Source organism: Shimia abyssi, from assembly GCF_003014475.1.
Classification (GTDB): Bacteria; Pseudomonadota; Alphaproteobacteria; order Rhodobacterales; family Rhodobacteraceae; genus Shimia; species Shimia abyssi.
In genome coordinates, this window is record NZ_PYGJ01000012.1 from 57,312 (window position 1) to 113,042 (window position 55,731).

General features: G+C 55.4%; 58 protein-coding genes and 1 pseudogene (1 of these 59 cut by a window edge). 34 read left to right on the forward strand and 25 right to left on the reverse strand.

What is annotated here, in order from left to right; genetic code table 11:
- Positions 1-177 precede the first annotated feature (177 nt).
- Positions 178-2,460, forward strand: coding sequence for a glycosyl hydrolase family 28-related protein (locus CLV88_RS16245; protein WP_106609463.1), 2,283 nt, complete (start codon positions 178-180; stop codon positions 2,458-2,460).
- 41 nt (positions 2,461-2,501) lie between these two features.
- Here CLV88_RS16245 and CLV88_RS16250 read toward each other — a convergent pair whose 3' ends face one another.
- Entirely contained in the window at positions 2,502-3,404 is a 903-nt protein-coding gene (locus tag CLV88_RS16250) for a DMT family transporter (protein ID WP_106609464.1), read from the reverse strand.
- Between the two features lie 257 nt (positions 3,405-3,661).
- Here CLV88_RS16250 and CLV88_RS16260 point away from each other — a divergent pair, with 257 nt between their 5' ends.
- From CLV88_RS16260 to CLV88_RS16270, 3 genes are all read left to right on the forward strand, one after another.
- Complete coding sequence (locus CLV88_RS16260) at positions 3,662-4,846, forward strand: aspartate aminotransferase family protein (RefSeq protein WP_106609538.1); 1,185 nt, start codon at positions 3,662-3,664, stop codon at positions 4,844-4,846.
- Positions 4,847-4,850: 4 nt separating this feature from the next.
- A complete protein-coding gene (argF, locus tag CLV88_RS16265) occupies positions 4,851-5,777 on the forward strand; it encodes an ornithine carbamoyltransferase (protein WP_106609466.1) in 927 nt (308 codons plus the stop codon).
- Between the two features lie 144 nt (positions 5,778-5,921).
- Positions 5,922-6,953: a 2-dehydropantoate 2-reductase gene (locus CLV88_RS16270; protein WP_207797080.1), complete on the forward strand. Its 1,032-nt coding sequence runs from the start codon at positions 5,922-5,924 to the stop codon at positions 6,951-6,953.
- A 35-nt stretch (positions 6,954-6,988) separates the two neighbouring features.
- Here the strand turns inward: CLV88_RS16270 and CLV88_RS16275 are convergent, their stop codons facing one another.
- The 3 genes from CLV88_RS16275 to CLV88_RS16285 form a co-directional block, all read right to left on the reverse strand.
- On the reverse strand, positions 6,989-7,450 hold the full coding sequence (locus CLV88_RS16275; protein WP_106609467.1) for an NUDIX hydrolase: 462 nt from the start codon (positions 7,448-7,450) through the stop codon (positions 6,989-6,991).
- A 113-nt stretch (positions 7,451-7,563) separates the two neighbouring features.
- Positions 7,564-10,008, reverse strand: a complete 2,445-nt coding sequence (gene hrpB, locus CLV88_RS16280; RefSeq protein WP_106609468.1) for an ATP-dependent helicase HrpB — start codon at positions 10,006-10,008, stop codon at positions 7,564-7,566.
- 27 nt (positions 10,009-10,035) lie between these two features.
- Positions 10,036-10,788 (reverse strand): DUF3108 domain-containing protein, encoded by a 753-nt coding sequence (locus tag CLV88_RS16285; protein ID WP_106609469.1) that lies wholly within the window; start codon positions 10,786-10,788, stop codon positions 10,036-10,038.
- 35 nt (positions 10,789-10,823) lie between these two features.
- Between CLV88_RS16285 and meaB the strand changes: the two genes are divergently transcribed.
- The 4 genes from meaB to CLV88_RS16305 all read left to right on the forward strand — a co-directional run bounded on the left by meaB (position 10,824) and on the right by CLV88_RS16305 (position 13,197).
- The gene (meaB, locus tag CLV88_RS16290; RefSeq protein WP_106609470.1) at positions 10,824-11,807 is read left to right on the forward strand and encodes a methylmalonyl Co-A mutase-associated GTPase MeaB; all 984 of its coding nucleotides are present in this window, start codon (positions 10,824-10,826) and stop codon (positions 11,805-11,807) included.
- Between the two features lie 124 nt (positions 11,808-11,931).
- Positions 11,932-12,222, forward strand: coding sequence for a 50S ribosomal protein L28 (gene rpmB, locus CLV88_RS16295; RefSeq protein ID WP_106609540.1), 291 nt, complete (start codon positions 11,932-11,934; stop codon positions 12,220-12,222).
- Positions 12,223-12,327: 105 nt separating this feature from the next.
- Positions 12,328-12,675, forward strand: coding sequence for a hypothetical protein (locus CLV88_RS16300; protein ID WP_106609471.1), 348 nt, complete (start codon positions 12,328-12,330; stop codon positions 12,673-12,675).
- A gap of 48 nt (positions 12,676-12,723) precedes the next feature.
- A complete protein-coding gene (locus CLV88_RS16305; protein ID WP_106609472.1) occupies positions 12,724-13,197 on the forward strand; it encodes a copper chaperone PCu(A)C in 474 nt (157 codons plus the stop codon).
- Between the two features lie 86 nt (positions 13,198-13,283).
- Here the strand turns inward: CLV88_RS16305 and CLV88_RS16310 are convergent, their stop codons facing one another.
- Positions 13,284-13,985, reverse strand: a complete 702-nt coding sequence (locus tag CLV88_RS16310) for an NAD-dependent deacylase (protein ID WP_106609473.1) — start codon at positions 13,983-13,985, stop codon at positions 13,284-13,286.
- Between the two features lie 97 nt (positions 13,986-14,082).
- Between CLV88_RS16310 and CLV88_RS16315 the strand changes: the two genes are divergently transcribed.
- The gene (locus tag CLV88_RS16315) at positions 14,083-14,541 is read left to right on the forward strand and encodes a low molecular weight protein-tyrosine-phosphatase (RefSeq protein ID WP_106609474.1); all 459 of its coding nucleotides are present in this window, start codon (positions 14,083-14,085) and stop codon (positions 14,539-14,541) included.
- A gap of 13 nt (positions 14,542-14,554) precedes the next feature.
- Here the strand turns inward: CLV88_RS16315 and CLV88_RS16320 are convergent, their stop codons facing one another.
- The 3 genes from CLV88_RS16320 to CLV88_RS16330 all read right to left on the reverse strand — a co-directional run bounded on the left by CLV88_RS16320 (position 14,555) and on the right by CLV88_RS16330 (position 16,701).
- A complete protein-coding gene (locus tag CLV88_RS16320) occupies positions 14,555-15,520 on the reverse strand; it encodes a LysR family transcriptional regulator (protein WP_106609475.1) in 966 nt (321 codons plus the stop codon).
- Positions 15,521-15,602: 82 nt separating this feature from the next.
- Positions 15,603-15,923 carry a hypothetical protein gene (locus CLV88_RS16325; RefSeq protein WP_243403695.1) on the reverse strand — a complete coding sequence of 107 codons (321 nt, stop codon included), beginning with the start codon at positions 15,921-15,923 and terminating at the stop codon, positions 15,603-15,605.
- 106 nt (positions 15,924-16,029) lie between these two features.
- Complete coding sequence (locus CLV88_RS16330) at positions 16,030-16,701, reverse strand: hypothetical protein (RefSeq protein ID WP_106609476.1); 672 nt, start codon at positions 16,699-16,701, stop codon at positions 16,030-16,032.
- 119 nt (positions 16,702-16,820) lie between these two features.
- Between CLV88_RS16330 and CLV88_RS16335 the strand changes: the two genes are divergently transcribed.
- The 6 genes from CLV88_RS16335 (at position 16,821) to CLV88_RS16360 (ending at position 19,925) form a co-directional block, all read left to right on the forward strand.
- Entirely contained in the window at positions 16,821-17,141 is a 321-nt protein-coding gene (locus tag CLV88_RS16335) for an antibiotic biosynthesis monooxygenase family protein (protein ID WP_106609477.1), read from the forward strand.
- Positions 17,142-17,235: 94 nt separating this feature from the next.
- Positions 17,236-17,643, forward strand: coding sequence for a universal stress protein (locus CLV88_RS16340; protein WP_106609478.1), 408 nt, complete (start codon positions 17,236-17,238; stop codon positions 17,641-17,643).
- Positions 17,644-17,675: 32 nt separating this feature from the next.
- Complete coding sequence (locus tag CLV88_RS16345; RefSeq protein ID WP_106609479.1) at positions 17,676-18,083, forward strand: universal stress protein; 408 nt, start codon at positions 17,676-17,678, stop codon at positions 18,081-18,083.
- Between the two features lie 16 nt (positions 18,084-18,099).
- Positions 18,100-18,597: a hypothetical protein gene (locus CLV88_RS16350; protein WP_133169982.1), complete on the forward strand. Its 498-nt coding sequence runs from the start codon at positions 18,100-18,102 to the stop codon at positions 18,595-18,597.
- A gap of 92 nt (positions 18,598-18,689) precedes the next feature.
- On the forward strand, positions 18,690-19,505 hold the full coding sequence (locus CLV88_RS16355) for a sugar phosphate isomerase/epimerase family protein (protein ID WP_106609481.1): 816 nt from the start codon (positions 18,690-18,692) through the stop codon (positions 19,503-19,505).
- A 168-nt stretch (positions 19,506-19,673) separates the two neighbouring features.
- Complete coding sequence (locus tag CLV88_RS16360; RefSeq protein ID WP_106609482.1) at positions 19,674-19,925, forward strand: TFIIB-type zinc ribbon-containing protein; 252 nt, start codon at positions 19,674-19,676, stop codon at positions 19,923-19,925.
- Positions 19,926-20,022: 97 nt separating this feature from the next.
- Here CLV88_RS16360 and CLV88_RS16365 read toward each other — a convergent pair whose 3' ends face one another.
- The 4 genes from CLV88_RS16365 to uvrB all read right to left on the reverse strand — a co-directional run bounded on the left by CLV88_RS16365 (position 20,023) and on the right by uvrB (position 23,845).
- On the reverse strand, positions 20,023-20,445 hold the full coding sequence (locus tag CLV88_RS16365) for a hypothetical protein (protein WP_106609483.1): 423 nt from the start codon (positions 20,443-20,445) through the stop codon (positions 20,023-20,025).
- Complete coding sequence (locus CLV88_RS16370; RefSeq protein WP_106609484.1) at positions 20,445-20,708, reverse strand: hypothetical protein; 264 nt, start codon at positions 20,706-20,708, stop codon at positions 20,445-20,447. Before CLV88_RS16370 ends, CLV88_RS16365 begins: the two co-directional genes overlap by 1 nt.
- A gap of 231 nt (positions 20,709-20,939) precedes the next feature.
- The gene (locus tag CLV88_RS16375) at positions 20,940-21,656 is read right to left on the reverse strand and encodes a hypothetical protein (protein ID WP_106609485.1); all 717 of its coding nucleotides are present in this window, start codon (positions 21,654-21,656) and stop codon (positions 20,940-20,942) included.
- Between the two features lie 2 nt (positions 21,657-21,658).
- Positions 21,659-23,845, reverse strand: coding sequence for an excinuclease ABC subunit UvrB (gene uvrB, locus CLV88_RS16380; RefSeq protein ID WP_106609542.1), 2,187 nt, complete (start codon positions 23,843-23,845; stop codon positions 21,659-21,661).
- Positions 23,846-24,895: 1,050 nt separating this feature from the next.
- On the opposite strand from uvrB, the gene CLV88_RS16385 reads away from it, so the two are divergent.
- The 3 genes from CLV88_RS16385 (at position 24,896) to CLV88_RS16395 (ending at position 30,336) form a co-directional block, all read left to right on the forward strand.
- Complete coding sequence (locus CLV88_RS16385; protein ID WP_106609486.1) at positions 24,896-28,504, forward strand: adenylate/guanylate cyclase domain-containing protein; 3,609 nt, start codon at positions 24,896-24,898, stop codon at positions 28,502-28,504.
- 30 nt (positions 28,505-28,534) lie between these two features.
- Positions 28,535-28,792, forward strand: coding sequence for a DUF4242 domain-containing protein (locus CLV88_RS16390; protein WP_073251810.1), 258 nt, complete (start codon positions 28,535-28,537; stop codon positions 28,790-28,792).
- Between the two features lie 128 nt (positions 28,793-28,920).
- Positions 28,921-30,336 (forward strand): FAD-binding oxidoreductase, encoded by a 1,416-nt coding sequence (locus tag CLV88_RS16395; protein ID WP_106609487.1) that lies wholly within the window; start codon positions 28,921-28,923, stop codon positions 30,334-30,336.
- Between the two features lie 26 nt (positions 30,337-30,362).
- Here CLV88_RS16395 and CLV88_RS16400 read toward each other — a convergent pair whose 3' ends face one another.
- On the reverse strand, positions 30,363-31,586 hold the full coding sequence (locus tag CLV88_RS16400) for a tetratricopeptide repeat protein (RefSeq protein ID WP_165798916.1): 1,224 nt from the start codon (positions 31,584-31,586) through the stop codon (positions 30,363-30,365).
- Between the two features lie 12 nt (positions 31,587-31,598).
- Positions 31,599-31,823, reverse strand: a pseudogene (locus tag CLV88_RS16405) (winged helix-turn-helix domain-containing protein); the annotation flags it as partial.
- Positions 31,824-32,091: 268 nt separating this feature from the next.
- Here CLV88_RS16405 and CLV88_RS23160 point away from each other — a divergent pair.
- From CLV88_RS23160 to CLV88_RS16435, 8 genes are all read left to right on the forward strand, one after another.
- A complete protein-coding gene (locus tag CLV88_RS23160; RefSeq protein ID WP_207797081.1) occupies positions 32,092-32,574 on the forward strand; it encodes a class I SAM-dependent methyltransferase in 483 nt (160 codons plus the stop codon).
- Positions 32,575-32,635: 61 nt separating this feature from the next.
- A complete protein-coding gene (locus CLV88_RS23165; protein WP_207797082.1) occupies positions 32,636-32,941 on the forward strand; it encodes a hypothetical protein in 306 nt (101 codons plus the stop codon).
- A 64-nt stretch (positions 32,942-33,005) separates the two neighbouring features.
- A complete protein-coding gene (locus CLV88_RS23600; RefSeq protein ID WP_207797083.1) occupies positions 33,006-33,404 on the forward strand; it encodes a nitrilase-related carbon-nitrogen hydrolase in 399 nt (132 codons plus the stop codon).
- A gap of 46 nt (positions 33,405-33,450) precedes the next feature.
- On the forward strand, positions 33,451-33,879 hold the full coding sequence (locus tag CLV88_RS23605; RefSeq protein ID WP_207797084.1) for a nitrilase-related carbon-nitrogen hydrolase: 429 nt from the start codon (positions 33,451-33,453) through the stop codon (positions 33,877-33,879).
- Between the two features lie 448 nt (positions 33,880-34,327).
- Complete coding sequence (locus CLV88_RS16420; protein WP_106609490.1) at positions 34,328-35,863, forward strand: winged helix-turn-helix domain-containing tetratricopeptide repeat protein; 1,536 nt, start codon at positions 34,328-34,330, stop codon at positions 35,861-35,863.
- A gap of 336 nt (positions 35,864-36,199) precedes the next feature.
- The gene (locus CLV88_RS16425) at positions 36,200-36,511 is read left to right on the forward strand and encodes an ETC complex I subunit (protein WP_106609491.1); all 312 of its coding nucleotides are present in this window, start codon (positions 36,200-36,202) and stop codon (positions 36,509-36,511) included.
- Positions 36,512-36,669: 158 nt separating this feature from the next.
- Positions 36,670-37,155, forward strand: coding sequence for a toxin-activating lysine-acyltransferase (locus tag CLV88_RS16430; protein WP_106609492.1), 486 nt, complete (start codon positions 36,670-36,672; stop codon positions 37,153-37,155).
- A complete protein-coding gene (locus CLV88_RS16435; RefSeq protein ID WP_106609493.1) occupies positions 37,156-38,103 on the forward strand; it encodes a Hint domain-containing protein in 948 nt (315 codons plus the stop codon).
- On the opposite strand, the gene CLV88_RS16440 is transcribed toward CLV88_RS16435, so the two are convergent.
- Positions 38,084-38,749 (reverse strand): GntR family transcriptional regulator, encoded by a 666-nt coding sequence (locus CLV88_RS16440; protein ID WP_106609494.1) that lies wholly within the window; start codon positions 38,747-38,749, stop codon positions 38,084-38,086. The genes CLV88_RS16435 and CLV88_RS16440 overlap by 20 nt on opposite strands.
- 125 nt (positions 38,750-38,874) lie before the next feature.
- Here CLV88_RS16440 and CLV88_RS16445 point away from each other — a divergent pair, with 125 nt between their 5' ends.
- The 3 genes from CLV88_RS16445 (at position 38,875) to hpaD (ending at position 42,451) form a co-directional block, all read left to right on the forward strand.
- A complete protein-coding gene (locus tag CLV88_RS16445) occupies positions 38,875-39,912 on the forward strand; it encodes an AbrB family transcriptional regulator (protein WP_106609495.1) in 1,038 nt (345 codons plus the stop codon).
- An 88-nt stretch (positions 39,913-40,000) separates the two neighbouring features.
- On the forward strand, positions 40,001-41,545 hold the full coding sequence (gene hpaE, locus CLV88_RS16450; protein ID WP_106609496.1) for a 5-carboxymethyl-2-hydroxymuconate semialdehyde dehydrogenase: 1,545 nt from the start codon (positions 40,001-40,003) through the stop codon (positions 41,543-41,545).
- Between the two features lie 54 nt (positions 41,546-41,599).
- Positions 41,600-42,451 (forward strand): 3,4-dihydroxyphenylacetate 2,3-dioxygenase, encoded by an 852-nt coding sequence (hpaD, locus tag CLV88_RS16455; protein ID WP_106609497.1) that lies wholly within the window; start codon positions 41,600-41,602, stop codon positions 42,449-42,451.
- 16 nt (positions 42,452-42,467) lie between these two features.
- Here hpaD and CLV88_RS16460 read toward each other — a convergent pair whose 3' ends face one another.
- From CLV88_RS16460 to xylF, 4 genes are all read right to left on the reverse strand, one after another.
- The gene (locus CLV88_RS16460; protein WP_106609498.1) at positions 42,468-43,394 is read right to left on the reverse strand and encodes a glucokinase; all 927 of its coding nucleotides are present in this window, start codon (positions 43,392-43,394) and stop codon (positions 42,468-42,470) included.
- Between the two features lie 13 nt (positions 43,395-43,407).
- Entirely contained in the window at positions 43,408-44,172 is a 765-nt protein-coding gene (locus CLV88_RS16465; RefSeq protein WP_106609499.1) for an ATP-binding cassette domain-containing protein, read from the reverse strand.
- A gap of 12 nt (positions 44,173-44,184) precedes the next feature.
- Positions 44,185-45,450, reverse strand: coding sequence for a sugar ABC transporter permease (locus CLV88_RS16470; protein ID WP_106609500.1), 1,266 nt, complete (start codon positions 45,448-45,450; stop codon positions 44,185-44,187).
- A 149-nt stretch (positions 45,451-45,599) separates the two neighbouring features.
- A complete protein-coding gene (xylF, locus tag CLV88_RS16475; RefSeq protein ID WP_106609501.1) occupies positions 45,600-46,622 on the reverse strand; it encodes a D-xylose ABC transporter substrate-binding protein in 1,023 nt (340 codons plus the stop codon).
- A gap of 203 nt (positions 46,623-46,825) precedes the next feature.
- Between xylF and CLV88_RS16480 the strand changes: the two genes are divergently transcribed.
- Both CLV88_RS16480 and CLV88_RS16485 read left to right on the forward strand, forming a co-directional pair.
- Positions 46,826-48,016, forward strand: a complete 1,191-nt coding sequence (locus CLV88_RS16480) for an ROK family transcriptional regulator (protein WP_106609502.1) — start codon at positions 46,826-46,828, stop codon at positions 48,014-48,016.
- Entirely contained in the window at positions 48,009-49,535 is a 1,527-nt protein-coding gene (locus CLV88_RS16485; RefSeq protein ID WP_106609503.1) for a CRTAC1 family protein, read from the forward strand. The genes CLV88_RS16480 and CLV88_RS16485 overlap by 8 nt, the downstream gene beginning before the upstream one ends.
- A gap of 14 nt (positions 49,536-49,549) precedes the next feature.
- Here CLV88_RS16485 and CLV88_RS16490 read toward each other — a convergent pair whose 3' ends face one another.
- Positions 49,550-50,404: an EAL domain-containing protein gene (locus CLV88_RS16490; protein ID WP_106609504.1), complete on the reverse strand. Its 855-nt coding sequence runs from the start codon at positions 50,402-50,404 to the stop codon at positions 49,550-49,552.
- Positions 50,405-50,506: 102 nt separating this feature from the next.
- Between CLV88_RS16490 and CLV88_RS16495 the strand changes: the two genes are divergently transcribed.
- The gene (locus CLV88_RS16495; RefSeq protein ID WP_243403696.1) at positions 50,507-51,118 is read left to right on the forward strand and encodes a DNA-3-methyladenine glycosylase I; all 612 of its coding nucleotides are present in this window, start codon (positions 50,507-50,509) and stop codon (positions 51,116-51,118) included.
- Positions 51,119-51,327: 209 nt separating this feature from the next.
- Here the strand turns inward: CLV88_RS16495 and CLV88_RS23050 are convergent, their stop codons facing one another.
- From CLV88_RS23050 to lgt, 5 genes are all read right to left on the reverse strand, one after another.
- Complete coding sequence (locus tag CLV88_RS23050) at positions 51,328-51,468, reverse strand: hypothetical protein (RefSeq protein WP_165798917.1); 141 nt, start codon at positions 51,466-51,468, stop codon at positions 51,328-51,330.
- A 155-nt stretch (positions 51,469-51,623) separates the two neighbouring features.
- Positions 51,624-52,415, reverse strand: coding sequence for an endonuclease/exonuclease/phosphatase family protein (locus CLV88_RS16500; RefSeq protein ID WP_207797087.1), 792 nt, complete (start codon positions 52,413-52,415; stop codon positions 51,624-51,626).
- A gap of 62 nt (positions 52,416-52,477) precedes the next feature.
- Positions 52,478-53,236 carry a peptidoglycan editing factor PgeF gene (gene pgeF / locus CLV88_RS16505; RefSeq protein ID WP_106609505.1) on the reverse strand — a complete coding sequence of 253 codons (759 nt, stop codon included), beginning with the start codon at positions 53,234-53,236 and terminating at the stop codon, positions 52,478-52,480.
- Positions 53,233-54,291 (reverse strand): class I SAM-dependent methyltransferase, encoded by a 1,059-nt coding sequence (locus CLV88_RS16510; RefSeq protein ID WP_106609506.1) that lies wholly within the window; start codon positions 54,289-54,291, stop codon positions 53,233-53,235. The genes pgeF and CLV88_RS16510 overlap by 4 nt, the downstream gene beginning before the upstream one ends.
- Positions 54,288-55,169 carry a prolipoprotein diacylglyceryl transferase gene (gene lgt, locus CLV88_RS16515; protein WP_106609507.1) on the reverse strand — a complete coding sequence of 294 codons (882 nt, stop codon included), beginning with the start codon at positions 55,167-55,169 and terminating at the stop codon, positions 54,288-54,290. The genes CLV88_RS16510 and lgt overlap by 4 nt, the downstream gene beginning before the upstream one ends.
- Before the next feature lie 109 nt (positions 55,170-55,278).
- On the opposite strand from lgt, the gene CLV88_RS16520 reads away from it, so the two are divergent.
- Entirely contained in the window at positions 55,279-55,518 is a 240-nt protein-coding gene (locus CLV88_RS16520) for an accessory factor UbiK family protein (protein WP_106609508.1), read from the forward strand.
- Positions 55,519-55,664: 146 nt separating this feature from the next.
- Positions 55,665-55,731 carry the 5' portion of an efflux transporter outer membrane subunit gene (locus tag CLV88_RS16525; protein WP_165798918.1) on the forward strand. 1,328 nt of this gene lie beyond the right edge of the window, so 67 of the gene's 1,395 nt are visible here — the first part of the coding sequence; it begins with the start codon at positions 55,665-55,667; its stop codon lies off the right edge, out of view.

The following is a 55,731-nucleotide window of genomic DNA, read 5'->3' on the forward strand; positions in this document are numbered from 1 at the left end:
TGATAAATTATTTACAGCACAGGTGCACTTTGAGAATACGACCGTAACGTTCCCATAATCCCATTGAAAGAGCCTTTTTGATATCCCGTGTCCGTTCCGGTGACGCGCATCGGAGCATAAATCTTGCAGTCTATGAGCCGGCACTTGGGTATGGCCCGAGGTGCGGAAAGGGATTTGATGAACAAGGCGATTACCGATGGTGTGCTGTTTATGCCACCCAATTTTGCGAACGGTCTGGACGTATGGTCCAGCGGCGACGGTACTCCGGGGTCTGACACATACGAAAACGCTGTAAATGCGGCTTTTGTTCCTGCTGACCAAGATTTTGGCGGCTGTCTTGAAGTGCTTAAAACCAGCAGCACGCAGAAACTGCGCTATATGGGCGAAACGCCTATCTTGCCCGGTTGCTATCTGCGCATTACGGCACGGGTCAAAGCCATCAGCGGTAACCTTCCTGCGGTTCGAATCGCCGGTTGGGCTGGGAATGGCAGCAATGGGCATGTCTCAGGTCTCACAGAAGTTGGCCCTTCGACAACTCTTCAGAGCTACGGCGAAGTAGTCGAAGTTTCGGCAATTGTGGGATCGGGAGACCGCAATGGCGTCGATATGGTTTGGGGCGACGCACCCGTCTATGGCCATTTCGGGCTTGACCTGACTGGTTCCAACGGCGGGGTTGTGCGGATTGATGACATCCAGATTGAGGATATCACTAGCGTCTTTCACCGGGATATAATGAACTGGGTCGACGTAAAAGATTATGGAGCCAAAGGAGACGGCAGTTCGGACGATGCGGATGCATTTGAAGCAGCAAATGCGGCGGCAAACGGGCGTAAAGTGCTTGTTTCCGAGGGGACTTTTTTCCTTGGTCGCAGTGTAACATTTGCCACGCCGGTGGAATTTGAAGGTACGGTCACAATGAATGCGGCGAGTATTTTCTCGTTGACCAAGAACTTCGATCTTCCGACTTACATTGACGCGTTCGGCAATGAAGAGCTGGCCTTCAAGAAGGCCTTCCAGTCTTTACTCAACAATTCAGACCATGAAGGTCTGGATCTTGGTGGGCGTCGCATTACGGTTACCGAGCCGATCGATATGCAGGCGATCGTGCCAAAACGGTCCGAATTTGCTCAACAACGCCATATTTATAACGGGCAGTTTTACGTAACGGGCGACAGTGCGTGGGATTCTGACATCGTAACCAGCCAAGCATCATATTCTCCCAGTGAAGGCCGCACGCTGAGCAATGTCTCTAACGTTGCGAACATTCAGGTTGGCTCGCTGGTCACAGGGAATGGCGTAGGCCGAGAAATCTATGTGCGATCCAAGAATGTCGCAACTCAGGAAGTGACACTGACAAAGCCGCTTTATGACGCACAAGGGACGCAGAATTATACATTCACGCGGTTCAAATACCTGCTTGATTTTAGTGGCTTCTCGTGGCTTTCCCAAATGTCGATTTCAAATATTGAGTTTCTCTGCAATGAGCGTGCTAGTGGTATCTTGCTTTCGCCCTCTGGCGTGATTTTTCGTATCCGGGATTGTTCAATCACACGCCCCGGTATGCGTGGCATTACGTCTCCGGGCGAAGGGTGTCAGGGGATGTTTGTGGATCGCTGCCAATTCATTACACGTGAAGGTGGGGTGCGTGCCCAGGATCGCGAGACAATTGCCATCAATACAAACGCAAATGACGTCAAGGTGCGGAATAATCGCTCAAGCCAATTCCGTCACTTTGCCGTAATTGGTGGTGCCAACGCAACTGTAACGGGCAACCACTTTTTCCAAGGTGACGCTGAGAACGACGGAGTTCGCACAGCCGGGATCGTCTTGTCCCAAGGATACACTTCCACAACGATTGATGGGAACTACATAGACAACTGTTCGATCGAATGGACCAACGAATATGACTCCGATCCCGATTTTTCGGGCGGATTTTCGTTTGGTGCGCTCTCTGTGACTGACAACGTTTTCTTTTCAGGCGATGTCGCACCCTGGTTTGCCTATGTGGTGATCAAGCCCTATGGACGCGATCATTTCATCACCGGGATGAACGTGACCGGGAACAAATTCCGCACGATCCACGGATCCATTGACCGGGCCGAGAGGGTGGATACCAGTTTCGCCGATCTGGATATGGCCAAAGGCAAGAATGTTCTGTTTACAGGAAATACATTCCACAACATTGAAAAGGCGGCCTCTAATCCGCTGAGAGTAGAACATGATCAGAACAGTGTCAGTTCGAGCTGGAGTGTGGACAGTGACGGGAAACTTCCCTTCGGCGGGCGGTGTCGATCCGTTGAATCGGTGGTGGCGACGTCAGCGTTGAAAAACTCAAACAATGTTACGGTTTACACCGCTCCATATGTCAGCTTGCAACAGGGCTCGGCAGGGGATCGGGCGGTATTGAATTGGGAAACGGCGTTGCGCGGCGATGTAACCGTTGTGATGCGAATGGACTAGAAGCAATTGTATGGGCGGCTATTTGCAGCCGCCCAAACAATCTAGTTGTCTTGACGGGATCTCGATTCCCGCCACACAAGAATGATAGCGGCCCCGATGATCAATGACGCCCCGAGCCATGAAATTAAATCTGGTAGCACAGAGAACACCAGCGCGTCATATAAAGCTGCAAAGGCTAGGGTCGTGTAGAAAAAGGGTGCGACAAAGCTGGCTTCTGCGCGCAACATTGCGTTAACAAAACACGCTTGCGCAGCCGCCATCAAGACACCCACACCCGCAAGCGCGAGCCATTGTGCAGGGGTCGGGGATGCCCAAACAAAGAATACAGCAACTGATGATATCGTGAGGCCAATTGCATTGTTCACCAACAATATCTGAAAAGGCTTCTCGCGACGTGCGAGCAATTTGATGAAAATCAGCTCGCCACCCAGGCAAAGAGCTGCGGCAAGTGCAAGGACAGCGCCAAGTTCGATCGCTCCACTTCCCGGTCGGACGAGGATCAATGCGCCAGCGAATGCAACGGCGGCAGAGCCCCATCTCCAAATGCCAATGCGTTCCCCGAGAAACGGAATAGCCAGCAACATACCGACAACTGGGTTCAAAAAGCTGATCGCGGTGGCATCGGACAGCGGTATAAAGGCGGCTGCTGCAAACATTAGCGTGACGCCACCCCATCCCAAAGTAGATCGCCCCAAGTGCAATCCTAACGCGGGCTTTGTGAACTTTGGGCGCATAATCATGGCAACCAGCGAGATTGCCATGAACGCAAACAAAAAACGGCCATGACTGATTTGCAAAGGGTTGAGTGCGGGGCCAAGCGTGTTTGTCCCCAATGCTTTGGCAAGTAAGGTTGTCCCGGCGGCAAAGGCGGATGCAGCTAAGGTTAAAGTGGCGGCAAGCGCAGGCTGATTTTGGCCTTGTTCGCCATTTGATGCTTCAGTCATGTCTTCTCTATGATGCGGCGTGTCAAAGGAGACAAGCCGAAGCGCGTTTTTTTCTCTTCCCTTTTACGCTGCCCACGCGTAAAGGGATCACATGATCCAAAGCGCACATATCTTGATTTTGCGACGCCGACGCTAAACAGCGCCTTCGGCTTTTGATCTATTGCGGCAAAATTTGACGCAGCCTTTTCCATAGTCATTGACGAATTGACCCCAAGTGTTGCAGTCACTGGGTTCTACAAAACAAAAGGATGATCCTGATGATCCCGTCCGTACTACCTACCTATTCCCGTGCACCTTTGACGTTTGTTAAAGGTGAAGGCAGCTGGATGATTGAGGCAGACGGGCGACGTTTCCTCGATCTGGGTGCAGGGATCGCGGTGAATGTGCTTGGTCACGCCAATCCGGTGCTGGTCGATGCATTAACAGAGCAGGCAGGAAAACTATGGCATGTCTCCAACCTCTACAACATTGAGCAGCAACAATCGCTGGCTGACAAGCTGGTGGCGACAACGTTCGCTGATACTGCCTTTTTCACAAACTCCGGAACAGAAGCCTGTGAGTTGGCAGTCAAAATGGCGCGCAAGTATTGGAATGACAAAGGTCATCCAGAGCGGGTTGAGATTATCGGCTTTGAAGGGGCGTTCCATGGGCGCAGCTCGGCTGGCATCGCCGCGGCTGGTAGTAACAAGCTGACGAATGGTTTCGGACCTCTATTGCCCGGCTTTGCTCAGGTTCCTTGGGGTGATGTGGATGCGGCACAGGCGTTAATCTCAGATAAAACCGCCGCCGTGATTGTTGAACCTGTTCAAGGAGAGGGCGGTATTCGTCCTCTGGCAGATTCTGATCTAAAGGCGCTACGCGCCATGTGTGACGAAGCTGGTATTCTGCTAATCTTTGATGAGGTTCAATGCGGTGTCGGGCGCACAGGGCGTTTGTTCGCGCATGAATGGGCTGGCGCATATCCAGATATCATGATGGTTGCCAAGGGTATTGGCGGCGGATTTCCCCTCGGAGTGGTTCTTGCAACTGAGGATGCAGCAAGCGGTATGACCGCAGGCACCCACGGTTCGACATATGGCGGCAATCCTTTGGCATGTGCCGTTGGGTGCGCAGTGATGGACGCCGTTACAGAACCCTCCTTTCTTGACGATGTGAACCGGCGTGCTGGGCTGTTTCGGCAAAAGCTCGAAGGCTTGGTTGCGGCGCATCCGGATGTTTTTGAATCCGTCCGTGGATCGGGGCTGATGCTGGGGCTAAAGTGCCACGTGGCCTGTGGCGATGTGGTCTCGGCAGGTTACGAAAACGAAGTGGTCACGGTGCCTGCGGCGGACAATGTTGTGCGCTTGCTTCCGCCTCTCAATATCACTGACAAAGAATTATCAGAGGCCGTTTCCAGGCTCGACGCTACCGCGTCGCAGATGTCGGCTTCGCTAAAGGATTAATAACATGAATCATTTCCTTGATATCAACAAGACCAGCGTCGAAGAATTGCGGGGCATGATAGACAGCGCCAAGGCGATTAAATCTGCGCGCAATGGCCGCCCCAAAGGCGCATTGGACGACGACCAGCCACTCAAAGACCACATGGTCGCGCTGATTTTTGAGAAACCCTCGACGCGAACCCGGGTGAGCTTTGATGTCGGTGTGCGTCAGATGGGCGGACAGACGATGGTACTGTCCGGTAGCGAAATGCAATTGGGCCATGGTGAAACTGTTGCTGACACGGCGCGTGTCTTAAGCAGGTATGTGGATATGATTATGATCCGCACCTTTGAAGAGGCGACTTTGCTGGAAATGGCCGAACATGCGACGGTGCCGGTAATCAATGGTCTGACAAATCGTACGCATCCGTGCCAGATCATGGCTGACATTCTGACGTATGAAGAGCATCGCGGACCAATTGCAGGCAAGAAAGTTGTGTGGTGCGGCGATGGGAACAATGTGTTTGCCAGCTTTGCGCATGCAGCGGGGCAATTCGGCTTTGACCTGACATTTTCGGGACCCGAACCATTGGATCCGGAAATGGGTTTTGTTGAGGAAGCGCGCGCAAAAGGCGCCTCTGTGGACATTGAACGTGACCCGGCCAAAGCCGTGCATGAAGCCGATTTGGTTGTGACGGACACATGGGTCAGCATGCACGATGCTCCGTCGGCGCGTGAACGGCGACACAACCAGCTGCGTCCTTATCAGGTGAATGCAGAGCTAATGGCCCATGCAAAGGATGATGCCTTGTTTATGCATTGTCTTCCAGCCCATCGAAACGAAGAGGCGACGAACGTGGTGATGGACGGCCCGAATTCGGTGATTTTTGACGAGGCGGAGAACCGTCTGCACGCGCAAAAGGCGGTTATGAAATGGGCACTGCAAAGGTAATTTTTGCGGCTGTGCTATTTAATGGCGCGGGCTCCTTGGGTTCGCGTTTTTCTTTTAGAAACTCGGTCAAAAAATTGCCTCAAATTCGGCATAGTTAACGAGGTGGGCGTTAAACGCTAATAGTACAAATTTTGGGGAACCATCTTGTCAGACACTGCGCTTGCACATGGGCATGGACCCAAAATAGTCATTGCTGGAGCGGGCAGTGTCGGGTGTTTTGTCGGCGGATTGTTGGCGCGTGGGCTTCATGATGTCACTTTTCTGATGCGTTCTGACAAGTTGGAGGAAATTTCGCGACAAGGGTTGATGCTCAGCGATTATGGCGATCTCGACGAAGAGCTCCCTCCGGATAGCGTGCATCTGACAACGGATCCGGCAAGCTTGGCTAGTGCAGACATCATCCTGGTATCGGTGAAAAGTGGCTCCACGCAGGACATGGCCGGGCACATTGCGCGTTTTGCGCCTAAAACGGCTGTTGTTGTAAGCCTACAAAATGGCATCAAGAATGTCGGCGTATTGCGCGATGCCTTGCCAAATCGCGACGTGCGTGCCGGGATCGTTTTGTTCAATGTGGTTTCAATGGGCGGCGGTCACTTCCATCGCGGCACGAGCGGCGACATTTTGATCGAAAGAGGGCGCGGCCACATTTCGAGAACCTTGTCCGTTGCGGATCTGGAGATTCACGAGCGCAAGCGCATGCGCCAGCTGCAATTGGGCAAGCTGTTGATAAATTTGAATAATGGGTTGAACGCCCTGTCCGGACTTCCCCTTAAGCGGCAGATAAACGAAATGCGTTGGCGGCGTTTGATTGCGGCGCAAATGTCCGAAGCTCTGCGCGTTTTGGATGCTGCGGGACTTGAACCTGTGAACCCTGTGTCTGGCACGATACCGATTTCCAAGATGCCATCGTTATTGCGGTTGCCCACTTTGCTGTTCCGGCTGGCGGCCAACATAATGGTATCGATCGATCCCCACGCGCGCAGTTCGATGTGGGATGATCTGAAAAATGGCCGTTCGACTGAGATCGACGAGTTGCAGGGCGAGATTGTGAGTTTGGCCAAGGCCGCAGGGATCCAGGCGCCAATCAATCAGAGAGTGTTTGAGTTGATAAAACAGGCCGAAGCAATTGGTGCGGGTTCGCCCCACATGAACCCAAAAGACGTCCGAGGGCGATAAAGGGCGCGCGCAAATGGATGTGACACATTTCCATGCTAATTTGGAAACTGCCTCAATAGCTGCTTTAGTTCCGGTTCATCCACCAATCTTGCCGCATCTTTTGCGGGAAACCACTCGCGATTGCGTTGCTTCATCTCCGGGAACTCATCGGAAATTTTCTTGACGGCCATTTTGAACACGGAAACTTGGACAGGCACCGACGTGCCATCCCTCAATCTTTTGTCGTAATGGTAGGTGCCAACTGGCGTCCTGTCGGCTTTGGCCTTTCTGACTCCGGCCTCTTCCCAAGCTTCTTGCTGTGCACTTCCTATCTCGTCCAAGCCTTTGATAATCCACCCCTTTGGGAGGACCCAGCGACCTGTGTCACGCGATGTAATCAGCAATATCCGTGCGCCCAAATCCGTATTGCGGACACACAGCGCCGCAACTTGCCGCCTTGGCACATTGGCTGTCAAAACATCGGCGCCAGAATGCGCCTCTTTGCGTGCAACGGTCATATTTCCTGCTCAGTTCTTTTTTGTATTAACTTAGTATATACATTTGCCGGCGCAATTGCAACGTCGTGATGGATTATGACCGATATTTTGTGGGTTTTTGGGCGAAAGCAAGCTCACTGTCTGCGTTTGACGCGCAAAGTTGGATCAGCTTGCGTGGGGTCTTCGGGCCACGGGTGTTTTGGGTAACGTCCGCGCATGTCTTTTCGCACGTCGGCATAAGAGCTCTGCCAAAAGCCGGGCAGGTCCATTGTGGTCTGGACCGGACGTTTTGCGGGTGAAAGCATAGTAACACGTAGCGGGATGCCGCCAACATTTGGGTGCGTCAACTGGCCAAATAACTCTTGAATGCGCAATTCGATGGCGGGGTGTTCGCCGGAATAGTCTATTGGTATCCGGCGATTAAGTGGCGTCGTGAAATGCGCTGGAGCTTTGCGGTCAAGCAGATGCATCTGAGCCCAATCAAGACGCGCGCGCAAGGCTGGCAGCAGGTCAAATTTTTTCCAATGATCTGACGTGCGGACGCCCGCGATATGGGGTAGCAACCAGTCCTCGAGCGTGTCCAAGAGGATCTCATTGCTCATGTCCGGCAGGTCATTTCCTGCATTGCGAACAAGGGTGACGCGCGCTATAAACCGTTTTGCCGCATCAGAGGGCGCGATGCCAAGGTCTCTTACACCGTCCAGCATGGCATGCGCGATAGCGTCGCTGGGGGCGTCCTTCCAGATGCGGTCGTCCAATGCGATTGCACCGAATCTCTCTTGGCGTCGAGCAATCACGCGGCGTTCGCGTTTTGACCATTCGCAAGTGTCGTTCCAGTCGATTTGATCTGCAAAAAGGTGGCGAACCTCACTTTCGTCAATCTGGATTGCCTGCCTTATGCGGGCTTCGCGTGGGTTGCCATCGGTGTCGGTGGCAACGATCAGCCGCGCATTTGCAAGTGGGTCCGCGTCGTCGAGGATGGCCCCCTTGCCACCCGAAAGGACAAAGCGCGGTGTGTCGCCCTTTCGACGCAGCCCAACACGGTCGGGATATGCCAATGCAGCCATTTCGGACAGGCTTAACCCTTCTTGCATCGCGGAATTTGACGATTTTGCAAGGCGTTTGGCCTCGTCCCGAATTGTGTGCAATGTAGTGCGGTTAACCTGGTAGGGGCGGCGCTCAGAGAAAGATTTTAGGTCGCGCAGGGCTTCGATACGCAAGGATAGGTCAACTGGCGCACCTTTGGTCAGCGGGTCACGCGCGCCAAGCAGGGCGGCAAGCGGTGCTGCACCTTTCCCTGCGACGGCGAGCATATGAGCAAGGCGCGGGTGCAGCGGGAAGCGCGTCAATGCCTTGCCGTGCTCGGTGATGCGGTTGTCCTGATCAAGTGCATTCAGCATTCGAAGGACTGATTGAGCCTCTGCAAAACTGCCCGGGTTGGGCGCGGATAGAAAGGCTAGGTCACTGGGTTTGGCGCCCCAAAACGCCAACTCAAGCGCGAGGCCGGCGAGGTCTGCAGATTCGATCTCGGCAGGTGGGAAGGGCAGGAGGCCGCCTTCCTCGCCCTTGGTCCACAGTCGATAACAAATCCCTTCGGCCACGCGTCCTGCGCGCCCCTGCCGCTGGGTGGCTTCGGCCCGTGTGACGCGCTCTGTCACGAGTCGCGACATGCCTGAGCCGGGATCGTACCGGGCCCTGCGTGCAAGGCCGGCATCGACGACAACGCGAACATCTTGGATCGTAAGCGATGTCTCGGCAATAGAGGTGGCAAGGACGACCTTGCGCCCATTTGGTGCAGGACGGATTGCGGCTTGCTGGTCCTTGAAGGGCATTGCTCCAAATAGGGGCAGAACCGTGCACTCGGCTGGGAGCTTTAACATGGCCTGCGTGCGTCTGATTTCACCCTCGCCAGGAAGAAAGACGAGCACGCCACCGTTTGTTTCGCCAATGGCCCTTTCCACAACCCGCGCGGTGGCGGCTTCGATGCGCTCGCGTTTGGGAATTGGTGCGTCGAGCCAGCGTGTTTCGACGGGATATGCGCGCCCTTGAGATGTGACGACGGGCACATTGCCCATAAGCGCAGCAACCGGCTCTGCATCGAGCGTTGCGGACATTGCTAATAGGGTCAGGTCTTCGCGCAGCGCGTCTGCGATTTCGAGGCACAGAGCAAGCCCGAGGTCGGCATTTAGGGAACGTTCGTGAAATTCGTCGAAGACAACCGCACCAATGCCCGAAAGCTCTGCGTCGCTTTGAATCATTCGGGTCAGGATGCCCTCGGTGACAACTTCGATCCGTGTTTCCGCACTTGTTCGGGCCTCGCCCCGAACGCGGTATCCAACTGTTTGGCCTGGTTTTTCGCCCAACGTTTGCGCCATGCGTTCGGCAGCTGCGCGGGCAGCGAGCCGACGGGGTTCGAGCATCAGGAGCTTGCCACCCGATAATCCGGCCTCAAGTATGGCAAGGGGAACAACCGTGGTTTTCCCAGCACCGGGCGGGGCTTGCAGCACGGCGCGCTTGCTGGCTCTTAGGGCAGTGATCAGTTCGGGAAGGACATCGTGAATGGGTAGGTGCGCGCTCATGAAAGTCTTATCCGGCAGGGCCGTGGGCTAGTCCAGCCGTTTTAGCGTGGCGGCCCCATGGCGCGTGGTGACGCGCAAATGTTCGGCACGCCAGATATCATCGTCGCCCAAACGATATGTGACAATCAAGGGCGAGGCTTTTAGTTCGCTCAACTCTTCGTTCGAATACCCGCCAATGCGCTCATAAGTACCTGCGCAAGTGAGTGTGTCGGCTTCGCGGGTCTGATCCATCAACGTAATCCGAACAAGACGGGTGCCGTCGAATTGCGTTTGGTCAATTGCGCACACTGTCGTTTGATCCTGATCACGTAAGATCCGCCACATGACAGTCATCGGATCTTGGGCGCCCTGCTTGGCAGCGTCTGAAATTGCAACCGCTGGCGCATCAGTACCCTTGGTTTTTAGCGGCCGTCCGTCGTCAAATTGAAGTTCGGTTTCCGAAACGCGCTTACCCGTGTCGATGAAACCGACATACGAAAGCGGGGTAAACGCATTCTCGGTGATGCGGCCGTGCGATGACACGCTAAATCTGATTCGGCGCAGGATCCCTGCTAAACCAGTGGTATTGAACGCGCCTGTTCCGCGATAGCGATTTGCATCTTCTGAGGCGTCAATGCGCAGCTCGCCAACCTTGATGCCTAGCCCACGCACGGACCAGATCTGTGTCTCTGCAACAGCCGTCGAAGCCGTCAGAAGAGCTGCGGCGCAGGGAAGCGACCGCGTGAGAAGCCGACCAAACGCGGCGCTGTGGGCTGGACAAAGGGGACGGGGTCGCGGCATGTACGTTTTCCAAGACACAAGGCGGGTTGTTTGGCATGGATATCGCAAAATTACGCGACGGGATATTGAAACAAGACCGACGGGCGCTGGCGCGCGCAATAACGCTTGTGGAAAGTGCCCGCGCTGATCATCGCGCCTTGGCGAGTGAACTTCTTGATGGCCTGCGTGAGGTCGGAAAGCAAGCGCTTAGGATTGGTCTGTCCGGTACGCCGGGTGTGGGCAAATCCACCTTTATCGAGAGTTTCGGCATGATGTTGACAGGCAAGCGGCTGAAAGTTGCTGTTCTTGCTGTGGACCCGTCCTCAACGCGCTCAGGTGGGTCCATTTTGGGCGATAAAACGCGTATGGAACGGTTGAGCCGAGATCCGAACGCCTTTATTCGCCCATCACCAAGCCAGTCGCATCTTGGCGGGGTCGCGCGCCGCACTCGCGAGGCTGTGGCGCTGTGCGAGGCTTTTGGTTTCGATGTCGTTCTGATCGAAACAGTCGGTGTAGGGCAATCGGAAACCGTGGTTTCAGAAATGTCAGACCTTTTTTTGCTGCTTCTAGCACCGGCTGGTGGCGATGAATTGCAGGGGGTCAAGCGTGGTATCATGGAGATGGCTGACATCATCTTAGTAAATAAGGCTGACGGTGACTTGAAGTCGGCCGCAATGCGAACTTGCGCTGATTATGCCGGAGCCTTGCGACTGTTGCGCAAACGCCCGCAAGATCCAGAAGGGTTTCCTAAAGCTATGACTGTTTCAGCACTGCAGGAAGACGGGCTATTGGGTGCCTGGGAAGAGATTACAACGTTAACCGATTGGCGTCGCGAGGCGGGGCATTGGTATCGGCGGCGCGCATTGCAGGCGGACTACTGGTTCCACGAAGAAGTGCGTCAGGGGGTTCTGGCGCGATTGGAGACCGGCACCGCAAAAACAGCTATTGAACGTTTCGGCGCAGAGGTGAGTGCAGGGCGCGTCACCCCATCGGCAGCAGCAGACAAGGTATTGGCCTTGCTTGACGTCAAATCGTCCTGAATCACTTGACGCCCCCCCGAAATGGGCCTAATGACGCCAAACGAAATTCCGGGCGCTGTCCTTGGCGGCGCCCAATTGCTTTGACGGGGCCGATCCCCGCCGACCGAAAAACGAGGATGTACCCATGTCGCGCCGTTGCGAATTGACCGGAAAAGGCCCGATGACTGGCAACAATGTCAGCCACGCCAACAACAAAACCAAGCGTCGCTTCCTGCCTAACCTGAACGACGTGACACTTCAGTCCGAGACTTTGGGTCGTGGCGTTAAGCTGCGCATCTCGGCGTCGGCCCTGCGCTCGGTAGATCACCGTGGTGGTCTGGACGCGTTCCTTGCAAAAGCCAAGGATATCGAGCTGTCAGCCAACGCACTGAAAGTCAAGAAAGAGATCGCCAAAGCACAGGCAGCAAACGCCTGAACGCTTTGATCGATTGAATCGGTTTTACAGCCCTGTCTAGCTCTAGACAGGGCTGTTTCCTTTTGTCGCAAGACAATTTGGGGTGAACGTGATCATTTGTTTTTAATGGCAAAATTGCGCTCATATCTTTCCGCGTTGATGGTGTTTGTGCTGGTGTTAACCGGTCACAGCCTGGCGATTGCGCGCGGAATGCCGGGTGCGTCAGGTTACGCCGAATATTGTATTGGCGAAACCGCCGTCATGGTGCCTGTCGACGCAGAAGGCAACCCGATCGGACCTGCGCACGTCTGCCCTGACATCAGCCTGTCTTTACTCAACTGGATTGCCGAATCGCCACTCGTGATTGTTCCGGTCACAGGAGCCGTTTCACGCGAAAGCACGCAAAGGCATCGGGATGCTCCTGCGATTCGTCGAAAACTACCTTCGACGCGCGCTCCGCCTATTCTGTTGTGATTTCAAGAAACGCCCTGAAATAACGACTACATTGGACAGGAGACTGACATGTCTTTCAAAACGTTTTCATTGGCCATCATCACGGCCACAACCCTTGCGCTGCCTGCCCGCGCCGATCCAGTTATCAGCGTTTCAGACGCTTATGCGCGCGTTTCAAGCCCTGTTGCCAAGTCAGGAGCTGCGTTTCTGGTGATCGAGAACACGGGAGACGAAGCGGATCAGCTTTTGGGCGCAACCTCCGACATTGCAAAGCGTGTCGAATTGCACACCCATCTCTCTGATGCAGATGGTAATATGCAGATGCGGCATGTGAAAGAGGGGTTTTCGATCCCAGCAGGTGGGTCGCACGCGCTGGAACGGGGTGGCGATCACGTGATGTTCATGGGGCTGACCAACGGACTTGAGCATGGAGACGTGGTGACTGTGACACTGACCTTTGAAAAGGTGGGCGAGCTTACCATCGAAGTGCCGGTTGATCTGGAGCGTAAAGCCCAACATGGCGGCCATAAACACGGCGAATGATGGCAGGCAAGTGATTTGCCTCAATCCATCCCGGATATCGGAGCAGCTTTTGAAAAAACACACTGAATCGACCCGATAGGGCCGATTCAGCCGACGCGGCCAAGCTCGGCGTTGACCCATGCAGGCACCGTTTGGGTCGCTGGCCCAAAAAGCGTTTCGGCGAAATCAGAAACGTTTGCTGATGGTTCTAAGTTAATTTCAACAGTATGCGCGCCAAATTGAGCTGCTTGCAGCGCAAAGGAAGCAGCAGGATAGACCTCTCCAGAGGTGCCGATGGCCGCAAACACGTCGGCCTGCATCAGATGCTCGTGGATGGCATCCATGAGATAAGGGGTTTCTCCGAACCACACGACGTCGGGGCGAGTTGCGTTTGCTTTGCAAGTTGGGCACGTGTCTGTTGTGCGCATTGTTACGGGCGCAGTCCAGCGCGCGCCACATGTATCACACAGGGCACCCGCAAGGATCCCATGCATGTGAAGGACATTTTGCGCGCCCGCTGCCTCGTGCAGGCCGTCAACGTTCTGTGTGATGATGATCACGTCTCCTGCGTGCTGTTGTTCAAGCTTGGCCAACGCATTGTGTGCCGCATTGGGCATTGCAGCTGCGCTATTGGCGCGCCGGGCGTTATAAAAGCTGTGCACTAGATCAGGATTGCGCGCAAACCCTTCGGGTGTGGCGACATCGTCTAAATCATACTTGGTCCAGAGCCCGTCCACATCGCGAAAGGTGCCCAGCCCGCTTTCGGCGCTGATGCCTGCCCCTGTCAGGATCACGATCTTTTCTGCCATGCCCGGCCTCTGCCCAAACCTTTGATTGAACCCGCACTGTTGCAAGTCACACGCATCCGGGCAACGCTAGTGTACCTGTTTGCCCAGAGAGGATGCCATGAAAATCTTGTTTGTTTGTCTGGGTAACATCTGCCGCTCACCGGCGGCGGAAGGGGTCTTTCGTAGTTTAGCGCCCGAGACGATAACGGATAGCGCCGGTACAGCTGGCTGGCATGTCGGCAAGCCACCTTATCGCCCCATGCAAGAAGCCGCCGTGGATTGGGGATATGACATCTCCGATTTACGGGCGCGCCAGTTTTCGATCCAGGATTTTGCTAGGTTTGATCTGATTGTGGCGATGGATGCCAGTAACGTCACAGACATTGAAGCGCTGCGCCCGGCTGGGAATGAGACGCCAGTGCGATTGTTTACTGATTATGCTGCCGCTGAAGGAGCAAGCGAAGTCCCTGACCCGTATTATACGCGTGACTTTGACGGGGCACTGCGCTTGCTGGTTGCATGTGCAAACGGGCTGAGAACTTTGATCCAAGAGGATGCAAGTATTTCAAAATCTTGAAACTCTAATGGTTTCAAATATCTAGGGCTTCAAAGTGACCTTCCAGCCACGGAAACTGCTCTGTTACCGGATCGATCATGTGTTTTTGTAACAAGGTTCGCAGGGTTTGTGCCACATCACGCGGTACAGTTTCAGCCCAATCCTCGCGCGCATAGAGTGAGATGTTGCGGCTGAGCGGAGCAAAGGGCAACGGATACATGCTCACATGTTCGTGGAAGCGAGCGGCACGAAAATAGCTTAGTGGTGTGGTGATGGCCCAGCCGATGCCGCGCGACACCATTGATAAGAGGGTGGGGTTTGATCCAATCTCAAAACGATCTGCAAATGTCAGGCCACAACTTTTCAAGTGGGTCTCGATCTGGCGTGAAATCAACTGTTCTCGTTCGTAGCGCAGCATTGGCAAGTCGCTGAGCACATCCAGCAAATGCGTAGCGCCCGCTACGGCTTCGGTTGGCGCAACTAGTACAAAAGGATCGCGCGCCAGCGAGTATTCGGTAATTCCTTCGGTGACGTCGCCAGTCGAAGCCGCGACCCCCAAATGTAGCTCTCTATCGCGCAAAGCCTGACTGATTTCATGGCTCGGGGCGGTGATCAATCGAAACTGACAATTGGTCAGCGACTCGGCCAATGTCGTGACGAGGCGCGGAGTGAGATCGTTGTCGAAGTCGTCAATTATGCCCATGCTCAACTGCGTAAGATGCGCGAGATCCATTACGGTTAACTCAGATTGCGCAAGGCGTAGTTGTGATAGAACGGTAGCGGTGCGCGATTGATAGCTGCGACCTGGACCAGTTAGTTGCATCGGTCGTTTGGAGCGATCCAAAAGGTCAGCTCCCAATGCGGTTTCGAGATTTCGGATCTGTTGAGACACCGCTGGTTGAGACAGGCCTGTCGCCTCGGCCGTCAGAGCAACGGAACCAGTTTTCGCTAGTGCCTCGAACACCTCGAGGCCGCGAATAGTTACGCCTTTCATTAACATTGGATTCCTCTCACAGATCTACCATTTGTGAATCTGTGTGTGTGTTTGGTCAAGCCCCCTGCCGAATGCCTTGGGGTTGGTCTTATCTGAGATGCCCGCATGATGCGGCGACGACTGATCCAAACTCTTTGTATCGTAACCAAAATCGTTCATGGCTATTACTGTCAGATTGTCGGATTTTTTGTGCTTTATGCGGATCTTTAAAGAAACTCGCGGCTAGCTTCTGATCGGCACGGGACAGGTTTTGGTCGGCTACTTGCTGTATGCACCGACACATGCGCCGGGATGCGGCCTCTCTATCGGATTGCATGCAAGCGCGCGTCATAACGCCCGCTTCCAATGCGGTCGCAAATAACGGGTTGATAAGAACGGCAACAAGCGCTGCGCTCAGGTATTTGATCATTGTCTGCCTCATATCAATGGCGGCGACACCCATGTTTTCATGGTGTTGTCATACGCCAGACGTCTTCACGGAATATGAGGCCTGCGCTGATCAAATTCAATCAGGTTCAAAATTGAAACCAGAAACCAAGTTTCAACTTTTCCGGCAAGTCACCTGAGAAGATAACCTCAGTCACAATATGTGTGCTTGGTGATAGGCGCTTGGCGAGTGCAGGAGTTAGTGTGGTCAGCGCCCGGTTCGCGGTTTCTTTTTCGGCGGTCATCTTGAGCATGAGCTTGTGCCCTCTACCTATATTGATGCCTTGAACCGCTTCAATTTTGGCGATGCTTCGCCTGAGGCGGGGCAGTATAGTGTACGTTACGTCGGCGGATATCCAACCATTGAAAACAGGTGTTGCAATGCTCCTTCCCCAGCTCGCTCCTGGGCGAATAGCGATGTCTTTACCCTGAAATGTCGCTTGTGTTCCAAGGCCAAGTTCCACGGCTGCCAGCGCCATTTCACCTCGCCAAATATTGGTGCGTAAAAACGCGATGGATTTACCATGGCCAAATGTATTTGCTCCGACATCAGCGCCGAGCGTCCAGCGAGGACGGAATCCGTATTCATAATAGAGCGAAGAGTAGGCCTGATCTTTTTGATTTGTGTCCACCGGTGATTCAATGGCTATAGAGAGAAAGTGCGCGCCATGGTCGCGAAGCCATGGGCCTGCCGCCAACGGGCAGACAAGACAATTCAATATCGCGAACAGGCTGATTAGGCGAAGCATGACTTCAATCATTTGTTCATGTTGGTAAACAATAGGTTAATGGGCCACTCCGGATTCCCAGAAATTCTGTAGCCAGTTCCGCTAGGCGTGGTCTAAGCTGGAATCAGCGAGGTCGAATGATGGAGGACCAGATGCCAAATATTTCCAAGGACGCCCAATTGCAGACAGTCATCACGACGTTTGAAATGACGCCGGGGACCTGTCAGGATTTGATGGACGCTTTGACGGAGGCGTATGAACAATTCATTTCCAAACAGGCTGGATTTATTGCTGCTGGATTACATGTGAATGATGCCCAGACGCGAATTGCCAACTATTCGCAATGGGAACGGCGCGAAGACTTTCAAGCTATGTTGCGCTCCGACGAAATGAGAGAGCGTAATCGCAAGATCAACCAGTTATGTCGCAGCTTTGAGCCGGTGATGTACGATGTCGTCGAGGCGTTTTCATAAACCAAAGCAACAACGGGCAAACTTTCCTGACTTGGATCAAGGTCACTAGCCAGCGGGCCCTTTAACGTGAAACCGCTCGATAAGGAGAGCACGCATGTACCATCATATTTTAATACCTGTCTCATTTGATGATAACAAGAACGCCGAAACCGCGATTGCTGTTGCTGAACGGCTGGCGGACGAAAGAACGAAAGTGTCCTTGTTGCATGTCATGGAGCAGGTTCCGGGATATGCGATAAACTACATTCCCGAGGGCTTCCACGAAGGCGCAAAGGCCGCCATCGTCGAAAGTTTGTCTACGTTGGGCGCTACTTTGCCCAACATGCAGGGTGAAGTGATCGAAGGCCACGCCGGTCGTTCCATTCTCGCTTGGGCGTCGGAACATGGCGTGGATTGTATTGTCATCGCCTCACACCGACCGGGCATGCAGGACTACTTTCTGGGCAGCACTGCGTCACAGGTTGTGCGCCACGCCAAATGCGCGGTGCATGTTGTGCGTTAGGGTCGCCCAAGGCAAACCAAGGAGAGTTTCAAATGTACAAGAATGTATTGGTGCCCGTAGCATCGGATCATGATCCTAAAACTGAAAACGCGATGACGGTTGCGCGTTTACTTTTGGATGCGGGTGGAAAAATTACCGTTCTGACGGTACTGGAAACTATTCCAGAATATATTATGTCGCAACTACCAGATGGTCAGATGGAACATAACCGCAAAACCATGGAGGAAGGGTTATCGCAAGATCACGATGGCGCAGATGACGTTGAGATTGTTGTTATTTCAGGCCATGCCGGGCGGTCCATTGTGGAATATGCGCAAGAGCAGGGGATTGACTGTATCGTCATGAACTCGCATCGTCCTGATCTGTCAGATTATTTTCTGGGTAGCACAGCAGCACGTGTCGTGAGACATGCTCAATGCGGCGTTCATGTGCTGAGGTAAACAAGGGAGATTACGTATGCGAACCACGATTCTTAGTATAGTAACGGGATTGGGGTTCGCCTTTGCGGCGACATTTGCGGTTGCGCAAGATGATCAGGGCCTATCAAAAGTACAAATCGATAGGGCTGTACAATCATTTGACAGTGGCGCCCAGGTTTGCGCAAATGCGGATGCCGTCTACCGTCTGGATTGTTTTCAACAAGTTTTCAGCCGTACGGCTCGTGTTTTTGGTCGAGCATCAGCTTATTGGGAGGCTGATGTCGCTCTCACGCGGGTCAGTCGAAACCTATTCTCGTTCGTACGCGCTAACACGCATGAGGCACTTGGACGACAAAAGATGAATGGTAGTCGGGTCAAGCCGATCACCGAGGCTTCCGTTCCAGAAGCAACTGCATTGTATCGCACCAACGTCGACCGCGCGGCTGCAGATTTGGTAAGCGGCAGTAAGTATGAGGCGGATTTTTTTCGACCGATTTCAGATGTCATCCTGAAATATAGTGATGCTCTGAATTGAGTTTTGGATTGCATGTGTGCGTCAACCTTTTCTTGCGATTTTGCCAAGGCCGCCCCAAATAGGGCGTTCTTTTCAATTGGATAGAGGATATCATGAACGAACTTCCTATCGTCGGAGCGCAGTTGTCGGTTTTGGATATCGACAAAAACAGGGACTGGCTGTTTGAGAAGAATCGCGACCTTGAGCTGCCAGAGTTCTGTATGGCGGACATCCTTAAGTCGCCCGAGATGTTCGTAGACATGGCCCGCCAAAAGCTTGATGGGTGGCGGGGGCGGTTGGGTATCCATGGGCCATTTGGCGGGTTTGAACTCGACACGAAGGACAAAGAAACGCGCGCCGTGGTGCAGGATCGACTAGCCCAAGCGATTGCGGTGTGCGAGGCGCTGGGCGCGACGCAGATGGTGCTGCATTCGCCGTTCGATCTTTGGGATGTGCATAATTTTGGCAATGGTCCCAAGGATTTGGAGCGTCGAGTGAGTCAAATTATTGATACTCTTGGGCCAACTCTGAAACGTGCGGAAGAGCTCGGTGTTGTGCTTGTTCTGGAGAATATCAAGGACGTGGATCCGGGGCATCGGGCGGCTGTGGTTGATGCGGCGGATAGTTCGGCTTTGCGGTTGTCGGTGGATACGGGACATGCGAACTGGGCGCATACGATGGCGGGGGCACCGGCGGTGGATCGCTTTATTACTGATGCAAATCAGATGCTTAGCCATGTTCACCTGCAGGATACGGATGGGTATGCGGACCGGCATTGGCCGTTGGGGACGGGCAATATCGCGTGGCATGGGGTCTTTGAGGCGATCAAGCGCTGTAAGAGTGACCCGCATCTCATTGTAGAGATTAATGATTTTGACCGTGTGCAAGAGAGCGTCGCGCATCTGGAAGCACTGGGATTGGCGCAATAACGGGCCAAAGTCGCAACGTCGGTATTGCGTCGGTATTCCGTCGGTATCGCGTCGGTGTGGTTTTCGACCCAAGTGGCACCTAAATCTGAGGGAAACCGTCCGGTATGGGGGTGAAATCCTGCGACCACGCCCCTATCTCAGTTGGGTCGCAATCAAAAGGAGACGCTGATGAAATGTCCTGTGGATGGTGCCACGCTGGTGATCACAGATCGCAACGGGGTCGAGATCGACTATTGCCCGGAATGCCGCGGGGTGTGGCTGGATCGAGGTGAACTGGACAAGATCATTGAGCGCTCGGCCAGTTACAGTGCTGCGCCCCCTCCGCCGTCGCGCGACCGGGGATATGACGACGATTACGACCGCAAGTACAAGAAGAAGAAAAAGCGCGGCGGGTTTCTGGACGATCTGTTCGACTTTTAGAGCGTTCCCGGTTCATCGATGCGCCAATGCCCTGCCACGTTTAAGGCTGACCAGGGGCATTGGCGTAAGCTATGGCTCAGAGGAATCCGGAATTACCTTAGGATAGAAAATTTGCCTGGCACTCGCGGAATGTGCGGACCTCAGGAGCGGCCCCTGCGAGGGGGAACACCGCAACTTGGTTTTCGGTAAAGGCCAAGGCAGTGTCGTTGAATTCGAGACCGTCGAGCACATTTCCAAAACCACGATCAGCCACCGACAGAGTCGCGCCGTTGATGGCGTGGCGGCCGGTTGAGATGTCGATGCGGCTGGGGCCGTCAAAACGCATAGCAAACCACGGGGCCTCGGCCCAGGTTGTGGTGTTGAGCGTGACGGTCAGAGTGTAGAGCGGCTGGGTCGGATCAAAGGTCAGGAAGATTTCGGCGTCGTCAGTGGCGTGGCTGAGGGTGCAGATGTCGCCCACGGTGGCCTGCCACGCGTGGGCCGGGGTGGTCAGAGCGAGCGCCAGCAACAGGGTGCGCATCAGACGAGGGCACCAAGCGACATAAAGATCAACAGAGCACCGGGGGCGAGAACAAGGCCAAGCGCCCATTTAGGGGCCTTGTCGCGGATCGTGAGGATCAGGGCGGGGATTACGAAGAGTGCTGTGAAGCCAATACCAACAATGAGGAAGCCGAGCGCCATGCCCCGGCCTGCGGCATCCATAGATCCGGTGGCGGTGTCAATCCATGCCCATGCGAAAAAGATGGAATAGGCGAGGGAGAGGACATAAACGGCGCGTTTCATGGGGAGAGAGGTTAGGGGAGTTGGGTGGAAATGTCGAATGGGTGTTTGGGGACCGTCGCTGACGCCTATGCACACGCGAGGGGAGCTGCTTTGTCGGGTCTGTTTGGTGCGGTGGTTTCTCCGTTCTGGCCAATGCATGATGCCTTGCATCATGCACGCGCCCGACCCACCCCCATGGGCGGGCGCGTTACGCACCCACCCTCGGGTCGGGCGCTGGGCCAACGATTTAAGTCAATCGATTGTATTCGAATTATCGCGGTTGGTCTCCAAGTCCCGATGGCACAGATCTATGATGTTAGGAAGCAGGTCTGCGCTAGAGTTGTAGTAGTGCTCAAAGAGCATCAGCGCAGCGGTCATTGAATTTGTAGCGGTCCAATTTAGGCGCTCCGTGCCCCCTAAATAACGACCCAAGCTAACGTCGAAACTGCCAGTTGGATTAGAGAATATCATTGCTACGCCAGAGTAGTTTGGATGGCAAAACTCCGAGAGATGGTCGTAGTTTTTTCTGAGACCGGGACAATCTCGATTGGCTCCATCAATCATCGTTAGAATGTTGGTTGCGCTGAACTCCCAATCCTCCCATCGAGAACCAAGAATAAACTTTTTTGCGGCCTCGTCTAACTCGTCGACAGAATTTTGCTCGACGCAACGCTCAAGTTTCTTACAGAGGAAATGGTAAGCGGCTGCGCATTCAACTAAAGCTCGCGTAAGAATGATTCCAGCAAGAGGATTACCGCTCTTTATTGCTACGGCTGCGCCCTCACCCAACTCGATAACGCGCCAAGAAAGTGCCTCGCGATATATGAGAACCTTAAACGCGACCCTAGGAGTAATTGGTTCGGTTGCTGCAGTAAGATTCTTCAAAAGGCCGTTGCGAAACGCTTGAAGGTTGGTTTCGGCAATCTCCAATTGTTGGCTTGATACCTCTGCGTATTTGTTGTCCTCCAAGCCTACCGCCCCCGTCTCTTAACATTCCCCCCACGCTGCCCAGCCCGGCCAGCCGTCGAACGCCCCTTTGACCCTACGGCCTTTTCGGCTGCGGCTTGAACCGCGTACTGCCTCGCCATGGGATCGTCGGCCACGGCCAAGTCCACCGCTTCTAGCCGTTTGACCTCATCGCGCAAGCGGGCGGCTTCTTCGAATTCGAGGTTTTCGGCAGCTTTGCGCATGTCGGCGCGCAGGCCGTCCAGAACAGCCTCGAGGTTGCCGCCATGCAGGGGGTTGTCGATCTTGGCGGTGACGCGGTTCATGTCGGTGTCGCCCTGATAGAGACCCGAGAGCACGTCTTCGACGTTTTTCTTGACGGTTTCAGGCGTGATGCCGTGCTTTTCGTTATAAGCCATTTGTTTGTCACGGCGGCGGTCGGTTTCGGCCAGCGCGCGCTCCATGGAGCCGGTGATGCGGTCGGCATACATGATCACGCGGCCTTCGGCGTTACGTGCGGCGCGGCCGATGGTTTGCACAAGCGAGGTTTCAGAGCGCAGGAAACCCTCTTTGTCCGCATCGAGAATGGCGACGAGGCCACATTCGGGGATGTCGAGACCTTCGCGCAGGAGATTGATGCCGATGAGCACGTCAAACGCGCCAAGGCGCAGGTCGCGCAGGATTTCGATGCGTTCGAGCGTGTCGATGTCGGAATGCATGTAGCGCACCTTGATGCCCTGTTCATGCATGTATTCGGTGAGATCCTCGGCCATGCGTTTGGTGAGGGTGGTGACAAGGGTGCGGAAACCGTCGGCGGTGACGCGGCGGACCTCGTCCAGCAGATCGTCGACCTGCATGTCGACAGGGCGGATTTCGACCATCGGGTCCAGCAGGCCGGTGGGGCGGATCACCTGTTCGGCAAACACGCCGCCGGTTTGCTCGATCTCCCATTTGGAGGGGGTGGCGGATACAAAGACGGATTGCGGGCGCATGGCGTCCCATTCCTCAAACTTGAGGGGGCGGTTGTCCATGCAGGAGGGCAGGCGGAAGCCGTGTTCCGCGAGGGTGAATTTGCGCCGGTAGTCGCCTTTGTACATGCCGCCGATCTGGGGGACGGAGACGTGGGATTCATCGGCAAAGACGATAGCGTTGTCAGGGATGAATTCAAAGAGTGTGGGGGGCGGTTCGCCGGGCGCGCGGCCGGTGAGGTAGCGCGAGTAGTTTTCGATGCCGTTGCAGACGCCTGTCGCCTCGAGCATTTCAATGTCGAAATTGGTGCGTTGTTCGAGGCGCTGGGCTTCGAGGAGTTTGCCTTCGTCGACCAGCTGATCAAGACGCTGGCGCAACTCCTTTTTGATGCTGATAATCGCCTGTTGCATGGTGGGTTTGGGCGTGACGTAGTGCGAGTTGGCGTAGACGCGGACCTGATCGAATGTGCCGGTTTTCTCGCCTGTGAGCGGGTCAAATTCGGTGATGGCTTCGAGCTCTTCGCCAAAGAAAGAGAGTTTCCAGGCGCGGTCTTCGAGGTGGGCGGGGAAGATTTCGAGGCTGTCGCCGCGCACCCGGAAGGAGCCACGCTGGAAGGCCTGATCGTTGCGTTTGTATTGCTGGGCGACGAGATCGGCCATGACCTTGCGCTGGTCGTATTCCTGACCGGCCTTAAGGTCGAGAGTCATGGCACCGTAGGTTTCGACCGAGCCGATGCCGTAGATGCAGGATACGGAGGCGACGATGATCACATCGTCCCGTTCCAGCAAGGCACGTGTGGCCGAGTGGCGCATGCGGTCGATCTGTTCGTTGATCTGGCTTTCTTTTTCTATGTAGGTGTCAGAGCGCGCGACATAGGCCTCGGGCTGGTAGTAATCATAAAAGCTGACAAAATACTCGACAGAGTTGTCGGGGAAAAAGCCCTTCATCTCGCCATAAAGCTGGGCGGCGAGAGTTTTGTTGGGCGCGAGTATGATGGCGGGGCGCTGGGTCTGTTCGATGACCTTGGCCATGGTAAAGGTCTTGCCGGTTCCGGTGGCCCCAAGCAGAACCTGATTGCGTTCGCCCTCGGTGACACCTTCGACGAGTTCAGCAATGGCGGTGGGCTGGTCGCCGGCTGGTTCAAACGGCGTGTGCATGACAATCTGTTTGCCGCCCTCAAGCTTTGGGCGGTTCTTCACGTCCGGCGCGGGCGTGTTGAGGATCGGGGCGTTGGCAGCGTCCATCATAGGGAATCCTTTTGTGGTTCCCTAAATTTGATCTCTTTTTGTTCTGGTTCAAGAGCCAATTTTAAAGCGCGCTCATCGCTGTGTACGCTAACAGGGCACCTTGAACACCACCCAGTAAGAATCATCCACATGATGGGCGGATTTTGGAATGATCTTGTTGCGGAAATGCATGAGCGCCGCGATGGGGGCGTGAAAACATCAAATCAAAGCCAGCAAAAGATCGGGTGAGGCGGCGGCCATATGGGATTAAATTTACGATATTCACCGAATTACAGAACATCTTCCTAGACGTGTCGCGCTGCCTTGCGCACTTGGTAAATCGTTAGTTACTGTGAAAGGGCAAGCAGCGCAGATATCGGTTGTGTTACACCGCACTTACACCCCTCGCTCCCCGCGGAACAATGGATTTTCGGTGCTGCTTGCAAGCGTTCCCTTGGAAAATATGTGTGTTTTGGGCTGGAAGGCGGAGTGTATGCGTTGCGCATAAAGAGTGGTGGGGTGGCGTATGCGCTGCCGCACGGAGGGTATGACCGATAGCGGCCCAAAGCTGACGCACGGACCGGAACGCGACTTTGCGATAGCCGACCTTCGCCGCGCGGGTTGCGAACTGATAAGATGCGGGACAAACTTGCCGTTCCATTGCAGTCATGCAATTTCTGCTTCCGGCCCAAACTTGCCTTTGTAGGATATTCGCGCAACGGTCAGCTTTGAAGCCAATCTAAACTTGCCCACTTTGTCGAGTGTGGCGATGTGGTCAACGCCCAAATTTATTGACACGGAAGATCGTCGACTTTGCTGAAACGAAAGTGTCGTCGGTTTTGGAAGTGACCCCCCCCTCAAAGGAACGAATGGCTGTGGAACATGCTTGATGCAAGGGCCGTGTAGGCCGTGGTTACACCGGCCAATTCAGTCGCGTATCGTGCGTGATGCAACATCAATTGGCGAACTCCCAAATCTAGCCGATGGCCGTTTAGTGTTTGGTGGAGCGGGTTCCGCACTGAGATCAATATCTTGATCGAAATCTCATAAACAAGCATTGTTAACAGTATGGCCCTTAACATCGACGCATGGCTCTTTGAACTAGGTTTGGATCAGTACACTGATTCATTCATCAATAATGATGTAGACGACAGAGTCTTGCCGTTGCTTACTGGTGATGACTTAAAAGAATTGGGCGTAAGCTTGGGCCATCGCAAGATTATTTTGGCTGCGATCAAAGACCCACAAAACAGCTTGGCAAGCTTTTCAACGCCCGAGCTCGCGCCATCTTTGAACGAGCAAACCCTTCAAAGTGAACCCTCTCAATTTTCCGGCCACTCCGCACCTGATACGGTGGTTTCGTCAAAGCCAAATGCAAACACGCTTGCGGAACGTCGCCACCTAACGGTTCTATTCGCCGACCTCGTCGGGTCGACCAAACTCACCAACCGTTTGGACCCCGAAGATATGCGCATCCTGTTGCAGCGATATCAGGATGCCGTGGCTGGTGCTGTCAGCCGTTATGGAGGTTACGTTGCCAAGTATCTCGGTGATGGGCTTTTGGTTTTTTTTGGATGGCCTAGCGCCTACGAAGACCACGCAGTTCGCGCCGTAAAAGCTGGGCTGGACGCGGTGGACCGTGTGAAAGAGTTAGAAACACCGGACGGTGAACCTTTGGCGGTTCGGATGGGCGTCGCAAGTGGTGAGGTCGTCGTCGGTGACGCAATCGGAGAAAACACATACGAAGAAGGAGCGATGACAGGCCCGATCCTCAATCTTGCTGCGCGAATACAAGAGTACGCTCCACCTAACACGATCGTCCTCCCTGAAGAGGAAACAGAAGCGGCGCTGCGCCGAATTTTCGAATTTTCTTCACTTGGGCAGGTTGAGCTAAAGGGGTTTGACAGCCAACGCACGCTTTTACAGGTCGTTGCTGAGCACAGTGCCCAAAGCCGATTTCGTGCTGCACATCGGGAGGATTCAAACAGCGCACTGGTCGGAAGAAATCTTGAGAACGGCATCCTTCGTCAGGCTTGGAAAGGCGCCAAAAACGGTAAGGGCGAGGTCGTGTTGCTTGCAGGTGAGGCAGGCATCGGGAAATCCCGTTTGACCGAAGAGTTCCTAGCGGACGACGCTATCGCAAGCAATGCAGATATAATAAGATTGAATTGTTCGCCTTATCTAACCAGTAGCCCATTTCATCCAGTTACCGAACGCATTTCTCAGGACGCGGGTGTCGAACCGGGTTTTGACGATGATCGTGTTTTGGAACAAGTACAGGCAATGCTTGAAACAAGGCAGGGGTTGGACATTGATCAGGTGCTTCCTGTTTTTGCGGCTCTGGTGGCGCCACGCAGTAAGATCGCCCAGCAAATACTCGATTTGTCTCCCCAAGAACAACGCGACCTTACAATTCAGACACTGATTGACACCGTCAAAGCGCGTGCAAATGTGCGTCCAGTCATTCTGTTCATTGAAGATGCCCACTGGATCGATCCGTCGACCAATGCTCTTCTGGATCGTTTTAAAGCAATTTGTGCGGATCTTCCGCTGATGCTCTTGATAACCCACAGACCAGGTTGGGAGTTGGACCAGGACGATGGTGACGCCCATGTTCAAACGCTACAGCTGCGCCGATTTGATTTTGATCATGTTGCCAATTTGGTCCGAAGTATTTCCGGAAGCGAGCCAGATCGAGATCTCGTTCAGACGGTTGTTGAGAGGACGGACGGCATTCCGCTGTTTGTCGAGGAATTGACGCGCGCCATAGTCACGTCGGGAGAAAAAGGAAAATTCAAAGTGCCCTCGTCATTGAAGGGCACTTTGATGGCACGACTCGACGCTGTTTCACTGGAAGCCAAGCAAGTGGCACTAGCTGGCTCGGTTATAGGCCGCGAATTTGAACCAGCGTTACTGCGCGCTACAATGGATAAAGGCGAGGCGGAAATCCGAAACTGCCTTGATGATCTTTGCAAATCGGGCCTGATATTCGAAAGCGGCCATAACCGCGGCTACTTTGTTTTCCGGCACGCCCTGATCCGAGACACAGCCTTTCAATCTATGCTGGCCTCGACCCGCAGGGAGTTGCACGCGAAAGTTGCCGGCGCTCTGACACTGCTTCGATCTGCCGAAATTGAGCGCCGTCCTGAACTGGTAGCGCACCATTTGACCGCCGCAGAAGATTGGGCAGCAGCTTTTCAACGCTGGCAATCTGCAACTGAAATGGCCCTTGCACGTTCGGCCAGTCATGAGGCGATGGCAAATGCAAAGGAAGCCCTCAAAGCCGCGCACAAACTAGGAGATGAATCCAGCCGGGAAGTGATTGTTGGCAAAATTCTTGTCGGAAGAGGCTATGATAGCGTCGGTCGATTGCCGGAAGGTATTGCCACTCTCAAAGAAGCTTCAGAAGCCGCGCGTGAAATCGGAGATGTCGAAATTGCGGCAGATGCCGCACACCATTTCGCTGATTCAAGCATGATGGCCGGTGAATTGCATGAGCAAGCCATCAAGGTTTGCTTGAAGGCTCTGAACGAATTGCCAGACCATGATGAGGTCCGACGATGCAAATTAATGAGCCAGCTGGCGCGCACTTACATGTTCACTGGTCAATTTGCGGCAAGTGCAGAGTACAGCCAACAATGTCTGAAGTTGGCCGCGAAACTGGGCGACCTCAAATCCCAATTCCACGTTATGATGGCGCGATTTGCCGCGTCATTTGTTGCAAGACAGGAAGACGAAGTGCGCGATTGGCGCAAAAACCTTGAGGCCATGCACAAGGTTGCGGAGAAATTGGGCACTATTGATCAGGGGCGGGACCGAACGCTGAGTCTGTTTGTCGGAGCAGAAATGGCGGATCGCCAGTTGATGGATAACTCGCTTGAGCTTTTGACCGAGATATCGACCAAGGAAAACCACCGTCAGCTTTATTGGGTGCAGACACATGCACGCGCGATGGTTGCTACTCTGGAAGGGGACTTTGAGCGCGCCGAGAGCTACGCCAACGAAGCTGTAAAGATTGGACGCCAAACTCATGGCAAACATGTTGAGGGTGTTTATGGCGTTCAGATGTTTACCATTCGCCGGGAGCAAGGCCGATTGCAGGAGGTCGCACCCGTCATCAAACGTTTGATGACAGAGAGATCAGGTGATGCGAGTTGGAAACCGGGTTTCGGTGTAATCGCTGCCGAATTGGGCTACATAGAACCGGCTGAACGCATACTGAACGAACTAGCGGAAACTGGGTTTTCGATATCGCCAGATGCCATGTATTCGACAACGCTTTCGTATCTGGCCGACATCTGTGTGGCGGTAGAAAACGAAATCCATGCCAAAACCATTTTTGACATGCTTGCCCCTTACGAAAGCCTTACAATCACAGCGGGTGCGACAACTGCCTGCATTGGTGCCGCTGCGCGTCGGCTCGGCAGCCTTGCCGCGTTGATGGGGAATTGGGAAACCTCGGATAAAATGTTTGATAAGGCAATCAAAATTGACACGATCATGGCCGCACCACCGTGGATTGCGCATAGCAAGGCGGCATATGCGTTCGCCTTGCGACGCCGAGGTCGCGTCAAAGATGCGGAACGTGCCATTCATCTGGAAGCAGAAGCGTTGGCAACGGCCCGGGATCTAGGTATGGTATCTCTTATATCAAAGCTCGAGGGGCAAGTGACTTAGGAATTCTGCGAACATTTTTAGGGGTGAAATATGCCTAGATTTATTATTGAAAGAAACTTTGCGGAACAGCTCGAAATAGACAACGAAGCCAAAATTCAGATTAAAGAGATCAATGATGAAGAGGGCGTCGAATGGATTTTTTCGTTTCTGAGCGCTGATAAGCGCAAAACATATTGCCTCTACGAAGCGCCCGACGAAGACAGCCTGCGAAAGGCTGCTGAGCGCCTGAATATTCCAGCTGATGTCATAACATCGGTGGATCGGATCGACCCCGGCATCTTTGCCTGAAGGTCCGGACCGCCTAAATTAATACTTACAAGTTTTGCCCCGTCACCGGGAACAGGTGAGAAGAGGCCTTTTCTCCAGCCGAGGCAGTCTCGCAAGAAGCCTTACCTGAAAAAGGAAGGCCAATTCTTATGGTTGAATTACTTACACTCAATGACGGCGCAGTTGCCGTAGATCAAGAAACTTTGAACGCACTTGATGCTTCGCTCAAGGGGGCGGTGCATCTTAAGGGCAGTGCCGAATACGACGACGCCCGAACGATATGGAATGGAATGGTTGACCGGCATCCAGGCTTTGTGATCCGAGCTATGGGGCCCTACGATGTACAAAAAGCGGTGAATTTTGTTCGGGACGGCGGGCTGGTTATGTCAGTGAAGTCCGGTGGCCACCAGATCGCCGGACATGCGGTTGCCGACGGAACGGTTCTACTCGATCTTTCGCAAATGCGTTCTGTGGATGTGGACCCAATGAACAAAACTGCCCGTGTGGAACCCGGCGCACTGTTGGGCGATGTGGATCGCGAAACCCAAGCGCACGCGCTTATCGTTCCATCGGGTATAAACTCGACCACTGGTATTGCAGGCCTCACGCTGGGTGGTGGCTTTGGCTGGACCACCCGCAAATTTGGAATGACAATCGACAATCTTTTGTCAGTCGAAGTGGTGACAGCAGATGGATCTATCGTCACAGCATCAGCGACCAGTCACCCGGATCTTTTTTGGGCCATAAGGGGGGGCGGCGGCAATTTCGGGGTGATTACCTCTTTTGAATTCCAATTGCACTCTCTGGGGCCCGAGGTCTTGTCTGGATTGATCGTTCATCCGATCGAAGAGGCATCTGGTCTGTTGGCAGAAGTCACAAAAATTGCTGATAGTGCGCCGGATGAATTGACAGTCTGGAGCGTGATGCGCAAAGCTCCGCCCTTGCCATTTCTTGCCGAGGATTGGCACGGACGTGAGGTTCTCATTCTCGCCGCTTGCTATGCCGGGCCCATGGATGAAGGTGAAGCGGCAATGGCGGGTTTGCGTGGCCTTGGAAACCCGATCGTTGATGTCATTTCCCCGCATCCATTCGTTGGTTGGCAGGCCGCCTTTGATCCACTTCTGGCCGCCGGTGCCCGCAATTATTGGAAGAGCCATGACTTCGCGGCTCTTTCTTCAGACGCGATAGCAACACTTCTGGAAGGAATTGCCACATTGCCGGATCCGGCTTGTGAAGTGTTCATTGCTCATGTGGGTGGTGAAATGGCACGGGTTGGCGCAGGTGAGACCGCATACCCTGAGCGGTCATCGCATTTCATCATGAATGTGCACACTCGCTGGGAAGATCCCGCAAAGGACGATGAGTGTATCGCATGGGCGCGCACCCTCTATGATCGGATGAAGCCCTATTCAACTGGCAGCGCTTATGTGAATTTCATGCCCGAAGATGAAGCGGATCACATGGCGGGTGCTTATGGTGAAAACGGTGATAAATTGTCTCTGATCAAGGGCAAATATGATCCGGATAACCTTTTCAGAATAAATCACAATATTTTACCAACTTGAAAACGATTGGTCCGATATTGGACAGATTAGAGTAGCCCTGCCAACTTCAGATCTCGGGTCAGCATTGTTGTCTGTCCGTCGTCCTCCATCGGATAGGTGCGCAGAAAACCAGTCAGGGAGGATTCAGGATCTTGTCCCAGGATTTCCTTGACCTCCCAGGCTGCTTCGTCCGGTTCGCCAAACTGTACTCGGCAGGCCGCTATGTACAATCGGGATTCCAAATTGGATTGATCAAGGCGAGCGGACCCTTGGAGATTGATCTGAGCCTGACCGTAGTCGCCAAGATAATAGTAGGCCCGTCCCAACAGCATGAAATAAAGGTAGCCTGCACCCGGATCCAGCCGCACTGCCTTCCGTAATAGAGGTATCGATTTGCCGGGCTGCCCCGCATAAGTCCAGATGCCACCAAGCAAGGCCAACGCATCCGCTTGGCTCGGGGCCAGCGCCAAAGTCTTGTGTAATGCGGTCTCCGCATCTTCCGGCTGGCGTCTTTGGGTGTGAACATATCCGATCACCCAATACTGTTCCGGCAAATTGGGCTGAATGCTTAGGGCTGTACCTGCCATGGACAGAGCCCGGTTAATTGCTAGGCTACAATCTTCGGCCCAATCGTTTCGGTATTCGGCAGCGTGATCCAAAGCCAACCGTCCATAGGCTCGAGCAAAACGCGGATCGCGGGCAATTGCGCGCTCATACAGAGCTCGCGCCAACGAAGTTCCCGAGCGGTCGCGAGGCAAAAGGGCTGCCTGAGCCTGCAAGAACAAATCGAATGCTTCCACGCTGTCGGTATACCCTCGTGCCTGAGCGCTGAGATTGGCTTGTTCGATTTCAAGAGAAAGGTCCGAAGTAATGGTCGTCTCAATTTCTGTCATCACAGTGAGCAGATCGGAGTATGCCCGGTTATGGCGGTGGATGGCCAACACTGTTCCATCCTCACCATCTAGCAGTCGCGTATGGATCAGGATGCGGTTTTCGATGGGCCATACACTTCCTTCAAGGCGATAGTCAGCCTGATTGATGCGTGGATGAGACTGTATAGCTGAAACATGGGGAATAGCAGCCAATCCAGTGACAACTGTCTGCTCCATGCCACGCACGAGATAATCCTGCGAGGCGTCACCGGACAGGTTCACAAAGGGAGACACCACAATTCGCGGCTGGGCGTCGGATTGCAGTTTGATTTGAGGCGCTGCAGCTTCGGTTCGTGGGAATAAGGTTATGGCAACACTTCCAAGAAGCAACAGATCCAAAACAACCGACACCTAGACCCAGCCGAAACTTCGCTTTGCCACGGGTGGTTTTAGGGTCGTGACTTCGGCGATCAGCCGATACCCACGCTTTGGGATTGTCTCGATCACGCTGGGATTTCGCGCATTGTCTCCAAAAGCCTTGCGGATTATTATGGCGTTGGTCAAAGAGTTGTCACCCACGACAACGTCGCCCCAGATGGCGTCATGGATCCGCTCTCGTGACACTACTCTGTCCTGATGGGCAAATAGCTACACCAGAACCTCAATGGATTTGGGTTCGATACGAGTGACAGTATCTCCACTGCCATTTCACAGGTTGCCGGGGTCACTGTATGGCCATGCACTAGGTATCTGTCAGAGGAAGCAGCGGAGCACGTTTAAGAGTTTTCTTTTCGAGGCTAGTTTCCTCATCATACCGCAAAAATGGGAAAATCGTTGGAAAACGGTTGGGACTTTTTTCGTCGTGTTCATCAGGCTTTGAGCAGATTAAATGTTAGGACATGGCATGACAGTATTTGGTCCGAAAGGTTACAAGACGACGACACACGCCCAATGGCAAGATGCAGCAAAAGCTTGGAACGATTGGGGGCAGGTGCTTAACCAATGGCTAGGACCGGCAACCCAAACGATGCTTGACATGGCGGGCGTTACCACCGGGTCCCATGTGTTGGATGTGGCGGCCGGAGCCGGCGAGCAATCGCTAAGCGCGGCTGCCCGAATTGGCCCGACGGGTCAGGTGCTGGCCACAGATATTTCAGAAAACATACTGGAGTTCGCAGCAGAAAATGCACGCGCGGAAGGGTATGAAAATCTGGACACCATGGTCGTTGATGCTGAGGCGCTGGACGTTGCGCCAGCCTCATTTGACGTCGCCATTTCCCGTGTGGGGTTGATCTATTTTCCTGATCAAATGGCCGCGCTTGCGCGTATTCGCACGGCTTTGAAGCCAGGTTCGCGATTTGCAGCGATGGTCCTTTCCACGCCTTAGAACAACGGTTTTTTTCTGTACCGGTGTCAGTAGTCTGGATTGTGCCGCCCTTCCGCCACCCTTGCCAGGGCAGCCTGGTCCGTTCAGCCTGGGCGGCCCCGGGGTTCTGGCCGAGCTTCTGGAGCGTACTGGATTTACCGAGGTAAAAGAAACCGTAATCCATCCTCCCTTGCGATTGCCGTTGGCTGCGGACTGTCTGCGGTTCGAACGCGAGAGCTTTGGGGCCCTGCATCAGATGCTGTCCGGCCTAACCGCCAAAGACCAGAACACCGTTTGGGAGGAAGTCGCCGTCGCGCTGACAAAATATGAAGCAGCGGATGGTTTTGAGGGCCCTTGCGAGTTGGTTGTCACTTCGGGTCGCAATTGAAAGGAAACGCCATGAAAACTGCAATCGTTCGGGAACCGCCGTCTATCTTGATCTTTCTCCCAGCATGGAGCGTGCCATTGAGCTTGACGGAAAGGCCGCTCAGGAGGGTGCCAACCTTCTTGTCTTTCCCGAAGCCTGGTTTCCGGGATACCCGACATTCCTGTGGCGTCTCTCACCCGGGGCAGGAATTGGAAAAACGGACGAATTGTTTACGCGGCTGCAAGCCAACTCGATCGATTTGAGCAAGAAACAAATGATGCCCCTGCAAGAAGCGGCTCGCGAGCACGAGATATTACTGGTGGTAGGGTATCAAGAACTTGATGGTGCGATCTCCGGATCTACTCTTTACAATTCCTGCACGATCATCGACGCGGATGGGCGGATCGTGAACAACCATCGCAAGCTGATGCCAACCAACCCGGAGCGAATGGTTTGGGGACGCGTCCGGACTGAAAGTCGTTGATACAGCCGTGGGGCGGATCGGTTCGCTTATCTTCTGGGAAAGCTAAATGCCGTTGGCGCGCTATGCACTCTATACGCAGAATATCGACATTTATGTCGCGCCGACTTGGGATTGTGGCGACACTTGGCAGGCAACGATGCAACATGTTGCACGGGAAGGCGGTTATTGGGTGATAGATTGCGCCACCGCGCTGGAAGCCTCTGATATTCCGACCGATATCCCATATTTTGATAAACTCTTTCCCAACAAGGACGAATGGATCAATCCCGGTGACGTCGTCATCTACAAACCTTTCGGTGGAATCTGTGCGGGGCCGATGCGTCGTGAAAAGGGTTTCTTAACGGCGGAGATAAATGTGGAGGAAGCCCGCGCATCACGTCGCAAGTTTGACGCCTCTGGTCACTATGCGTGCCCGGATGTTTTCAGTTTGTCTGTGGATCGACAAATGAAACCGCCTGTCGCTTTTTTTGATTGACCAACTACAAGAGCCGTCGTCCATTTGGGGAGAAACGGATGTCGGTTCTCCGCCCTTACATCCGGTTCGAGCCAATCGCAGCATTCAATAAAGGACTCTTTCCTGCCATTTGCGGCGCTCGGAACTAAGGTCTGCTGTACGGGACTTAGCTGGCGTTGGCTTAGGTTCACAAAATGCCATTGAAGGGCTTTGTATTCATGTCCCCGGCGTCATCGCTCACCTTCCAAAACCAATTAAACGCGCGCCGTAGCAATCCACTCAACTCGAGCGTCTTTTTTTCTGTTAATTCTTGAGTTTGCGGTGTGGCTTGAAAATTTGACATGTTGAACCTCGTTTTGGGCATTGGAGTATGATCTAAGCTTAACGACTGTCCTTGCGGCGCGCTTGATCGCCGCCTTGCCATTTGCTTGCCGTTTGCTTAATTTCCATTGCCGCGAGGTTTCCCTTGATGATCTATGAGTTTGGCGACATCTGCATTGACGATGATTTACAGGAAGTCACGCGCGACGGCACGCCGATTGCAGTGCAGCCTCAGGTTCTCGATCTCCTCCTGTTTCTTGTCGAGAATTCTGATCGAGTCGTGTCGAAAGACGAACTCATCGACGCGATCTGGGGTGGGCGGGCGATTTCAGACAGCGCGTTGAACGCCCGCATCAATGCCGCCCGCAAAACTGTGGGCGACACGGGCGAGACACAGGAGATTATCAAAACCATCCCACGCAAAGGTTATCGTTTTGTGGCGAAGCTTTTGGACAGTGGGCCAGCCATAGCGGAAACCCTGATTGTCGAGCGGCCCTCAGTTCCATCGTTGACGGTCCTGCCATTCGCAGATGGTGGAATCGACCCCGAGCACCGCTTTCTGGCCGACGGGTTGACTGAAGATGTTGTGACGGCGCTGTCAAAGTTGAGGGGCTTCTTCGTCACCGACCGAAACACCACCTTTGCACTCAAAGATGCCAGCCACGATCCGCGCACCATCGCTGATGAGATGGGGGTGCGCTACATTTTGCAGGGCTCTGTGCGTTCAGCCGGGCAAAGAATCCGCGTCAACGCATCGTTGACGGATACTGAAACTAATGCCCAACTTTGGGCCGAACGCTATGACCGCGATCTCACCGATATCTTCGAACTTCAAGATGAGTTGACCGAGAGCCTCGTTGCCCGGCTTTCACCTGAACTTTTTGCTGCTGAACATGCCCGGTTGAAGCGACGGCGGCCGCAAAACTTGGATGCTTGGGAGTGCTTCGTACACGCGATGCATGAGTACGGCAAACAGTCCAAAGACAGCAGCGCCAGTGCTGTTGGGCAGCTAGAGCGCGCCATTGAACTCGATCCACAGTATGCGCAAGCTTTGGGGCTTTATGCGACGACGCTGGCATGGCGGGTGATCCAGGGATGGGAGCCGTTCGATGAAACTTTGCAACGCGCACGCAACGCGGCGGATCAAGCTGTGCTGGCAGACCCGAACGATCCTTGGGCGTCCATCGGACGCGGCTATGTCTCAATCACGGCGCGCGAAGAGGACGCCGCGATCATGAATTACGGACGGGCTGTCGATCTTAGCCCGAACTTTGCATACGCAAGAGCGTTGCTTGGGGTTTCCAACGCTTATGCCGGAAACGCAGACCTTGCCCGCACCCATATTGAGAGGGCGATTGCGCTCAGTCCTCGCGATACATTCATCGACAAATTCTATCTCTACCTTGCCATAGCGGAGTTTCAGGCGGCCCGCTACGCCGAAGCGGCCCTGGCCTCGGAGCGTGCGATTCAGATCAAGCCAGGACACGCGAGTTCTCACTTGTTCAGGACCTCTGCCTTGGCGCTGGGTGGCGAGCAGGCAATGGCTGAAGCGGCGCTTTCAACCTACCTTGCTTTGGTGCCTACGGCTTTGGCATCGACGATTGAAAAGACCGTGCTTTACTATCGGCCTGAGGATCGGCGACGCATGGCCGAAGGCATGCGCAAGGCTGGCTTGCCGGGTTGAGAGAAGTTAGCCCGATGCAATTGGTGGATTGCTGATTTCATCCTGCGGGCAATATACAAGCTTCGAGAGGTCAAATTACCACTTCGGGCTCGGAGCTGTCATTGGCCGCGATCAGGATCAAAATCCGCTTCCGGAAAATCGCCTAAACTTTGCAAAGGTCACTAACTGCGCCTTGCACCTTTTGTGTACGTGAGGCGATGTCAGTGACCAACTGACATTCTGTTTCGACCACATAAGCCGCGAGGCAGGAGGGCGGGTCCGTAAACGTTGCGTCAAAGAGGCCCTTGTCGCGGCGAGCCGAATCCTTGATAAAGCCCGTAAGCCAAGGAGTTTGCGATGATTGCGCGTATTTACCAGCCAGCCCGAACCGCCATGTCTTCGGGTAGTGCCAAGACCCGGGATTGGGTGTTGGAGTATGCTCAGGGTGAAGCGCGTGATATTGATCCTTTGATGGGTTGGACCGGATCAGGGGATACGCAGAGTCAGGTCACGCTGCGCTTTCCGACCAAGAAGGCGGCGCTGGAATATGCCCGTGAAAAGGGTATTGAGGTGGAGGTTGTGGAACCTCACAAGCGAAAGCCCAACATCCGCGCCGGTGGCTATGGTGAAAACTTTGCGACCAACCGCAAGGGACCGTGGACGCATTAGGCCGGCTTTTCGCGGGGCTTGGCCTTGTGGATAAGTTGCAACGGGATGGGCCTGCCAGAGTGGCGGGCCTTTTGCTTTTTTGACAGTAGACCTGTGATTCTTTACTCTGGGAGGACGAGACCCCGGAGCAACTGGGGCTGGCAGGTTGAAAAGAGCAAATGTCGCAGCGTGACGATCCAGCACGCGTCGGGCCCACCGACGCAGAGCTGCTTTCCATAGGAAAGCTGCATTTTCTGGCGAGTTTTTGCCCGTTGCATCGGCGCTTGCCCGAGGCAGCGCTTGCGCGGATTTTTTACCCTGCATTAAACAACGAATGTGTTCGGTTTTTCGAGAATGAGCATGGCAAGACGGCGGCGGCGCTGATCTGGGCGCGGTTGAGCGAGGATGTCGCGGAGCGGTTGACGCAAACGGGCCGTTTGCCAAGTGAAACCGAGTGGGCAGGGGGGCAGCGGCTGTGGTTCGTGGATTTGATCGCGCCGTTCGGACATGGGCGGCATGTGGCAAGGACAATCGCGCGCAATCCACCTAAAGAGCCGTTCTGGTTCGCACGGATAGATGACAAAGGCGCATTGCGAAAGGTGGTGCGCGGGGATGCATCCGCGCCAGCCGGTGAGCGTGTGTCTACCCAAAAGGCTGCGCGTTAGATGGGCGTTCCTATTCCCGAAACTGGTGAAGTGACCGAGGACGAGGACGTCGTTGGTGGTCTGATTTCGACGTCGGGCAATGCCAATGTTGATATTTTCGGATTTGAGGTCGAAGGGACGTGGACGGCGGAGACCATAACCGGGGCCTATGGCAGCCAGTTGGTGATCAATTCGGCTGGGAACTGGGTTTATCAGGCAGACAATAGCAACGCGACTATTCAGGCGCTGGACGATGGCGAGACGCTGGTTGAGGTGTTCACCGTAACGTCAACCAGTGGAACAACGACGGTGACCATCACGATCAATGGCACAACCGATCCGCCGTGTTTCGTGCGTGGTACATTGGTCGAAACACCCGCCGGGGCGCGAGCGGTCGAAGAATTACAAGCCGGGGACTGGGTGCTGACGCGCGATCAGGGACCGCAACAGATCCGCTGGATTGGGGCGAGCGCGGTAGATACGCGCAACAAAGAGCGGGCAGAGCAGCTTCGCCCGGTGCGGATCAGGGCGGGGGCCTTTGGGCCGGGAGTGCCAGAGCGCGATTTGCTGGTATCACCACAGCACCGGATTTTGATCGACCGCCCGGATATGGATTTGCTGTTTGGCGCCTCAGAGGTTCTGTGCGCGGCGCATCATCTGGTGAACGGGTTTTCGATTGTCCAAGAGCCCGGAGATTTGGTGATCTATCATCACCTGTTGTTTGACGCCCATCAGGTGGTGATGTCCTCGGGGTGCGCCAGTGAAAGCTTCTTTCCCGGACATGTGGGTATGGATCGCTTCCACGACAGTACCCGTGAAGAGCTGTTTTCGCTGTTTCCCGAACTCAGGGCATTGCCCGAAAGCTATGGCCCACCGGCACGACAAGTGTTGCGGGCATATGAGGCGCGACTGGTGCGCGACCGGCTGGTGCCGGATGTCCAAGCGCCTGTCAGGATGCGTAAGGGCTAAGGCTGCGCAGGGCGCGAATGCGCACCTGTTGTGACGTGTCGATATGCGCAATCATTTGGCGTTCCGCCGCGTCTGCGTCGCGGTCGCGCATGGCAATCAGAACGCGTGCGTGTTCATCAGCTACAATCTGGATGCGGGATTCTTCCGCAAGGGTTGTCGGGCCAAGGATCATCAAGGCGCGATGTAGGCTGTTCATGGATTTGATCAGGAACCGGTTTTTCGCCGCATCAAGAAGGGCTGAGTGAAACATGCGATTGACTCGATAGGCGTCGGCGGCGGAAGAGCTGTGGCGTAAATCGTCGTTGATGGCTGAGAGTTCTGCCAGTTCGATTTCAGATGCGGCCCGGGTGGCCATGCGGGCGGCCGTGCCTTCAAGGACGGCGCGCATCTCATAAAGTTCGATCACCTCGGCGTATTCCAGCCGCCGGATGCTGGCGCCCTGACGGGGCAAGTGCGTAACAAGACCGTCTGCCTCAAGTTGGCGAATGGCTTCGCGGATAGGGGTGCGGCTGACCCCCAGGCGCGCGGCAAGGTCGGTTTCGCGCAAGCGGTCGCCGGGCGCCAACTGCCCTTCCTGGATGTGATTGAGCAAGGTTTCATAGACGGTGTTGCCTTGCAGACCATCGGGCGATTGGGACGTGCGCATTGGTTGGGCCTCGTATGCCACTGGTGCATGGCGGCGTTGTCTTGCGAAGTTGCATCCATTTGTATACAGATGGATGCAATCTGGTCAATCCTGTTCGGTGGACCATATGGCCCCGTGGAGACAACATGGAATTGTTCAAACAACGCGCACAGACCTTTGTCGCCGCCAGTGTTGGCGCGGGCGTTTTCTGGGCGTTGGACCTACCGCTGCCGTTTCTGTTTGGACCAATGATGTTCTGTTTGATTGCCGCGCTATTGGGGGCCAAGCTTAAGGGTTTTGGCCAAGTGTCGGCGGCGGCACGCACAATATTGGGTGTGGCTGTCGGGACATCGATTACTCCGGAAGTGGTGAGTGAGCTGCCTAAGATGGCGGGGTCGGTCGCGCTGGTGCCGCTCTACATCGCGGTGATTGGCGCCATTGGATATCCGTTCTTTCGCAAAGTATGCGGGTTTGATCCGGCCACCTCGTACTATGCTGCGATGCCGGGCGGTTTGCAGGACATGATTGTGTTCGGAAAGGAAGCTGGAGCTAACCCGCGTATTCTGTCTTTGGTTCATGCGACGCGTGTACTGGTGATCGTGTCGATTGCCCCGATCTTGTTGACGTCGGTCTACGGCGTGACGCTGAGCAATCCGATTGGACAGCCTGCGGCGGACCTGCCGCTGAGCGAGATGGTGTTGATGGTTCTGGCCGCGATTGTAGGCTGGAAGGGTGGCGAGCGGGTTGGGCTATTTGGCGCATCGATACTGGGGCCGATGATCGTGTCGGCGGCGTTGTCGATGATGGGGTTGATCCATACCCGCCCGCCAGCCGAGGCGATTCTGACGGCGCAGTTTTTCATCGGAATGGTGATTGGGGTGCATTATGTCGGCATCACGCTGCGCGAGTTGCGGCAGGTGGTGCTGTCTGGGCTGGCATTTATGCTGGTTTTGGCAGTCTTGACGGCGGTGTTCGCGCAGTTTGTGACGGCGCTGGGCCTCGCGCAACCGCTGGAAGCGTTCATGGCTTTTGCACCGGGCGGGCAGGCCGAAATGACGGTACTGGCGATCGTTTCGGGGGCGGACCTTGGCTATGTGATCGCCCATCATCTGACGCGGATCGTTCTGGTGATCCTGGGAGCCCCAATCGTGGCGCGTTTGGTGGGGAACTGGCGAGGGAGTTGACATGTATTCGGCAAATTGCTTAACATAGCAATTAAATTGGTGGAGTGCAGAATCTTGCCCCCACGCTGTCACATGCCGGAGACCCATGATGAATGCGCTAGAGCAAAACCTTGAGAAACTGGACGGCTATCTGGCGCGGTTTCGCGCGAACGGAATTCCAAACCGAATTGCGGGACAGGACATGGCGGGGCGCGGGGGGGTATTCCAGTCGACTTCGCCAGTGGACAAGAGCGTTATCTGCGACGTTGCCCATGGTACGGCGACCGACATCGACGCCGCAGCCGAAGCGGCGCATGGGGCTTTTGCAGAATGGCGGGATATGCCAGCGAATGAACGACGCAAGATCCTGATCAATGTCGCGGAGGCAATTGAGGCGCGGGCCGAGGAAATTGCGCTGTGTGAGTGTTGGGACACAGGCCAGACAATCCGGTTCATGTCCAAGGCGGCACTGCGCGGGGCGGAGAATTTCCGCTATTTTGCGGATCAGGTGGTGCAGGCGCGGGATGGGCAGCATCTGAAGTCTCCGACGCTGATGAATATCACCACACGCGTACCAATTGGCCCGGTAGGGGTGATCACGCCATGGAACACACCTTTTATGCTGTCGACCTGGAAAATTGCTCCCGCGTTGGCGGCGGGTTGTACGGTGGTGCACAAACCTGCTGAGGCCAGCCCATTGACTGCGCGGCTCTTGGTGGAGATCGCAGAAGAGGCGGGCCTGCCTCCCGGTGTGCTGAACAGTGTGAACGGATATGGTGAAGAGGCGGGAAAACGGCTGACCGAACATCCGTTGATCAAGGCGATTGCCTTTGTCGGTGAGAGCCGGACAGGGTCAATTATCACTAAGCAGGGAGCGGATACGCTTAAACGGATGCATCTGGAACTGGGTGGCAAAAACCCGGTGATCGTGTTTGACGACGCTGATCTGGAACGCGCCTTGGATGCGGTGATCTTTATGATCTATTCCATCAATGGTGAGCGATGCACATCATCAAGCCGGTTGTTGGTGCAAGATACAATCCGTGAAGAGTTTGAAGCGCGGCTAGTTGAGCGGGTGAATAACATCAAGGTTGGCAATCCGTTGGACCCGGATACAGAAGTGGGGCCGTTGGTAACACAGGAGCATTTCAGCAAGGTTACGTCCTACTTCGACATCGCCAAAGAAGATGGCGCCACCGTGGCGGCAGGTGGCGAAGTGGTTGGGGATGCCGGATATTTTGTGCGCCCAACCCTTTTCACTAATGCAAGCAATGATATGCGCATCGCGCAGGAAGAGATTTTTGGCCCGGTATTGACCTCGATCCCGTTTGGCACCGAAGACGAGGCGTTGGCGATGGCCAATGACACGGCCTATGGGCTGACTGGGTATCTTTGGACCAACGACCTGACGCGCGCGCTGCGCTTTACTGACAAGCTGGAAGCAGGAATGATCTGGGTTAACTCAGAAAACGTGCGCCATCTGCCGACGCCGTTTGGCGGGGTCAAGGCCAGCGGGATCGGCCGGGATGGCGGCGATTGGTCGTTTGAGTTTTATATGGAACAGAAACATGTCGGCTTTGCCACTGGGCAGCACAAAATAATGCGTCTGGGGCCTGAGAGGCCTGGCCAAAAGGTCATAGGAAACGCGCGGTAAAGGCCCCGGATCAGGTTCGGGGCACGGTTGAGGTATCCAAGGGGAGGGAACCTTATGGGAGAAATAGTCCTTGCGGCCAAGATGACACATGTGCCGACAATGCTGATGTCCGAACAGGATGGGCCGGTTCGTGGCAAGCGGCAGGCCGCGATTGACGGCCACCGAGAGATTGCGCGGCGTGTCAAGGCGTTGGGCGCGGACACAGTGGTGATTTGTGATACGCATTGGGTGATCAATGCCGGCTTTCACATCAACGCCAACGCGCGTTTTGAAGGGTTGTTTACCAGCAACGAGTTTCCGCAGTTTATTCAGAACCTACCATATGCCTATGACGGCAACCCGGAGCTAGGCGATGCGATTGCCAGGGCGGCGAGTGATATGGGGGCTTATACGCTGTGCCATCAGCTGGACAGTTTAGAGCTAGAATACGGCACGCTGGTGCCAATGCGTTTCATGAGCCGCGAACATGACATGAAGGTGGTATCGGTCGCGGCTTGGGCGACGGTGCATGATCATGATGAGAGCCGTGTTGTTGGCGAAGCAATCCGCGCGGCGGTGGAGGCAAGCGACAGTAAGGTGCTGTTGGTCGCGTCAGGATCACTGAGCCACAAGATCTGGGCGAACAAGGATTACGCGGCCAATAATGGCACTTTCACCATCAGTTCGGAATTCAACCGGCAGATGGATTTGCATGTGCTGGAGATGTGGCAGCGCGGTGATCATGCAACGTTTTTGAAGATGCTGGGCGAGTATGCGCAGTTCTGCTGTGGCGAAGGGTCAATGCATGACACGGCTATGCTGTATGGTGCGCTGGGCTGGGACGCCTATGCCGGAAAATGCGAGGTCGTGACCGACTACTTTCCGTCTTCGGGGACCGGGCAAACCAATGTGATTTTCCCGGTCTGATCCGATTTCGAAACCGTCAGGAGGTTGCGTTCAGCATATGCGCACAGCCGAAGAGGGCTGCGGCGTCTTCGGTGATCAGCGACACGGGGATGCTGTTGGGGAGCACCACGTCCATGCCGGGCGCCAGAAAGGCGTCGGAAAACGCGGAGAGTGCGGTGGAGTCGAGAATGCCACGGGAGGCGGAGCCGGCAAAGACCAGCCCGTCGCGGGGTAGATATTGGCAGATTAAGCCGCGCGCCAAGAGGCCCAGGCCGCGCGCGAACAGGTTAACCGTGCGGATCGCGCCGGTATCGCGGCCGTCGGTGAAAGCGGCCATGATCTTTTCGCCAGAGAGAGTCTGACCGGTGGTGGCGTGAAACAATCGTTCCAGACCACTGCCGCAGAAGGCATCTTCGATGGTGCGAAAGCGCCCTGCGCTCCAGCCCAATTCGACTTCGAGCATGGATTTGATCGAGGCGGGCAATTCGGCATGGCCGACCTCGGCCTCGATCACAACCGTGCCGCCATCATGGGTCTTCTTGGCAAGGCTGACATTGAAGCCTGTGCCCATGCCGACAACCAGGCTTTGGCCGTTGGTTGCCGGGCTTTCGACCTTGCAGACGGGCATTGTGGTGAGGTCTGGCAGAGCGTGGCCCAAGGCAGAAAGGTCGTTGATCAGTACCGCACGGGGCGCGCCAACGCTCTGGCCGATATCCAGCGCAGAGATGCGCCAGTCACGGTTTGTCATCGATCCGATGCCATCGTGAATAACACCGGCCAACGCAATACAGACCGCGGATACGTCGCTGCAATCTACGGCCTGTTTATAGGCGTCAACGACGGTTAGCATACTGTCATGGTCATCGTTACGTGCACGAATGAGGGTGTCGAGACGCAGGCCACTGGCGTCTGCCAAAGCCAGTCGGGTGTTTGTCCCGCCCACATCTCCTACAAGAAATTTCATGACAGTCTGTCCTTTATGCGTCGACGTTTACGTTTTCGGGCCTTTTGCCCAGAATGATCATGCTAAGCAAGTCGTCATCAGTGACGTCATTGACGTCGACCGTGCCGACCAGTTGGCCGTTTTTCATGACACTGGCACGATCACAAAGTTCCATGACGTCGTGGATGTCATGGCTGATCAGGAAAATGCCGATACCTTCGGATTTCAGCTGTTGAATCAGCTCTGAAACCATCTGGGTTTCATGTGGGCCCAAGGCGGCAGTGGGTTCGTCCATGATCAGGATCTTGGCGTTGAAATACACCGCGCGGGCAATGGCGACCGACTGGCGCTGACCACCCGAGAGGGCCGAGACCGGCTCGGAGAACTTTTGGAAGTTCGGGTTCAGGCGTCCCATGATCTTGCGGCATTCGGCCTCCATCGCGTCGTCGTCGACCATTCCCATCGGCGTGGTCAGTTCGCGCCCGAGAAACAAGTTGGAGGCCGCATCGAGGTTATCGGCCAGCGCAAGCGTCTGGTAGATGGTTTCGATGTTATAGCGTCGAGCGTCGCGCGGGTTGTTGATCGTAGCTTTTTCGCCGTTCACAAAGATTTCGCCGCCGTCCGCAGCATAAGCACCGGACAGGATTTTGATCAGGGTCGATTTGCCCGCGCCGTTGTGGCCCAAAAGGCCGACAACTTCGCCCGGATAAAGATTGACCGACACGTGGTCGACCGCCTTGATGCCGCCAAAGGCAATATGCATGTCGCGCATTTCGACGAGAGGTGTTTGTTTGTCCATAACGGTTCTCCCTTATGCGCCAGTGCGGCGGCGATAGACGATGTCGACCCAGACGGCAAAGACCAGAACGATGCCGACAACGATGTTCTGCAACGGCGCGTCCACGCCAACCGAGGCCATGCCCGATTGCAGAGATTGCATAATCAGCGCGCCAATGACGGCGCCATAGATCGTGCCAGCGCCACCGGAGAGGGCAGTGCCTCCAATGACGGCGGCAGCGATCACGCGCAGTTCGTCCAGCGTGCCAAGACCAACGTCGACGGCATTAAGACGTGCTGATGCGATGATCGAGGCAATTCCGGTCAGAGCGCCCATGAGGGCAAAAACCTTGACCGTGAGCAGGCGGGTGTTGATGCCCGACAGTTCGGCCGCCTCTGGGTTGCCGCCAGTGGCATAGACATAGCGACCAAACCGAGAGCGGCGGGCGATGATTGTCATGACCAAGGCGACGATCAGCAAGATCACCACGGGTATGGCGACACCGTGATCCCAGCCCATACCTTCGACATATTCGACACCCTGCGACTTGGTGATACGCTTGATCGCGCCTTTGGGCACTGGGTAGCTGTTCATGATCCAGACGAAGCACATGATCAGACCCACGGCGATGCCCATCAGGATACCTTCGGCCCAGACTGGTTTGACGGTAAAACCGTGGCTGGATTTGTTGCGACGGCTGAGAAGCATGAGCACGACGGCTGCGACGGAGGCGACAAGGCCAAAGATCCAGCTGACGGTTTCACCTAACGTACCCTCGGCACCGCCGCCAAGCAGGCGGAAATTGGGGTCGAGTGGCGCCTGAGTTTGGCCTTGGGTCACCCACCACATAGCCCCACGATAAACGAGGAAACCACCGAGCGTGACGATAAAGGCGGGAACGGTAAGGTAGCCTATGATCCAGCCTTGGAAAGCGCCCAGAACAGCGCCCATGAAGATTGCAAAGAAGGCGGCAATGATCCAGATCGACCAGTGGCCAAGGCCAAGAACCTGGGGCAACCATTGTACCTGAAGTGCGGCTACGGTCATGCCAATAAAGCCCAGCATCGAGCCGACTGACAGGTCGATATTGCGGGTCACGATGACAAAAACCATGCCTGTTGCCATGACTGCAACCGAGGCGGTTTGAACGCTGACGTTAAAAAAGTTGCGTGGCGACAGGAAGCGCCCGTCGGTGAATATGCCAAATACGATCCAGATGATCACGAGCGCGGCAATCATGCCAAGCAGCCGGACGTCCAGACCAAGTTTGGCAAAGAGGTTTTTTGCCGAGTTGTCCATTTCAGGGCTCTCCAAGAGTCAACTTCTGGGCTGCGCACAATACAAATGTTTGCAACGGTCCAAGCCGTCACACGTCAGAGGTTCGCATTTCCAGGAAACAGGTGGGGTCTCTCCGGCACGGGGGATGCGCCGCGCCGGAGAGGGAATGCTTAGTTACACAGAGGAATGGTCGCGCCGGCGCAGACAGCTTCCTTGTTGATCCACTTGGCGTCGATCACAACGTCCAGATTATCCTGAGTGATCGGAACCGGAGCGAGGAAACGTGCATACATCTTGGTGCCTGAGGGCGACGTCCAGATGTTTGAGCTGTCGATTTTCGCCAAATCGCGGCCTTCGGCCATCTGAGCGGCGATTTTTGCAGCGGCATAACCCAGCTCGCGTGCGTCTTTCCACACAGACACAGTTTGGGTGCCCAAGGCAACGCGGTTCAGCGCGGCATGGTCGCCGTCCTGACCGGATACAGCAATACCTTCCATGCCCTGTGCGGTCAGAGCCGCAACAACACCGCCTGCGGTGCCGTCGTTGGAAGCGACAACGGCGTCGACGTTATTGTCGTTGGCTGTCAGGATCTGTTCCATGTTGCGCTGTGCGTTCGCAGGAACCCAGCCGTCAGTGTAGGCTTCGCCGACGATGGTGATGTCACCCTTGTCGATGGCGGATTGCAGGATTTCCTGCTGGCCACCGCGCAGGAAGTCTGCGTTCGGGTCGGTGGGCGAACCTTTGATCATCACGTAGTTGCCGGTCGGCTGCGCGGCGAGCACGGCGCGTGCCTGCATACGGCCAACTTCGACGTTGTCAAAAGTCAGATAAAATGCGCGTTCGTCATCAATCAGGCGGTCATAGGCAACGACACCAATACCTTCATCGGCTGCGGCCTGAACCGCTGGACCAATAGAGGCAGCGTCCTGTGCCAGAATGATCAGCGCATCGGCGCCTTGTGCGATCAGGCTTTCGATATCGGACAATTGCTTGGCCGACGAGCTTTGTGCGTCTGCCGAAATATACTGAACGCCTTCTTTATCAAGGATGAACTTGATCGCGGCTTCGTCTGTCTTCCAGCGCTCTTCCTGAAAGTTCGACCAGCTGACGCCGACGATCATGTCTTCGGCAATCGCGGCTGTGCCGATAATGGCACCGGCGACCAGCGCCGTTGCGGATGCAAATAATTTCATTTTTCTTCTCTCCCGTTTAGTTCCGGCCACTTGTAAAAGTTTACTTTGCGGACCGTGGAATCATTTTAGAGCATTAAATTTGAAAATCAAATTAAATTGAGTAAGCTTGCTAAAATTGCTTGGATCGGAACAGGTAGAGCATCAACATGGCAATGCAATTGCGTGCCTGTTTTCTGGGTTCCTGGGAGGGACGGTACTACTAGATGTCTGTGAATCAAAGAGAAATTGGTCGCCATACGCTGTTGAGTGAAATCCGGCGTCAACAGCCGATTGCGCGGATAAATCTGTCCGAACGTACGGGAATCAGTCGCGCAACAGTGACCACTATCACTGCGGAACTGTTGAAAGAGGGATTGATAGAGGAGGTCGCGTCGGCGCCAAGTGACAAGGATGCACGTCGGGGACGCCCAACTGTGGACCTAAAGATTCGCGGTGAAGCGCATTTGATTGCGGGGGCCAAGATATCGAATCTGGCGATCTCTTTGGTGTTGATGGACTTTGAAGGCAAACAAGTTGCTGAGCATGAGTTGGCCCTTGATAAGACAGTTTTCGACACTGATGCGTTGGCAATTGTTTTGGGCGACAGCCTAGCCGCGTTGACGGGCAAGATTGGGCGACATGTGACGGATGTGTCCGGGTTTGGATTGGGCATTGCCGGCATTGTTGATGCGTCGCAGGGGTTCGTGCATTGGTCGCCGTCGCTGGATCGGCGCAATGTAGAGCTCGCTCGGTTGCTGGAGCAGCATTTGTCGATCCCGGTGTTCGTGGACAATGACGCCAACCTTGTAGCGATTGCGGAACAGGCCTTTGGCCGTGGTCAGGGGTATTCGGACTTTATCGTTGTCACTATCGAGAGCGGTGTTGGGATGGGGATCGTGATTGGCAATGAGCTGTACCGGGGCACACGAGGGTGTGGCGCGGAGTTTGGTCACACCAAGGTACATTTGGACGGGGCATTGTGCAGGTGCGGACAGCGCGGATGTCTGGAAGCGTACGTGGCGGACTACGCATTGCTGCGCGAGGCGAACATCGCAGGTAGCGCGGACGGCGCGCCGCAGGTTGAGGCGCTGTTGGAGGACGCTCGGCGCGGCGATCCGGTGGCCAAGTCAATTGCTGATCGCGCAGGGCGCATGTTTGCAATGGGGTTGGCCAATCTGGTTAATATTTTTGATCCCGAACTGATTATTCTGGCGGGCGCGCAGATGCAGTCGAGCCATCTTTATGCAGAAGAAGTGATCGAGGCCATTCGCGGCTCGATCGTGCAGATCGACAAGGCACCGCCCGAAGTTGTGATTCACAAATGGGGCAATACGATGTGGGCACTGGGCGCGGCGGCGTATGCACTGGACAATGTGTCAGAACGTGCTTTGGCCGGGATGGCGGCGCATGCTTGAAAGGGCGCTGATACTCGGTGGCTTTGTGGTCGGTTCGGTTGCAGCTGCGGACCCGAAGTTCACACTCGTTGATGTGCCACAGCATCGTTATGAGGGCGGATGGGAACATTTCGTGGGTGGCGGCGTTGCGGTGTTTGATTGCGATGGTGATCATCTGCCTGATGTGTTTGCAGCAGGGGGCAGCAACTCGGCTGTTTTGATGCGCAATCGCGGTAATATGGTGTTTGAGGCCGAAACACCTGATGCGCTGATGCTGAGCGGCGTGGTCGGTGCCTATCCGCTGGATGTAGACAGCGATGGGCACTTGGATTTGGCGGTTTTGCGTGTGGGTGAGAATCTGCTGTTGCAAGGGGACGGCGCGTGCGGGTTTCAGCCGTTTGAGATGGCTGGGTTCGATGGGCGCGACCGTTGGACAACAGCGTTTTCGGCCACATGGGAAGCGGACCACGAATTGCCAACGTTGGCATTTGGAAACTACGTGGATCGGGATGATCCCAAAGGGCCTTTTGAGGCCTGTGATACGAGTGAGATATTCCGGCCCGGCGCGGATGGTTACGAGATGACCGTGTTGGAGCCGGGTTATTGCCCGTTGTCGATGCTGTTCAGTGATTGGGGGCGGCTCGGGCGCGCCGACCTGCGGGTGAGCAATGACCGGCACTATTATGTACGCGGCGGGCAAGAGCAGCTTTGGGCGATGGAAGCTGTGCCGCGGCTTTATGGCGCAAAGGATGGGTGGCGAGATCACCAGCTGTGGGGCATGGGCATTGCCGCGCGCGATCTGGATGGCGATGGGATGTCAGAGGTTTATCTGACCTCTATGGGGGACCAGAGGTTGCAACGGTTATCGGGAACAGGACCGAGTTTTGAGGATGTGCCATATGAGATGGGCACAACCGCCCACCGCCCCTATCAAGGTGGCGATGGGCGCCCGTCTACCGGATGGCATGTCAGCTTTGGCGACGTGCAAAACGATGGTTTGGACGACATCTTTGTGACCAAGGGCAATGTGGAGCAGATGCCAGGAAGCGCGATGGAGGATCCCAATAACCTTTTGATTCAAGGTCCTGACGGGAGGTTTGAGGAATTTGGTGGCGTCGCCGGATTGGCAGACATGGCGCGCAGCCGGGGGGCGGCGATGAGCGATCTGGACCTGGATGGGCGACTTGACCTTGTGGTGGTGAACCGTCGTGCGCCGTTGCGGGTGTATCGGAACGAAACTGAAGAGACAGGTAACTGGATATCGGTTTTGATTGGTCAAAGCGGCGCGAACCGGAATGCGATTGGCGCGTGGCTGGAGGTGGACAAGGGCGATCGTGTTCTGGCACGGGAAATCACCGTGGGTGGCGGACATGCTGGCGGCGTGTTCGGGCCGGAGCATTTTGGACTAGGCGCTGTAGAAGCAGTGCGCGTGCGGGTCATCTGGCCGGATGGGTTGGAAACCGATTGGATGGACGTGCCGGTGAACACCGCGTCATCCATTTGGCGCAATGGCGATGCGATCATTCGGTCCAGTGACTAAGGCCCGGTTTGACGTTATCGCTGGGCCGCCTTTTTTTGCGAGGCCGCGCGTGCCCATGGTGGATTGACCGTCGCGGCCCCGAAAGCGAACCCTTGCAGGCAGTCTATACCAAGCGCGGCCATGATTTGAGCGTCCTGAGGCGATTCAATGCGGCTGGCGATGGTCATGATATCGAGCTTTTCCGCGATGGCGGCAATGGCGCTTGAGAGCACCTGATTGGTGCGGTCGGTTGTGATCTCACGGCTGAAACCGCCGTCCAGCTTAATGAAATCAAAAGGAAATTCCCGGAACACCTTGAATGAAGTCATCCCAGCCCCGTAATCATCCAATGCGAAACTGACGTTCTGGGATCGCATGTCGGTCATAAAGCTTTGCACAATGTCGGGCACCTGATTGACCGATGCCTCAGATATTTCGAGGATCAGACGTTCGCCCAGTGTGGAGCCGCCGCCTACGGCGCGTTTCAGGCTGTCAATCCAAGGGCTGTACCCGATTGAGCGGGCGGACATATTGATCGACAGGCGCAATCCGGGCTGCGCCTGAAGGGTTTCCAGACCAAGGTCGAGCGCGTGGCAATCAAGCTGGCGACCAAGCTCTGTCTCCTCCACGGCGGACATAAATTCCTTGGCAGGGATAATGCGGCCGGTTTCATCCAGCACGCGAATGAGCCCTTCGTAAAAAGCTTGTCGGTCAGTGTTTTGCGCGCTGACAATGGGTTGAAATGCCAGCATCACCTGTTTGTGCCGTATCGCCGCCTCGACCATCTGCATGGTGTTCTGATCACGGGATGCCACGGCATAAGCCAGCGCGTTACGCTGTTCACGTGGTGTGCCGACCCGGCGCTTCTTTTTATCTTTCGGACGGTTCATGCGGATATTCCAAGCAGCTTTGGATTCGATGACAGATTGCTGCCAAAGAGATGAAGAGTACCTTAAGGTGACAATTCGAAACAATTTTGAGAGGCGCGGGAAATGATGGAGAAAGAAGGCGAACGATGCGGTTGGGCGGGGCCGGATCCGATCTATCTGGATTATCACGACACTGAGTGGGGCGTGCCCGAATACGACTCGCGCGCGCTGTGGGAAAAGCTTGTTCTGGATGGGTTTCAGGCGGGGCTGAGCTGGATCACGATTTTGAAGAAGCGAGGCAATTTTCGTGAGGCGTTTCAAGGGTTTGATCCGCGGGTCATTGCAGAATGGGGCGAGGAGGACGTGACCCGTTTGCTGGGCAATGCGGGTATCATTCGCCACCGCGGCAAGATCGAAGCGACCATTGGGAATGCCCGCGCATGGTGCGAAATCGAGGCGCGGGACGGGTTTGATGTGTTCCTTTGGCGCTATGTGGATTTTGCGCCATTGCAGACCCGATTGATGCGAAATGAAGATGTTCCGGCACAGACGGAATTGTCGTTACAAATTTCAAAGGATTTGAAGAAAGCCGGATTTCGCTTTTGTGGTCCGACAATTGTTTATGCGTTTATGCAGGCCGTGGGGATGGTGAATGATCACCTTGTTGGGTGCCACGTTCATGACCGGGTTGCGGCGTTGCCGCGTAATTCGAAGTTTGACTTGCTGAATGGTTAACGGGCGCGACGGGGCGTTTTGGCACGTCGGTGTCACGTCGGTATTCTGTCGGTATTGCGTCGGTGCGGAAAATACTGGCGTAATTTTGTTAACGCCGCAGCGGGGCGCGAACTCGGCCAACCCTTGCGGGCTGTTCTCGTGACGGCAACAGGGCCGCGCCGAAGTGTCCGGCACGGCCCTGTTTGCGAGGGGTCTTGGGGAAGGAAAGCTTAGGCGACTTTCTTGAGGAGCACGCCGTTGCGTTTGGCGATGAAGGCAGCGCGACGTGCACCACGGGCCCATGGCAATTCGGGTGCCTCAGCCTTGGACGCTGCGACGATGGATTTGATGAAACGGGTCTGACTGCTCATTTTGGTTTCTCCTTTGACCGTTGATCCCTGTGGGGATCTCATTGTTTCCGTGTTGACACCAATCTGTTCCCGAATTGGGGCAGAGATGGGGCAGGATTGGTCAGATTTGAGGAAAATACAGCAGAGTTTTTGGGGCAGGTTTTGGCGGGAGTGCACTAAAGCGTCAGCCGCAATGGGCAATGGTCCGATACTTCGGGATCATAGATTACGTCAAAGCGCTGAACCGCCTTTGTATCATTGATCAGCATATAGTCGGCAAACCTGCCGGGTTTGGAGTATTGGGAATTTCGCGTGCTGGTGAAGCCGCGTGTTGTGACCAGTTCAACAAACCCGGCATCGGTGAGCAGTGTTAGCGTTTCGCTGTCGGGTTCGACGTTAAAGTCGCCGCAGATAACAGCGATGTCCGCTGCCTCGGATACTTGCCGGGATAGGTCAAGCAGGCGGGATGCTTGCGTGGCGCGTTCTGGTGTGTCGAGTTTACCCCGAAGGTCGCGCAAACCGTGCATGTGTGTGACACTGATGGTGCGATTCAGTGCATTGTCATACACCCGAATTCCATGCGCGCAGCGAGAGCGCGGGTGATCGCCGTAACCATCGGGTGAATAGGATTTGTGAACGAAACCTTGAATTTGGCCGATGATCGGGAGTGATTTATGAACAAAGCTCGCCAGACCCCATTGCGAGGGCACGGCGCGATCTCTATCCCACAGAACACCCTGAGCAGCGGGGCAGAAAATTGCCGTATGTTCAGGCAAGGCGCGTGAAACATCGCGGAAGAAATTCGCCCGTTGGGGCAAGATATGGTCGCCATCTCGATAGGTTAGCCAATCTTTGTCCGAGGCTGGGCTGTGCACAACCTCTTGCAGGCATAGGATATCCGGAGCGGTGGATTGGAGATAAGGCAGCAGGGATGTGTGCAGTTTGCCGCCCCATCCATTGAGGCACATTATGTTCACGGGGTACTCCTCTTTGCTGGTCATGCCAGCCAAATGGGGTGAATCCCGACCCGCTAGAGGCGGATGACGGATATCAGGCGGCCATAGTCGGCCTCGCCCGCGTGGGTGGCGCGGCGATAGGAGTAAAACCGGTCCGCGTCCGAGTAGGTGCAATGGCGGATCCATTCGGCGTGGCCGATCCCGGCAGAGCGGAGACGATGCAGCCCATAGGCGGGCAGGTCAAACTGCATTCTGTCATCCTTGCCATTGGCAAAGAACCGGGTGTTGTCCGGGTCTTGCGCAAGGAAGGCGTCGAGGAATTCTGGCCCGACTTCGTAGGCGCCTTGCGAGATCGAAGGGCCGATCGCGGCGGAGGTGTTGGCACGGGCGGCACCCAAGGCTTCCATTGCGTCGAGGGTTGCCTCGAGTACACCCTCGAGTGCTCCACGCCAGCCTGCATGGGCCGCGCCGATTACGCCAGCTTCTGGGTCAGAGAACAGAACCGGCTGACAATCGGCAGTCAGGATCGAGAGCGCAAGGCCGGGCGCGGCGGTGACCATAGCATCGGCGCGGGGTTTGTTCCCAATGATGGGCGCATCGACGGTCACGGCATCTGCAGTGTGTGCCTGATAGACGGCGATCAGGTCGTCAGGCAGAACATCCATCGCCTCGGCCACGCGGTTGCGATTGATGCTCACGACCTCGGCCTGATCAGAGCTGCCGGTGCCACAGTTTAGGCCGGAAAAGATGCCCGAGGATGCGCCACCGCGACGCGTGAAGAAACCGTGCCGTACAGGGCCAAGGCTGTCTGAGGTGAGGATTTCGAGCGTCATGGGTCACATCCGGGTGGTGGGGTGGTCCCTTCCGGGAAGAGGGCGAGCAGCTTGAACAGGTTTCCCATTTCATCCGGGTGCGTCAAGCGGCGATGTGCGGCGATGTGGCTGGAAAGCGCGTCGCCCGTGAGTTTGCTTGCAAGCGATTGCGCGCGCTGGGTGATGCCAAGCCGTTCGAGGAAGACGCCTTGGGGAGTCAGGGACGAGTGGGCCGAAGGGGTGGCTGCGGCAAGTGCCTCAAAGTCGACATGGGCGGTCAGGTCGGCCTCTCCCGGACAGGCGAGCGGTTCAACGGGCGTGTGTTCGCGCAGGGCCTGCAATGTGTCGCCGTTAGAGCGCCAGTCGCCGTAGTCGAGGATCAGGGCGACGCCGCCGTGATCGTGGATGCGTTGGCCAATGGATTGCACGAGGGCGGGCGCGGGTGCGCAGAGTTCGACGATATTGCCGGGGATCGTGTCGGCAAGGCGGTGATCGAGCGCGGCAACAGATTGTTCGGGGCCAAGGCCGACGGTAAGCGCATCGTCCCGCAGGCCGATCAGGCGTTCTTGCCAGCCGGTTTCGCCGCGTAGGAACTGGCGGATGGGCAGGGCATCAAAAAACTCGTTTGCGACAAGAAAGAGCGGCTGTTCGGGGAGCTGATCAAGCGCGTCGAGCCATGTGGCGGTGTCGCCAAGGGTTTCGCGCTGTTTTGCGCGCAGGGTGGGCGACGCCTCGATCAGGTAGAGTTGCAAGGCGGCGTGAAAGCCGGGGATGGCGCGGGTGGCGCGCAGGATATCGGCCATCAGCGTGCCGCGTCCGGGGCCGGGTTCAGCGAGGGTGAAAGGCGCGGGCGAGCCCTGGTCGAGCCAGGATTGCGCTAGCGCAAGGCCGATCATTTCGCCAAACATCTGGCTAATCTCGGGCGCGGTGGTGAAATCACCCGCAGCGCCAAGGGGGTCGCGGGTGGGATAGTAGCCCAAGGTGGGATGCAACAGCGCTTCGGTCATGTATTCGGCGACGGTCATGGGGCCGGACGCGCGGATACGGCGGATCAGGTGGTCGCGCATAGCGCTCATGCGCGGGCCTGTCGGATGAGCCAGAGGCCGAGCAGGATCATCGGCAGCGACAAGAGCTGGCCCATGGTGAAGCCGACGCCATTGACGTGCAGCGCAAGGCCGAGCGGGTTGTCAGGGGTGATAAAATGGGCGTCTGGCTGACGCACGAATTCAACAAGGAACCGGGCCAGCCCGTAGCCTGCAAAGAAGGTGCCTGCGACGAAGCCGGGTGTTTTTAGTGCGCCGCGTTTCCAAGCGAGCCAAAGCAGGAGCGCGCCGAGGATCAGCCCTTCGAGCAGGGCTTCGTAAAGCTGACTGGGATGGCGGGCACAGAGGGTGCCGACAGCCTGACCGCAATCCTGTGCGTCAAAACCGGGGAAGGTGACGCCCCAAGGGACGCTGGTGGCGCGGCCCCACAGCTCGGCATTGATAAAATTAGCCAGCCGTCCAAGGAGAAGGCCCGGCGCCACGCCAAGGGCGACCGCATCTGTCATTTGCAGTTTGGGGATGTCGTATTTTCGGGCATAGAGCCAGCCGACGACGACCACACCCAACATGCCGCCATGAAAGGCCATGCCGCCGGTCCAGATCTGCGGGATTTCGGCCGGGTTCTGGAGGTAGTGCGCAGGTTTGTAGAACAGCACATATCCCAAACGCCCGCCGAGAATCACGCCAAGGATCGCCCAAGTGAGGAAATCCTCGATCTGTTCAGGCGAGAGCGGTGCTTTGTTGGCGGGCCAGAGGCGGTTGGCGCGCACGGCGGCCACCACGAGGCGCCAGCCGACAAGAATGCCAACAATATACGCCAGCGCATACCAGCGCAGTGCCAATTCAAAGCCAAAGATCGAGATCGAAAAGAGCTCGGGTGAGATATCGGGGAAGGGGATTTGTGCTCGCATTTGGGACAACTTTTGGACCTGAGGTGCGGCTAGTGTCAACCTTGTGTCTGCTGCTGATGCGCCCCATATAGGTGCAAAGCAACGCCTGAAAGTAACGTCGGAGAGACAAATGCAGAGCCGTAACAAATTCGTGGATGATATGTCGCAATTGATGACCAACGCCATGGGCGTGGCTCAGGGCGCAAAAGACGAGGCGGAAACCGCCATGAAATCGCTGATGGATCGCTGGTTGGCGGATCGTGATTTCGTGACCCGCGAAGAGTTTGATGCGGTGCGCGCCATGGCACAGAAGGCCCGCGAAGAGAATGAAGCACTCAAATCCCGCATTGAGGCGCTTGAAGGGAAATAGAGAGAGTTGCAATTGCGACACTCGGAAATTGCCTGAAATCAGCACGGTATTCACAATGACGTGAATGCACTATCATCATCCGAAAAGTACGTCAGGCGCAAAGCGTCGACAGGTTCGGGCGGTGAATGCATAGGCGAACGTTCTTGATGGCCTCGGGGGCCCAATTGGCGACGGTTGCAGCCTGCACCGTTGGCGAAGAATTTCGTCAACCAC

Coding starts and splice junctions, on each gene's coding strand:
- CLV88_RS16245 (WP_106609463.1), top strand. CDS start 178: ATGAACAAGGCGATTACCGATGGTGTGCTGTTTATGCCACCCAATTTT.
- CLV88_RS16250 (WP_106609464.1), bottom strand. CDS start 3,404: ATGACTGAAGCATCAAATGGCGAACAAGGCCAAAATCAGCCTGCGCTT.
- CLV88_RS16260 (WP_106609538.1), top strand. CDS start 3,662: ATGATCCCGTCCGTACTACCTACCTATTCCCGTGCACCTTTGACGTTT.
- argF (WP_106609466.1), top strand. CDS start 4,851: ATGAATCATTTCCTTGATATCAACAAGACCAGCGTCGAAGAATTGCGG.
- CLV88_RS16275 (WP_106609467.1), bottom strand. CDS start 7,450: ATGACCGTTGCACGCAAAGAGGCGCATTCTGGCGCCGATGTTTTGACA.
- hrpB (WP_106609468.1), bottom strand. CDS start 10,008: ATGAGCGCGCACCTACCCATTCACGATGTCCTTCCCGAACTGATCACT.
- CLV88_RS16285 (WP_106609469.1), bottom strand. CDS start 10,788: ATGCCGCGACCCCGTCCCCTTTGTCCAGCCCACAGCGCCGCGTTTGGT.
- meaB (WP_106609470.1), top strand. CDS start 10,824: ATGGATATCGCAAAATTACGCGACGGGATATTGAAACAAGACCGACGG.
- rpmB (WP_106609540.1), top strand. CDS start 11,932: ATGTCGCGCCGTTGCGAATTGACCGGAAAAGGCCCGATGACTGGCAAC.
- CLV88_RS16300 (WP_106609471.1), top strand. CDS start 12,328: ATGGCAAAATTGCGCTCATATCTTTCCGCGTTGATGGTGTTTGTGCTG.
- CLV88_RS16305 (WP_106609472.1), top strand. CDS start 12,724: ATGTCTTTCAAAACGTTTTCATTGGCCATCATCACGGCCACAACCCTT.
- CLV88_RS16310 (WP_106609473.1), bottom strand. CDS start 13,985: ATGGCAGAAAAGATCGTGATCCTGACAGGGGCAGGCATCAGCGCCGAA.
- CLV88_RS16315 (WP_106609474.1), top strand. CDS start 14,083: ATGAAAATCTTGTTTGTTTGTCTGGGTAACATCTGCCGCTCACCGGCG.
- CLV88_RS16320 (WP_106609475.1), bottom strand. CDS start 15,520: ATGTTAATGAAAGGCGTAACTATTCGCGGCCTCGAGGTGTTCGAGGCA.
- CLV88_RS16325 (WP_243403695.1), bottom strand. CDS start 15,923: ATGATCAAATACCTGAGCGCAGCGCTTGTTGCCGTTCTTATCAACCCG.
- CLV88_RS16330 (WP_106609476.1), bottom strand. CDS start 16,701: ATGATTGAAGTCATGCTTCGCCTAATCAGCCTGTTCGCGATATTGAAT.
- CLV88_RS16335 (WP_106609477.1), top strand. CDS start 16,821: ATGCCAAATATTTCCAAGGACGCCCAATTGCAGACAGTCATCACGACG.
- CLV88_RS16340 (WP_106609478.1), top strand. CDS start 17,236: ATGTACCATCATATTTTAATACCTGTCTCATTTGATGATAACAAGAAC.
- CLV88_RS16345 (WP_106609479.1), top strand. CDS start 17,676: ATGTACAAGAATGTATTGGTGCCCGTAGCATCGGATCATGATCCTAAA.
- CLV88_RS16350 (WP_133169982.1), top strand. CDS start 18,100: ATGCGAACCACGATTCTTAGTATAGTAACGGGATTGGGGTTCGCCTTT.
- CLV88_RS16355 (WP_106609481.1), top strand. CDS start 18,690: ATGAACGAACTTCCTATCGTCGGAGCGCAGTTGTCGGTTTTGGATATC.
- CLV88_RS16360 (WP_106609482.1), top strand. CDS start 19,674: ATGAAATGTCCTGTGGATGGTGCCACGCTGGTGATCACAGATCGCAAC.
- CLV88_RS16365 (WP_106609483.1), bottom strand. CDS start 20,445: ATGCGCACCCTGTTGCTGGCGCTCGCTCTGACCACCCCGGCCCACGCG.
- CLV88_RS16370 (WP_106609484.1), bottom strand. CDS start 20,708: ATGAAACGCGCCGTTTATGTCCTCTCCCTCGCCTATTCCATCTTTTTC.
- uvrB (WP_106609542.1), bottom strand. CDS start 23,845: ATGGACGCTGCCAACGCCCCGATCCTCAACACGCCCGCGCCGGACGTG.
- CLV88_RS16385 (WP_106609486.1), top strand. CDS start 24,896: ATGGCCCTTAACATCGACGCATGGCTCTTTGAACTAGGTTTGGATCAG.
- CLV88_RS16390 (WP_073251810.1), top strand. CDS start 28,535: ATGCCTAGATTTATTATTGAAAGAAACTTTGCGGAACAGCTCGAAATA.
- CLV88_RS16395 (WP_106609487.1), top strand. CDS start 28,921: ATGGTTGAATTACTTACACTCAATGACGGCGCAGTTGCCGTAGATCAA.
- CLV88_RS23160 (WP_207797081.1), top strand. CDS start 32,092: ATGACAGTATTTGGTCCGAAAGGTTACAAGACGACGACACACGCCCAA.
- CLV88_RS23600 (WP_207797083.1), top strand. CDS start 33,006: ATGGAGCGTGCCATTGAGCTTGACGGAAAGGCCGCTCAGGAGGGTGCC.
- CLV88_RS23605 (WP_207797084.1), top strand. CDS start 33,451: ATGCCGTTGGCGCGCTATGCACTCTATACGCAGAATATCGACATTTAT.
- CLV88_RS16420 (WP_106609490.1), top strand. CDS start 34,328: ATGATCTATGAGTTTGGCGACATCTGCATTGACGATGATTTACAGGAA.
- CLV88_RS16425 (WP_106609491.1), top strand. CDS start 36,200: ATGATTGCGCGTATTTACCAGCCAGCCCGAACCGCCATGTCTTCGGGT.
- CLV88_RS16430 (WP_106609492.1), top strand. CDS start 36,670: ATGTCGCAGCGTGACGATCCAGCACGCGTCGGGCCCACCGACGCAGAG.
- CLV88_RS16435 (WP_106609493.1), top strand. CDS start 37,156: ATGGGCGTTCCTATTCCCGAAACTGGTGAAGTGACCGAGGACGAGGAC.
- CLV88_RS16440 (WP_106609494.1), bottom strand. CDS start 38,749: ATGCGCACGTCCCAATCGCCCGATGGTCTGCAAGGCAACACCGTCTAT.
- CLV88_RS16445 (WP_106609495.1), top strand. CDS start 38,875: ATGGAATTGTTCAAACAACGCGCACAGACCTTTGTCGCCGCCAGTGTT.
- hpaE (WP_106609496.1), top strand. CDS start 40,001: ATGAATGCGCTAGAGCAAAACCTTGAGAAACTGGACGGCTATCTGGCG.
- hpaD (WP_106609497.1), top strand. CDS start 41,600: ATGGGAGAAATAGTCCTTGCGGCCAAGATGACACATGTGCCGACAATG.
- CLV88_RS16460 (WP_106609498.1), bottom strand. CDS start 43,394: ATGAAATTTCTTGTAGGAGATGTGGGCGGGACAAACACCCGACTGGCT.
- CLV88_RS16465 (WP_106609499.1), bottom strand. CDS start 44,172: ATGGACAAACAAACACCTCTCGTCGAAATGCGCGACATGCATATTGCC.
- CLV88_RS16470 (WP_106609500.1), bottom strand. CDS start 45,450: ATGGACAACTCGGCAAAAAACCTCTTTGCCAAACTTGGTCTGGACGTC.
- xylF (WP_106609501.1), bottom strand. CDS start 46,622: ATGAAATTATTTGCATCCGCAACGGCGCTGGTCGCCGGTGCCATTATC.
- CLV88_RS16480 (WP_106609502.1), top strand. CDS start 46,826: ATGTCTGTGAATCAAAGAGAAATTGGTCGCCATACGCTGTTGAGTGAA.
- CLV88_RS16485 (WP_106609503.1), top strand. CDS start 48,009: ATGCTTGAAAGGGCGCTGATACTCGGTGGCTTTGTGGTCGGTTCGGTT.
- CLV88_RS16490 (WP_106609504.1), bottom strand. CDS start 50,404: ATGAACCGTCCGAAAGATAAAAAGAAGCGCCGGGTCGGCACACCACGT.
- CLV88_RS16495 (WP_243403696.1), top strand. CDS start 50,507: ATGATGGAGAAAGAAGGCGAACGATGCGGTTGGGCGGGGCCGGATCCG.
- CLV88_RS23050 (WP_165798917.1), bottom strand. CDS start 51,468: ATGAGCAGTCAGACCCGTTTCATCAAATCCATCGTCGCAGCGTCCAAG.
- CLV88_RS16500 (WP_207797087.1), bottom strand. CDS start 52,415: ATGTGCCTCAATGGATGGGGCGGCAAACTGCACACATCCCTGCTGCCT.
- pgeF (WP_106609505.1), bottom strand. CDS start 53,236: ATGACGCTCGAAATCCTCACCTCAGACAGCCTTGGCCCTGTACGGCAC.
- CLV88_RS16510 (WP_106609506.1), bottom strand. CDS start 54,291: ATGAGCGCTATGCGCGACCACCTGATCCGCCGTATCCGCGCGTCCGGC.
- lgt (WP_106609507.1), bottom strand. CDS start 55,169: ATGCGAGCACAAATCCCCTTCCCCGATATCTCACCCGAGCTCTTTTCG.
- CLV88_RS16520 (WP_106609508.1), top strand. CDS start 55,279: ATGCAGAGCCGTAACAAATTCGTGGATGATATGTCGCAATTGATGACC.